The sequence below is a fragment of the Pseudomonas sp. GW821-FHT09A09 genome, assembly GCF_059418405.1.
The window spans coordinates 8,901-55,236 of the sequence record NZ_JBWKPU010000002.1 but is presented as its reverse complement, the minus strand read 5'-3'; the positions used below and the strand labels follow the sequence as shown (position 1 = coordinate 55,236).

The window sequence follows — 46,336 nt, the reverse complement described above, 5'->3', positions numbered from 1 at the left end:
CGATCCATCAGCCAGCAGAGTTGCAAGCTGACCCACCGCCATCGCTGGCAAGCCAGCTCCTACAGAGGGGGGCTATCAGATGCGGGCCAACGCCTGGGCCAGGTCTGCCCGCAGGTCTTCCACATCCTCAACCCCCACCGACAACCGCACCAACCCGTCACCAATGCCCAACTGCGCGCGCGTGGCGGCCGGGATGCTGGCGTGGGTCATGATGGCCGGGTGTTCGATCAGGCTTTCCACGCCGCCAAGGCTTTCGGCCAGCGCGAAGATCTTGACGTTTTCCAGGAAGCGCGTGGCGCCCGCCAGGTCGCTGTTGAGGTCCACCGAAATCATCCCACCGAACCCACGCATCTGCCGACGTGCCAGCTCATGCTGCGGGTGTGAGGCCAGGCCGGGATAGTAGACGCGCGACACTTGCGGCTGTTTCTCCAGCCAGGTCGCCAGATCGAGGGCGTTGCTGCAATGACGTTCCATACGCAGTGCCAGTGTCTTCACGCCGCGCAAGGTAAGAAACGCATCGAACGGCCCGGCGATGGCGCCCACCGAGTTCTGCAGGAAGCCCAGGCGTTCGGCCAGCTCCGGGTTGTGGCCAACGATTGCAATCCCACCGATGACGTCCGAGTGGCCATTCAGGTATTTGGTGGTGGAATGCACCACGATGTCGAAGCCCAGCTCCAGCGGGCGCTGGATCCAAGGGCTGGCGAAGGTATTGTCGGCCACACAGATAATGCCGCGCGCCTTGCAGATGCGTGCGATGGCGCTCAGGTCGCTGAGGCTCAGCAGCGGGTTGCTCGGGGTCTCGACCCAGACCATGCGCGTGTCGTCTTGCAAACTCGCTTCGAATGCCGACAGGTCGCTCAAGTCGACAAAGCTGAAGCGGTGCCCGGCACTGCGCTGGCGCACTTTGTCGAACAGGCGGAAGGTCCCGCCGTACAAGTCGTTGCCGGAGACGATATGCGCGCCGGCGTCCAACAGTTCCAGCACAGTGGAGATTGCCGCTAGCCCGGACGCAAAGGCAAACGCCTGGCTGCCGCCTTCCAGGTCGGCCACGCAGCGTTCCAGGGCAAAGCGCGTCGGGTTGTGGGAGCGGCCGTAGTCAAAGCCCTTGTGCACGCCGGGGCTGTCTTGCAGGTAGGTGGAGTTGGCGTAGATCGGCGGCATCAACGCGCCCGTGGTCGGGTCGGGGGATTGCCCGGCATGGATCACACGGGTGGCAAACGCGCTTTTATCGGACGGACTCATGCAAGGGATCTCCGTAGGTGGTTGAGCAGATCGACGCGGGTGATCAGGCCATGGAAGCCCGACGCGTCGGCAATGATGGCGACCAGGCCGCGGTCCAGTTCCGCCTGCAATTCAGCCAGGCTGGCGCTGGGGGTCAGGGTTTGCAAGGTGTCGGTCATGGCGCTGGCGACGATCATCGAAAAGTCCGCCGCGTCATGGTGCAGGCCTAGCAGGATGTCGGATTCGTCGATCACACCCACCAGCTCCTGGCCATTCACCAACACTGGCAATTGCGAAACGTCAGCCAGGCGCATGCGCTGGAAGGCGGTGAGCAGGGTGTCGTCGGGGCTCACGCTGATCACGCGGCCGTCTTCGAAACGGCGGGCGATCAGGTCGCGCAAATCGCCGTAATGCTTGTATTGCAGCAGGCCCGCGTCTTTCATCCATTGGTCGTTGTAGACCTTCGACAGGTAGCGCGTACCGGTGTCGCACACGAACGTAACCACGCGCTTGGGCTCGGTCTGCTCGCGGCAATAACGCAAGGCGGCGGCGAGCAGGGTGCCGGTAGACGAACCGCCGAGGATGCCTTCGGCACGCAGCAGTTGGCGGGCATGGTCGAAACTTTCTTCATCGCTGATGGAGTAGGCGTGGCGCACGCTGGAAAGGTCGGCGATTGACGGAATGAAGTCCTCGCCGATGCCTTCCACGGCCCAGGAGCCAGGAGTTTCCATTTTGCCGCTGCGGCTGTATTCGGCCATCACCGAGCCCACGGGGTCGGCCAGCACCATTTCCAGCTCAGGCTGCACACGCTTGAAAAAACGGGTCAGGCCGGTGAGGGTGCCGGCCGAGCCGACGCCCACCACAATGGCGTCCACGTCATGCTGGGTTTGTGCCCAGATCTCCGGGGCGGTGCTGGTTTCATGGGCCAGCGGGTTGGCGGGGTTGTTGAACTGGTCGGCGAAGAATGAACCCGGAATGTCCTTGGCCAGGCGGGCGGCCACGTCCTGGTAATACTCGGGATGGCCCTTGCCCACGTCGGAGCGGGTGATATGCACCTCAGCGCCCATGGCCTTGAGGTGCAGCACCTTTTCGGTGGACATCTTGTCGGGCACCACCAGCACCACCCGGTAGCCCTTGGCCCGCCCCACCAGTGCCAGGCCCAGGCCGGTGTTGCCAGCGGTGGCCTCGATGATGGTGCCTCCGGGGCGCAGGCGGCCATCGCGCTCGGCGGCGTCGATCATGGCCAGGCCGATGCGGTCCTTGATGGAGCCCCCGGGGTTCTGGGATTCGAGCTTGAGAAACAGCGTGCACGGGCCGGTATCGAAACGGCTGACCCGAACCAGCGGCGTGTTGCCGATCAGTTCGAGGACGGCGGGGCGGGAAAGCGTGGGCATGTCGTCACCTGGGTACGGGAAGGGCGTAGGGAGGGGGACAGCAAATTAAAACGCATGGCTTGGAACATAGGCCGCTATCGGTCGGGTCGCAACCGGGCGGTCCGATGAATGTCTTTTTTTGGCGCATGGGCGATGCAGCTGTGCGCCATCAGTGGGCAGGGGTTAACCAGCGTAGGACTGGCGAAGCCCCGTAAACAGTGGGTGTGGCTGTATGGCCCGGGCTTTGCTAAAGGAAATCCAAACTTGGATACAAGATGGAATTTCCTATGCACAACGTTTTTGGCTGGACCCTTGGCGAATGGCAGTCGGCTTACCGCAGTGGCGCAATCAAGCCAGAGATTTTGCTGGACCTGGTCGACGCCTACCCGGCCGAAGACAATGCCTGGATCGCCCGCGCCGGTTCATCGCAACTGCAGGCGCAATTGGACGAACTCGGCGAACGCTTGGCGGCAGCAGGCGGCGACATGGCCCAGCTGCCACTGTATGGCGTGCCGTTTGCCATCAAGGACAACATCGATGCGGCGGGATGGGATACCACGGCGGCCTGTCCTGAGTTTGCCTACGCACCTGGGTCAGACGCGTTTGTCGTCTCCAAGCTACGAGCGGCGGGCGCGATCCTGGTGGGCAAGACCAATCTCGACCAGTTCGCTACCGGCCTGGTGGGCACGCGTTCGCCTTATGGTGCGGTAGGCAACAGCTTCGATCCGGCTTACGTCAGCGGCGGTTCCAGCTCCGGCTCGGCCTCGGTGGTGTCCCGTGGGCTGGTGCCGTTCGCCTTGGGCACCGATACCGCAGGTTCGGGCCGTGTACCGGCGGGGTTCAACAATATTGTGGGTTTGAAGCCGACCAAGGGGCGGCTGTCCAACACCGGCCTGGTGCCCGCCTGCCGCACGGTGGATTGCATTTCGGTGTTCGCCTTGACCGTGGCCGATGCCGAGCGCGTGGCGCAGGTGGCCGCTGGCTACGACGCCAGCGACGCCTACTCGCGGGTCAACCCCAACACGGCGCCGGTGGCGGTGGGGGCGCAGATCAAGTTGGCGATCCCGGCTGAGCTGGAGTTCTTCGGCGATAGCCAGAATCAAGCGGTGTTTGAGCAGGCTGTCGAGCGATTCAAGGCGTTGGGTGCAGTGATTACCCCGGTGGACTTCACACCGTTCAAGGCCCTGGCCGATCAGCTGTATTACGGGCCGTGGGTGGCCGAACGCACGGTGGCGTTGGAAGGCATGCTTGAGCGTCAGCCCGAGGCGATCAACACCGTGGTGCGCGGTATCGTTGAAAACGGCCGTCAATACACGGCGTGTGATGCTTACAAAGCCGAATACCTGCGCGCCGAATTGAGCCGGCGTATCAACGACAGCCTGGCGGGTTTTGATGCCTTGCTGGTTCCCACGTCACCGACCCTTCGCACCCTGGCGGAAATGGCCGAGGAGCCGGTGTGCTACAACTCGCAATTTGGCTACTACACCAACTTCACCAACCTGGCAGACCTCTCGGCCCTCGCGCTTCCCGCCGGGTTGCGTGTCGATGGTTTGCCCGTTGGCATTACCCTATTGGCACCCGCCTGGCATGACACGGCTCTGGCTGATCTGGGCAAGCGTTGGCAGGCCAATCTCGACCTCAGCCTGGGCGCGACCGGGCGTTCTCTGCCCGCACCCGGCGTACCCGTGCAGGCGCCGGGGGCTGTGCGAGTGGCCGTGGTGGGCGCGCACCTGACGGGCATGCCGCTGAACTTCCAGCTGACCAAGCGCAATGCGGTGCTGGTGGAGCAAACCCACACGGCTGACAGCTATCGCCTGTATGCATTGCCGGGCACCGTGCCGCCCAAGCCGGGGTTGGCCAAGGCCGAGAGTGGGCGTTCGATCATCGTGGAACTGTGGGACATGCCTCTCGCACGCTTCGGTGAGTTCGTCGCAGAAATCCCCGCGCCCCTGGGGATCGGCAACGTGGTGCTGGCGGACGGGCGTAGCGTCAAAGGCTTTATCTGTGAACCCTGGGCGTTGGCCGAAGCGCTGGATATCACCGAGTTCGGCGGCTGGCGCACGTTTATTGCGAGCCGGGGGTGAACATGCCGCGTCCTGACAACCTCGCCGAGCAGGTGTACACGCAACTCAAGGCGGATATTTTCGACTTCCGCCTGCTGCCGGGGGATCGCTTCAGCGAAGGCGATCTGGCAGGTCGCATGGACGTCAGCCGAACGCCGGTGCGCCAGGCGCTGTATCGCCTGGAGAAGGAAGGCTATGTGGAGGTGTATTTCCGCAGCGGCTGGCAGGTCAAGCCGTTCGACTTTGCCTATTTTGAAGAGCTGTATGACGTGCGTATCGTGCTGGAACTGGCGGCTGTCAGCCGGTTATGCGGGATGGAGGCATCGCGCAATTCGGTGTTGCAGGCACTGAAGAGTATTTGGCTCGTGGCGGAGGACGAACGGTTGCAAGACCCTCAGGAAGTGTCTGCACTGGATGAGCGTTTTCATTGCGCACTCGTGGAGGCCACCGGCAACCGTGAAATGGCGCGCATGCACTACGCGATTACCGAGCAGATCCGCATCATTCGCCGGCTCGACTTTACCCAGGTCGAGCGCATTGCCGCGACCTACCAGGAGCATACACAGATCCTGGAGGCCATCTTGCAACGGCGCAGTGACGTGGCCCAGGCACTGCTCACGCGACATATCGAGTTGAGCAAACAGGCCGTGCGCGAGATCACGCTGCACCGATTGCAGATGGCACGGCAAGTGGGCCCCAGGCCCGTGTAGGAGCCGGCTTGCCGGCGATGCAGGCGCCTCGGTATTTCTTCAGGAACACCGCGTGGAGGCCATCGCCGGCAAGCCAGCTCCTACAGGTTATGTGTTTGGGTTGAGGACCGTGTGCAACCGGGCTTTCACGACATCGCTGGCGGGCTGCATCGGGGCGCGCAATTCGCTGCTGATCAACCCTTCCATGGCCAACGCGGCCTTGACCGGTGCGGGGTTGGGCTCCATGAACATTGTGTTGATCAACGGCAACAACTGAAAAAACGTCGCCCGGGCCTCGGCCAGTTGGTTGTCCCGTACCTGCTGCCACAGCGCCACAAACTGCTCGGTGTGCACATGGGCCGAGGCGGCAATCGCGCCGCTGGCGCCCAGGCACAGGGCGTTGAAGATCTGGATGTCCTCGCCGCACAACACATCCACTTCGCCACTGGCCAACAGCGCCAGGGTGTTGCCCAGGTTGCCGCCACAATCCTTGATCGCGACGATGCGTTCATGGGCGACGATGTTCAGCAGTGTCGCCTGCTCAAAGGTCGCGCCGGTGCGGTAGGGGATGTCATACAGGATGATCGGCACGCTGGACGCGTCGGCCACGCTGCGAAAGAACGCTTCCAGGCCCGCCTGGGACGGGCGGATGTAGCTGGGTGCTGGTACCAGCAAACCGGCCACCGGGCGTTTGAGGATCTGTGCCTGGAATTGCAGCAGCTCAATCTGGTTGTAGCCCGCCAGGCCCATGACCACGCGGTGTGCCGGCACCAATTGCAGCACGGCATCGAGCACGGCCAGTTGTTCCTGGCGGCTCAGCGCAGCTGCTTCGCCGGTGGTGGTGCAGACCATGATCCCGGCCACGTGTTTTTCCAGCAGGTGGCTGACCAGCCGGCGCAAGCCGACAAAGTCGATGGCACCGTCATGGAACGGCGTGACCACGGGAACCCAGATACCTTGAAACGCTGACATGCACTTTCTCCTGATGATTGACCGCTTGAGTCACCGTCAGAAGGGCAGAGGGAATTGTGCAAAGGGGGAGGGAGTCCGTCGCGCTCAATGTCCTGTCAGCTCATCTGACGGGACAGCGCGCCCCGGTCACATGAGCGACTGTTTCTTCGATTTGAGGGCGTGCGCTACGCAACCTTGCGCCTTGGCAATCAAGCCAATAGCGGAAAAGTTAACGAACGACGTAGCAGACATAAATTGTCACACCCTGGATAAGGCCCCCATCTTCAGGGGAGCCTGGCGACTGTGTCAAGCCCGCCGCAAGTGTTCTCGCACAAATTGCGCGACCTGCGCGGCCAGCTCCAAGTCCTCCGGCGCGCCCATGAAACCGCCATGGGGCATCGCTTCGAACACGTGCAATTGCGCAGGCACCTGGGCCTTGAGCAGGGCGCGGTGCATGCGCACGGTGTTGGACAGGAACAGGTCCCGCGTGCCGCTTTGCAGGAAGGTAGGCGGGAACCCTTTCGTAAAGTCACCAAACAACGGTGACAGGTACGGGTGGGTCAAATCCGCGCCATTGGCGTACAGCAGGTTGGCGCTCATCAATGGGTTGGGCAGCACCACATCGATCGTGCGGTTGACCTGGAAACTGTCACCCGACTCGGTGAGGTCCACTTCCGGCGACAACAGCACCAGCGCGGCCGGCAGTGGCAAGCCTTCGTCGCGAGCCCGCAGCACCATCGCCGCCGCGAGGTTGCCACCGGCAGAACGGCCGCCTATCACGATGTGCTTCGGCGCGTGCCGGGTGAGCACATGGCGATAGGTGGCCAGGCAATCATCCAGCGCAGCCGGGTAGGGATGATCCGGTGGCATGCGGTAGTCCACGCCGTAGCAGACCAGGTCGTGCAGGTCGGCCTGCCGGGCGGCGGCCAGGCGGCAGTTCTCACCGCCGCCGAACACCAGCGCGCCGCCATGCAGATCGATGTAGGCCAAGTCAGCCATGCCGGTGGCCGGCGTCGCCACGTGGACGGTGGCGCTGCCCACGGTGATCGTCGCCAGGCTGGCCCGCAGCGATGCTTCCTGGCCGGCGTTGGTGGTGGCGTAATGCTGGGCCACGGCACCTTGCAGGCGGCGCCAGCCGTCGTGGTCGTCGGATGAGGGCATGGCGTGCAGTGCATTCAGCGGCACACCGTCCTCACCCACCAGGCGCTTGAGCAGCGCCTGGGCCTCGGGGCTGATCGAGTGGGGGACGGGTAAGGTCCGTGGGTCGATCTTGACGCCGTCATTCATGGGGCTTACTCAAAGGTGTCGATGCGCGAGTCGGAATAGTAGAACGGGTTTTTATCGGTGCTCGACTCAAAGAAATAGGCGTAGTCGGTCAGGTAATACCGATGGCTGATCCGCTTGTATTCGTCGGCGTCGAAGGTGCATGACAAGGCTTTGGCCGTGCCCAGCAGTTTCGGGTTGAGTTCGCTGGCTTGCAGCTCGCGCTCTACCACGCAGCGGGTGAGGTTGGGTTTGCCGTAGCTGCCGACGATATTGTTGAGGGTGGCGCGAGTGAACTGGTAAGTCACGGTTTCGCCCACCGGCAGGGTTTTCCAGTTACCGGTGAAACTGAGTTGAGTCACCGTCGAGCTTTCAGCCATGCTGCCGCCGCCGTAGCTGGATTTGGACACCAGTTCAACCAGGTTGCGCCAGCTCACCGATTGCGACTCATAGCCCTTGCCGCGGTTGGCCACGCTCAGTTGGCCGCTGGCCCCGTCCTGGCTGATGAAGTATTGGCTCGACAACTCACTGGTGGTGCCTTTGTAGGTCGAGGTGCCGACCATGTGCACGTATTTGAAACTGCGGGTGGGCTTGTCCAGATTCAACTGGGTGATCGCAGCCAGCACTTGCGGTTGTACCGACGTGAGGGCGATGGTCACCGGGGCTTTCAGGCGCGGCTTGAAGGCCGGCAAGGCCGCGATTTTTTCCGGGTTGGTGCAGACGTTGTTGAACAGCAGTTCGTAGTCGGCGTTGCTGCCGGCGATCTTCTGGGGCGTCGGGAAACTGTCGACACGGCCATCGCTGACGCGGTTGTCGGCGTCCATGTCGTAGCCGGCCAGTTCCTTGTAGGTGCCGGCGGCGCACGACACGGCAAAGTGCTCGCGTTTTTGCGCATAAGGCGCGTTGTAGGGCAAGTCGTTCAGTACGGACGGGTTGTCGAAGGCGGCCCAGAAACGGGTTTCGCCATTGACGTTCTTGATGCTGTTGGCGTCGATCAGTACCCAATTCTCGCGTTCGTTGGTCTGCACCAGGCGCCAGTCGGGTTTCGGTGTGTCGGCACAGGCACGCACGAACGTCGGGTTGGTCGCCAGGGTGGCGCGCAGGTCGGCAGACAGCTTGCGTGCACCGCTGTAGCGGCCGGCGGCGGTCGGGTAGACGCGCTGGGCGCCATCGAGGTACAGCAAATACAACTGGGGTGAGGAACACGCGGCCTCGAACTGCATGGTGCGGCGCACACCGGCCGTAGACTGCGGCATGAGCAATTCGAAGCTGAGGTTGTCGCCTTCGCGCACGATGCTGTTTTCCACCAGCGGCTGGGTCAGCGTGCTGGCGAACATGCGGTCAACCGTGGATTTTTGGGTGGCACAACCGGCCAGTGTGGCGATGCCACCGAGCAACAACAGGGAAGAAATAACGCGCACAGAAGCCTCATTGAGTCCATTCAGGGATGTAAGGATGACGGCAGGCAGCCCGTAATCTTGAGGCGGCAAGCCTAACGGCCACGGGTTTATCTGTATAGGCGGTTCGAAGCCGCAGCCAGTTATGCCAGGGTCGAAGCCCTAATGGCCGGCCACCGCCGCTTCAATCGCGGCAATGTCGATCTTGGTCATGGTCATCATCGCGTCGAAGGCGCGCTTGGCAGTGGCCGGGTCGGGGTGGGTGACAGCGGCGGTCAACACCCGGGGGGTGATTTGCCACGACAGGCCCCATTTGTCCTTGCACCAGCCGCAGGCGCTCGCCTGGCCGCCGTTGTCGACGATGGCATTCCACAGGCGGTCGGTCTCAGCTTGATCATCGGTGGCTACCTGAAACGAAAACGCCTCCGTGTGAGAGAACGCTGGGCCGCCATTGAGGCCCAGGCAAGGCAGGCCCATCACGCTGAATTCGACGGTCAGCACGTCGCCCTGTTTGCCCGACGGAAAGTCACCGGGGGCATGGTGCACGGCGTGCACAGCGCTGTCCGGAAAGGTCTTGGCGTAGAAGGTGGCGGCTTCGAGGGCGGTGCCGTTGTACCAGAGGCACAGGGTGTTTTTGTGGTTCATGGTCTGTCTCCATGGGCGGATGGGTCCATGGAGTCTAGACAACGGCGGTGCCTGCGAGCGTTACATGATGGTGTAGTCCCTGACCACGCCATTGTTGAGGTGGATATTGAGGCGACGGTTCTGTTGTTCGGGGGCGATGTTGTCGATGGCGGTGCGCCGCGTGTCGATCGCATTGTCGTAGGTGTTGCCGGGGATATGGTTGGACACCAGCCCGAGCAAGTGCCGCATGGAAGCGTTGGCGGTGGTGGAAGGCGAGTAGTCCCAGGTTTCGGTGCCGTCGGATGCAATCGACTGGTTCTGCGGTTCGCCGTACATCGCCTTGAGCTGTTGGGCGGTGGTCTTGCCGGACACGATATGGGTCCGCACGTAGGTGGTGTCGAACAACGAAATGTCCGGCCCTGACTTGCCCTGGATACCGGGTATGGACAGGCCGTTGAGGCTGCTGAGGCCGTTGTTGCCGCCGGCACAGCCTGACAGCAAAACCGCGGCGACCAGTGGGGTGATGGCGTTACGAATGAGTGCACGACGGGCCATGATTTCCTCCGTTGATTCAGGGCTCTGAAACTGAGGCCAATCATAAAACGGCGAAAAAAACGCGGAAAAAATCTTGCTGTCCCAGCGTCTCAATTACTTGCCTGGTTGTCTCACGCGGGTGTCATCTGGCCCAGGATGGATCGCAGCGAAAAGCCATCATGTCGGCTCACCTGGCCCTGTTTGAGGTGCACGCCCGCCACGTCCCGGGCCTCTCGGGGGGAATAGCCGAAAGCCTGTTTGAACGCACGACTGAAGTGCGCATCGCTCTTGAACCCAAATTGGAACGCCAGGCCGGAGACCCGATGCCGCGCGCCGCTGTCGCTTTGGATCATCACCCGTGCCCGGTTCAACCGACGCTTCTGGATATACGCCGCCACACCGGCTTCCTGGCTGAACAAGCGGTACAGGTGCGCTCGCGAAATGCCCAACTGCTGGCACAGGAAGGCGGGTGACAACTCGGGGTTGCGCAGGTGCTGTTCAATCAGGCGGCGAGCACGGTTGAGCAGGGTGTGGTCGATCTCCTGCGCGGCCATGTGCAGGTTCGCCAGCGACGGTGCGATGGCAGCCGAGACCAAGCCCAGGGTGGCCTGTTGCGCGTGGGGGATTTCCCCTGGCACCAGGCGTGGCAGGCGATGTTGCAAGGCGCGCATGTGGTCGGCCAGCAGTTCGCTCAAGCCGCCTTGCAACACCTGCCCGTGCAGGTCTTTATGGCCCAGGCTCTGCGCCAGCAGGTCGCGGGGGATGGTAAGAATCACCGTGTCGCCGGCGGTGATCAGGCAGTCCAGTTCGCGGGCCAGGTCGAGGATGTAAATCTGCGAATTGCCGGCGGCCAGGGACGTGCGGCCCGCCGTGCCGTTGATCGAGTGAGACAAGCCCAGGCACAGGTAGTAATGGTCGAGATGGTCACGGCGGATCATCTGGGCCGAGCGCTTGACCCGGTAGGGCACCGGGGCGCCGGTGCCATCCCAGGCACCGCAGCCCATCAGCAATGCGCCCAGGTAGCCGGTGGCGAGGCGGTAATTGAAGGCCGTGGAGTCCGGCTCGCTGATGGTGATGTCGAAGATCGCGTTCACTTCCTCCCGCCACACCTCGAAGCGTTGGCGTGGCGGGTAGGGTTGGGTGGTAAAGGTGAACAGCGGGTTCTCCATGGCTGGCGCCTCCATCAAAGCTGTTGTGCTATCGCCGCCTTATCGATCACGGACCAGACGTGCGCGAATTTCCCATCGATGACTTCGTAGAATACGTTTTCATCGAAGGTCACTGTCTTGCCGTTGATCGGCAGGTCGAAAAATTCACCCCTGGGGCTGACCTTGAAATTCAACCGGCTGGCCACCGTGGGCGGGTCGGCCACCAGCAATTGAATGCGAAACACCAGGTCGGGGATCTCGCGAAAATCCCGTTCGAGCATGGCGCGGTAGCCGTCAAGGCCGACGGTGGTGCCGTTGTAGGTCACCTGCGAGTGCACGAAATCGCCCAGGTGCGCCCAGTCCTGGCGGTTGAGGCAATCGATGTAGCCTTGGTAAAGGGCGGCGAGTTGATCGCGGGTCATGGGGCGCTCCACTGAGGTTTAAAAGCGTTCGTCCAGGATGGTCGACTTTTCTTGTAGCATCCAACGTCGTTTTACATTCCTGGAGTGCACATGCGGATCTACATCACAGGCGCTTCCTGCTCGGGCGTGACGACGTTGGGGCGCACCCTCGCGACGTTGCTCAGCTTGCGACAAGTCGATGTCGATGACTTTTACTGGATGCCCACGGACCCGCCCTATACCACGAAACGTGCGCCTGAAGATCGCGTGAGCTTGATTCAACAATCACGCGGGGACGATGACTGGGTGCTGACGGGCTCGTGCAACCTGTGGGGCGACGCGTTGATCGCCGAGGCCGATCTGATCGTGTTTGTGGACACGCCAACCTCGGTGCGCCTCGAGCGGCTGGCTGCGCGTGAGCAGGCACGTTTTGGGGCGCGCATCGCACCCGGTGGCGACATGCACGGGATACACGTGGCGTTTCGGGAATGGGCTTCGCAGTATGACGATCCCCACTTTTCCGGACGCAACAGAGCGCGGCACGAAGCGTGGATTACAGAACAGACCGTGCCTGTCCTGCGAATTGACGGGGAGGGCACTGTTGAAGGGATGGCGGCGCAGGTGGTGCATGCTGTGGAGCGTCGGGTTCTGTAGTGAGCGAGCTTGCTCGCGCCGGGCGCGCCCCAATCCCAAACCTCGCAATCCTGACGCGAACAAGGTCAAGTTATGTGCGCAAGAACAACCCATACCTCACTTCCGCAAGGGTTACACCGCCCCTTATCAGGTTACGCTCGCTACCCGGTTCCTCAACGCATCCAACGCTGCGATAGAACCGAATTGCCCGTTCATTCAGCGCCAACACCCACAATGTCACTCGCGTAAAACCTTGCTGGAGTAAATGCTGCACGCCGATGTTCCATAGCGCCCGCCCGACACCCGTTTCCCAGTACCCGGCCAGGACATAGATGGCCATGACTTCACCCGTATTGACCTCGGCGTCGTCATCGCGACTGACTCCGACGGATACCCAGCCAACCACCTGCTGGTCCCGCTCCGCCACCCATACGCCGGATTCGTCCGATTCAATCGAGCGGGCCCAGAACGATTCACGCCGAGCCAGGGTGGTATCCAGCGCGCTCAGGTAGTCGGCCGGCATCAGGTCACGGTAGGCCTCTTGCCAACTGCGGATATGCACCTGGGCAATGGCGTTTGCATCAGAAGGTAGTGCCTTGCGAATCATTGAAATGCTCCTTGCCTGGCTGCGGTGAGTCCGTGCTGTTGCCCTTCAAGCATGGGCGCAAATCATGACAGTTGAAGGCTTGAGCGCAATCGTACACACCATGAGGAGCGCTAAAGATTCAGTGAAATCAATTCATTATCTATGGAGCAAGGGCTCGACCTAAAATAGCCTCAATGATTGAGACTATTAATATTGCTGAGCAACACCAGAAGCTATCAGTCGATACATTCAGGTGTTGCTTCGGGTGTATGGGTGTGAAATTAAAATGAGTACAGACTTTACATTTGCTATCAAGCGCATTCAGTTTGACGAGCATTATCACCCTTCCGAAAATACCCGCATTACCACCAACTTTGCCAATCTGGCGCGTGGGAAGAGTCGCCAGGAAAACCTGCGTAACACCTTGCGGATGATTGATAACCGCTTCAATGCCCTGGCGCATTGGGATAATCCAAAGGGTGATCGTTACGCGGTCGAACTTGAAATTATCTCCGTTGAAATGGACGTAAATGCCGGCAGCACCGGCAACGCCATTCCGCTGATTGAAATATTGAAAACCAATATTGTGGATCGCAAAACGGACGAGCGTATCGAAGGAATTGTAGGAAACAACTTCTCATCTTACGTACGCGATTACGACTTCAGCGTGCTGTTGCTGGGGCATAACAAGGATCGCGCGGGTTTTAGCACCCCCGATAATTTCGGCGACCTGCACGCCAAGCTGTTCAAGCACTTCGTGAACTCAAGCGCCTACAAGGCCAACTTTAACAAGCTGCCCGTCATTTGCCTGAGTGTTTCGAGCAGCAAGACCTACCTGCGCACGGAAAACCAGCACCCCGTGCTGGGTGTGGAATACCAGCAGGATGAGTATTCGTTGACAGACGCGTACTTCCAGAAAATGGGCTTGAAGGTTCGCTATTTCATGCCGCCCAACAGTGTTGCGCCGTTGGCGTTCTACTTCTCGGGTGACTTGCTGGGGGATTACACGAACCTCGAGCTGATCAGCACCATCAGCACTATGGACACCTTCCAGAAGATTTATCGCCCCGAGATTTACAACGCGAATTCGGCCGCCGGTAAATCCTATCAGCCAAGCTTGAGCCATCAGGATTACTCGCTGACACTGATTGTTTACGACCGAGAAGAACGCAGCCGCCTGGCGATTGAGCAGGGTAAGTTTGTTGAGGAAAACTTCATCAAACCCTACCAGGCTGTGCTTGAGCAGTGGTCCGCTAACTGCGCGCTTTGATTAATTAAACGTACAAGGTTGTTCATGATGAAAAAGTTGTTACCTACTTCAACCGCTGGCAGCTTGCCTAAACCGTCCTGGCTGGCAGAACCCGAGAAACTCTGGTCGCCCTGGAAGTTGCAAGATGATGAGTTGGTTGAAGGCAAACACGATGCCCTGCGTTTGGCGCTGCAAGAGCAACAGCAGGCGGGCATTGATATCGTCAGTGACGGTGAACAAACTCGCCAGCACTTTGTGACGACGTTTATTGAACACCTCAGTGGCGTGGATTTCGAGAAACGCGAGGTCGTCAGGATTCGTGATCGTTACGACGCCAGCGTTCCGACCGTGGTCGGCGCCGTTGCACGTCAAAAGCCGGTGTTTGTTGAAGATGCCAGGTTCTTGCGCCAGCAAACAGACCAGCCGATCAAATGGGCACTGCCTGGCCCGATGACCATGATCGACACGCTGTACGACAACCACTACAAGAGCCGTGAAAAACTGGCGTGGGAATTTGCCAAGATCCTCAACCAGGAAGCCCTGGAATTGGAAGCGGCCGGTGTCGACATCATCCAGTTTGATGAGCCCGCGTTTAACGTGTTCTTTGATGAGGTAAACGATTGGGGCGTTGCCACGTTGGAGCGTGCAATCGAAGGCCTCAAATGCGAAACCGCCGTGCATATCTGCTACGGCTACGGCATCAAGGCCAACACCGATTGGAAGAAAACGCTGGGGTCGGAATGGCGCCAATATGAAGAGGCGTTCCCCAAGCTGCAAAAATCCAGCATCGATATCATTTCGCTTGAATGCCACAACTCCCATGTACCCATGGAGTTGATCGAGCTGATTCGCGGCAAGAAAGTGATGGTCGGTGCCATTGATGTGGCCAACCATGCCATTGAAACACCTGAGGAAGTCGCCAATACCCTGCGCAAAGCGCTGCAGTTTGTGGACGCCGACAAGCTTTACCCGTGCACGAACTGCGGCATGGCCCCTCTGCCTCGTCATGTGGCAAGAGGCAAGCTGAATGCCCTGAGCGCCGGTGCAGAAATCGTTCGCAGAGAGCTGTTGAACCAAGGCTGAGCGAACGCCGGAGGAGGGCGGTGGAGTTAACCCTCACCCGCCTTCTTCCGGCCTCACTTTGCCCGTTCGACGCCACCGACTATTCAAGGCTTTCTATGTCACGTCTCCCTACGGCTATCGAGCCACTGCACTTTCGCGAAGCGCTTGGGCACTACGCCTCCGGTATCACGGTGATTACCTCCCACCTTGATGACGAACCGATTGGCTTTACCTGCCAGTCGTTCTACAGCGTGTCGATGAGCCCGCCGCTGGTGTCATTCAGTGTCATGTCCAGTTCGGCGAGCTACCCCAGGATTCGCGAGGCCGGTCGTTTCGCAGTCAACATCCTGTCGGGCGAGCAGGTGGGTATTTCCAATCAGTTCGCTCGGCGAGGCACGGGCAAATGGCACGACGTGGACTGGCACACGTCGCCGCTGGGCAATCCGATCATTGCCGGCAGCCTGCACTGGCTCGATTGTGAAATTCACGCTGAACACGCTGCAGGTGATCACCTGATTGTGATTGGTGAAGTTAAAGCGTTGAACCTGCAAGCGCCTGGGGCGCAGCCGTTGCTGTACTTCAAGGGGCAGTATCGGAATATCGCTGCCAATGTCGGTCATTGATCGTCATAAATCGGCAGCTCTATCGCGTCCGCTTTCGGCGAAAGGATTTTACCGAACAGGGTGCTTAACCCTGGCGCGGTAGCCATCCTCAACACCGCGTGGCCCAGTGCGATACCGGCGCGTGAGTGCGGCGATGCCAACCTGGGCGCCCATTTGGGCACGCTTTGCGCCTGGGCAACGTACGGGCGCATCAGGTTTTCATACGCCGCAAATGCTTGAGTGTGATCCGTGTGGCGCCCCAATTCCCCGGCCAGCACATAGGCCCCGCACAGCCCCAGGCTGGTGCCCATGCCACTGATGGGCGATGCGCAATACGCCGCGTCACCCACCAGCGCGATACGGCCTTTGGACCAACGCGCCATCTTCACTTGGCCCACTGCATCCAGATACAGGTCAGTCGCCCTCTCCAGGGCTGCGAGTACCCGTGGTGCCTCCCAGCCGGCGTCGGCAAACACATGCTTGAGCAGGGTGATCTGCTCGGCCCGGGGCAGTTTTTCGTAGCCGCTCGGTGCTTGTTGAAACGATAGAAACGCCCGCGTAGTACCCAGGTTGTCAGGGCGCAGGCAGATGGAACGCCCCCCGGGGAAGTTGCACCAGCGCATCACGTCACTGTCGCTCGGCTGTCGAGGCACGGTGAAGTAGGCCGTGTAGAGATCCAGCGGGCGCCGCTCGACTTCGCTGCCAAACACCTGACTGCGTGTGGTGGAGCCGATCCCCTCGGCCACGATCACCAAGTCGTAGACCTGCTCGCCACCCTGTTCGAAGCGCACGTGCACCCTGTCGCCATGGTCTTCGAGGGCTTCAATGCTGTCGCCGAAGCGGTAGGTCACGCGGTTTTGGCTGTGCCCGATCAACAGCTTGGCGAGTTCGCCCCTGAGGATTTCCAGCTCAGCGATGGGGCCGTCACCGTCGAAGGCATTGACGCCAATGAATGCTTTGGTCCGGTTGTGCACGTCGACGAAGGCGATCCCTTGCTCATGGGTGGTATTGGCCTGAATCAATCCCTCCAACCCCATGCGTTGCACCACCACACGGCCTGCACCGCGCACGTCGATAGTTTGTCCGCCGTCGCGAAAGGTGCGGGCGCGCTCCACCACGGTCACGTCCATGCCTTGTCGGGACAACCAATACGCCAGCGCCGGCCCGGCAATGCTCGCGCCCGTCACCAGGATTTTTTGTGCTTTCATCAGGCGTCCTGACCTTCGTGAGAGGAGGGCGCATTGCCCGGCAGTGTGGTGCGGTAGACCTCGATCACCTGCCCGAGAAAGGCCTCGATCACCCTGCGGTCGTCGCCCTCGAGTGCGCCGAGCACGCTGCTGAGCCCGTTGAGCATCGGCGCGATGTGCCGATACGCCTGGGCCACCGACTCAGGCACCGGGCGCACCAGCACCCGGCGCTTGTCATTGAGCTGGCGCTCGCGCACCACGTGCCCGGCGCGTTCCAGTCGGTCAATGACCTGAGTAATGCCTGCGGTGGTGACCGAGAGGCGCGTGGCAAGCTCGGTGGGGGGGAGCGGCCCGTCGGTGATCAGGTGTTCCAACACGGCCACGTCGGTCTGGTTGATACCCAGGGCGGTGCCCAGATGACTGGCGGACTTGCGCGTGAGGATGGCGATCTGTTGCAGCTGCTGGCCGACGGTATCGCTGGCGATTTGCAGGCGGCGTGGGTCTTCGGGGGTTTGGTTTTTGGGTGACTTCATGGGCAGAGGCAGTCCACGGTTCATGGGCGAGGCGTTGTGAGGAGGAAGAAACTAGCATATAGCTAACTTGCTTAGCTAGTTTTAAAAGCGGGCGGTGACGCTGCCACCTGATCGGGCATAATCGCGGTCTGCCTGCCCACCGGGAATCCTGCACCCCATGCAACCGCTCGAATTCACCGTTGCCTTCGAAAACTACACGCTGCACGCCGATACCCTGACAGGCGAACGCAACCCTCACCTGTTTTGCATCCACGGCGGCGGCGCGCGTTGCCGCTCGGTATTCGCCGAGGTGCGACACACGCTGCACGGGCAGGGCATTGGCTCTACGGCCCTGGACTGCATCGGCCATGGACAAACCGGTGGTGTGTTCGCCGACTCATCCCTTCACCGGCGTGACCAGCAGGCGCTGTCGGTGATTCGGCACCGCGGGGTGCAGCCCAGCGCCTTGATCGGCATCAGCATGGGCGCCTATAACGCGGTGCGGTTGAGCGAAACCCTGGGCGCCCAGACGTTGATTCTGGTGGTGCCGGGCATCTACACCCCCGAGGCTTACACGGTGCCGTTTGGCCCTTCGTTTTCGGCGATCATCCGCCAGCACCGCAGCTGGGCCGATAGCGATGCGTGGGACATTCTCAGCCGGTTCAAGGGCCGGCTGCTGGTGATCGCCGGGGAGCAGGATGACGTCATCCCGCTGGAAATCCCCGAGCGGCTGTTGGGGGCAGCGACCCACGCCCAGGACAAGGAGTTGCTGGTCATTCCCGACGCGGGCCATAACGGGCTGATGCCCCTCATTCAGCAGCAGCCGCAATGGCTCGCAGCAATCACCACGCGTGTGGCGTCAAGCGCCTGAGTGCCTGCGGGTTCAGGCCCTGCGCGCCATCAACAACACTGTCGCCGCCGCCGACAACAACCCCGCGCAGCAACGATTGAAAATCCGCTTGCCACGGGGCTCGGCAAACCAGCGACGCATGTGCAGGCCCATGTAGGCGTAGGCGCTGATGGCAATCCATTCCAGTGCCAGGAACATCGCACCCAACAGGGCGAATTGCGGGGTGATCGGCTGGCCCGGCACCACGAATTGCGGGAGAAATGCAGTGAAGATCAGGATGGCCTTGGGGTTGCCCGCTGCCACCAGAAACTCCTGACGCGCCAACGCCCACAATCCCACCTTGGCCGTAGCGGATTCCGCCTCTGCCTGGGGATTGGCGCGCCATAGCTGAAAGGCCAAATAAAACAGATACGCCGCCCCCAGAATCTTGATCCCGTAGAACAACAGCTCCGAGGTTTGCAGCACCACCGCCAAACCCGCAGAAGCCAGCGCGATCATGCCGGCGAAGGCCAGCAGACGGCCGATACCCGCCAGGCACGAAGTGCGGTAGCCGTAGCGAGTGGAGTTGCTCACGGACAGCAGGTTGTTCGGGCCGGGCGCCATGTTCAGGGCGAAGCAGGCGGGGAGGAAGAGGGAGAGGGTGGCGAGGTCCATGGCGGCTCCGTGTGCGCGGGGGACGGGGAGCGTTGAGGATAAGGGGGGTGGGGCGCTTGGACAATGGGGGCAGTGGAGCGCTTTTATTGCGGCTCCAGTTCTGACCATAAATCACTGCGCCCAATGCCGTTCATGAACGTTCCGTAGTCTTCAAATTGACCGACATTCACCTCCTCTTCACTAAACCACGTCGCTTCACATTCGTTGCATACCCACAACAAGATCTGTGCGGCGTGGACACGCATTGCCAGGACGCAACCTTGACTACATCTTTTGCACTCAATCTGCATGTCAGTCATTGCCAGTGGGCAGTGAAGAAGAGCAGCGTTTGAAGCGGCCGCTGTGCACCAGGTGCTCAGTCTTGCTTATACGCCTGGGTGTTGATCAGTTTGCCTGAGGTATCAAATAAAAATGCCACCGTGATAGTGCTTTGGACTTTATAAAGATAGACGTATCGACCATCCGGGTTTTTGTTCTCATGAAATGGCGAACCCAAGCAGCTTCGGATCTGCTGTGAAGTGGCTTCGCCTGCCTTGTAATCGCCGATTTTTTGAGGGCAATCTGCAGGCGGCGCAGAACTTTGCTGATTCATTTTCTTTATTTCAAAATCAGCGCTGCCCATGCCCTTTTCTTTGAAGGTTATCAAGAACGAAGAACGGGCACCTTGCGACTCGACAACCCACATTTCCCGCCAAGCTCTGGCGCCAGGGCTGCCAACAGGTTGCTGGATCACGAACTTCAGTATTTTTGTTTCTGCAGTAAACGCGGGTGCGCCGAGTATGTTCTGCAGGCCGGCGGTGGTGTCAGACGCCAACTTTTCATTGGTCAGTGTCCCTTCACTGGCAACGTTTGGCTTGATGCTGGAGACCGGCTGCAACTGGGAAGAGGTTTCGCAGCCGGATAACACGAAGGCAAAAACAATGGCGGCAAGTTTTAAACGCATCTAATCACTCCTTGATTGAGACCGGCTGACCATCTGGGCTCGTAGTCTCGCTGGTAATATCCATGTGCTATCACTGTATCCAACCCCGGCGTCTTGTCAAATACGGCCGGTCATTAATGTTCGGCCATAGCGCGAGAAGACGCTGAGGGGCTTCGCGGTAGACATGACCGCCTCAAATCGAACGCTGATTGACCCGCGCCATCAGTTGCTCCGCCGTCTCCTTTCGCTCCGAGTAACGATCCACCAAAAAATTCTGTTGGTCTCGCAGCAGCAAGGTGAACTTCACCAGTTCCTCCATCACGTCAACGACGCGGTCGTAGAACGGTGACGGTTTCATCCGTCCGGCCTCATCGAACTCCATGTAGGCCTTGGGCACCGAGGATTGGTTGGGGATGGTGAACATGCGCATCCAGCGCCCCAGCACGCGCAGTTGGTTGACCACGTTAAAGGACTGGGAGCCGCCACACACTTGCATCACCGCCAGGGTCTTGCCCTGGGTCGGGCGGACGGCGCCCAGCTCCAGGGGGATCCAGTCGATCTGCGCCTTGAACACGGCCGACATCGCGCCGTGGCGTTCCGGCGAGCACCAGACCTGGCCTTCGGACCACAGCACCAGCTCGCGCAACGCTTGCACCCTGGGGTGTTCCACCGGGGCATCGTCTGGCAGGGGCAGGCCACTGGGGTTGAAAATACGCACCTCGGCGCCAAAGTGCTCCAGCAGGCGCGCGGCTTCTTCAACCAGCAGGCGACTGAAGGAACGCTCGCGAGTCGATCCGTATAACAACAGGATGCGTGGTTTGTGGCCTGATGCTGGCAAATCTGGGAACAGGCTAGGGTCGAGGTTAGGTGGGTGTTCTGACATGAATCCTCCTGAGATTAGAGCGTGCCGATGCGATCGAGCTCAGACTTGAGCTGGTCGCGGTTGAGCTGGGCAAAAGGCAGTTCGAGGAAGGCTTTGCAGCGTTGTTCGATGGTCGCCAGTGTCGCGTGGAACGCGGCCTCGATTTGCGCTTCGTCGCCGCGCACGTCGGACGGGTCTTCCAGCCCCCAATGGGATTTCAACGCTGGGCCGAAGTACACCGGGCAAGCTTCGCCCGCTGCCTTGTCGCAGACTGTAACGACGATGTCTGGCGGGTTATCTTCAAAGGCGTCATTGCCTTTGCTGTGCAAGCCGTCGATGGAGATGCCGGCCTGCTGTAAGGTCGTCAGGCTGCGGGGCAACACCTGACCCTTGGGGAAACTGCCGGCGCTCACCGCTTCAAAGCCAGCGGGGGCCAGGTGGTTGAACACAGCTTCGGACAGGATGCTGCGGCAGCTGTTGGCCGTGCACATGAACAGGACTCGCATGGGGTGCTCCTTTCGCTTGGGGCGGTTGTCAAAGGCTCAGGCGCAGGGCCAGGGCCGAGAGGGTGATCAACAGAACCGGAAGGGTCAGCAGCGCGCCAACCTTGAAGTAATAACCCCAGGTGATGCGCATGCCTTTGCGCGCCAGCACGTGCAGCCAGAGCAGCGTGGCCAGGCTGCCGATGGGGGTGATTTTCGGGCCGAGGTCGCAGCCGATGATGTTGGCGTAGATCATCGCCTCGCGAACAACGCCCTCCGCGTTGCTGGCCTGAATCGACAGCGCGCCGATCAACACGCTTGGCATGTTGTTCATCACCGACGACAGCAACGCCGACAGCAGGCCGGTGCCAAGGGTAGCGGCCCACAGGCCTTGTCCGGCCAGGTGGTCGAGGACCCGGGCGAGCCAATCGGTCAGGCCGGCATTCTTCAGGCCATACACCACCAGGTACATACCCAGCGAGAACACCACGATCTGCCACGGGGCTTCGCGCAGCACCCGTCGCGTCGAGATTCGGTGGCCCTTGGCGGCGACCGCGAACAGCAAGGCCGCGCAGGCAGCCGCGACGGCGCTGACGGGAATGCCCAGTGGTTCGAGTGCGAACAGGCCGACCAACAGCATCAACAACGTCCAGCCACCGACGATGAAGGTGGCGCGGTCACGAATGGCCGCTTTGGGTTCTTGCAACGCATCCAGCGCATAACGAGGGGGCACGTCGCGACGGAAATACACAAACAGCACCAGCAGGGTGGCAGCGACGCTGACCAGGCTCACCGGCACCATCACCGAGGCGTACTCGGTGAAACCCAGCCCGAAGTAGTCGGCGGAGACGATGTTCACCAGGTTGGACACCACCAGCGGCAGGCTGGCGGTGTCGGCAATGAACCCGGCGGCCATGACAAACGCCAGGGTCGCGGCGGGGGAAAAGCGCAACGCCAGCAGCATCGACATCACGATGGGCGTGAGGATCAGCGCCGCGCCATCATTGGCAAACACGGCGGACACGGCAGCGCCCAACAGGACACAGAAGGCGAACAACCGATAGCCGCTGCCTTTCGCCCAACGCGCCACATGCAGCGCGGCCCATTCGAAGAAACCGGCTTCATCCAGCAACAGGCTGATGATGATCACCGCGATAAAGGTGGCGGTCGCATTCCAGACGATGGCCCATACCGTCGGGATGTCCTGCAGCGACACCGCGCCCACTGCCAGCGCGATCAGCGCACCGACCGTGGCGCTCCAGCCAACGCCGAGGCCCTTGGGTTGCCAGATGACGAGCACGAGGGTGAATACAAAAACAGCCACGGCGACAAACATTGAACACTCACTCGATCAGGGGTCAGCAGCAGGCCGCTTCGCGCACGGGCCGGCCATCCATGTTTTGCAGGCGTGAAGCGTTGCCCTTGAGCCAGCCCGCGTTGGCCTTGGACGTCACATGCAGAACCTCGTGAACCCAAGCGGGCAGGTCCGGATTGAGGCGGTAATAGACCCACTGGCCCTGGCGGCGATCCAGCAACAACCCGCTGCTGCGCAGCTGGGCGAGGTGGCGGCTGATTTTCGGTTGGCTGTCGTCGAGCGCACACATCAGCTCGCAAACGCACAGCTCACCTTGATCGGCAATCAGCAGGGTGGCCCGCACGCGGGTCTCGTCAGACAGGCTCTTGAAGACTTCGGGGGGTGTGATCATGGGAGGCTCGGTAAATATGGATAACCGAATATACGGATATCCATATATTTAAATCAAGCACGAATTTCGCCGAGCGCCTGCGCTTTGATCGGTGAGGGGCTTGAGCAAAAAACTCAGGGCCTTGAATCCCGTGCGTCAATCGAGAAAACTCCACCGCACAATGTGAGGAGCCCGCAATGCAAGGAACAGCGTTTCAGGTCGTGCGAATCGACCAGATCCACGAAATAGTTTCGCCTACCGTAGACGCACTTCTGCTGCCATCGGGTTTTGAAGTACAAGGCCCATTGTCCTGGGTGCGCAGTGCTGATGCCCCCATCCGGCAGATCTTTCGCCTGGCGCAGTGGAAGGGCGGTGCGCTCGCGCCTTCATGGGGGTTGTCCCTGGATTTTGTCCCGCACCTGTCCGGCAATGACTTCAAGTGGCACAGAACTGTGAAGTCGGCGCGACCTGACCTGACGTTTGATGTGCGTGATCGGGCGCTTGATATTTCCTATAGCTACGGGCCCGAAACCATTGCGAAGTGCGCACCCGATATCCTCAGGGCAGTTATTCCAACCGCAGAATCCTTCTGGAACTCGGCGCGTTCGATAGCCGACCTGCCCAATGCTTTTGAGCGGGTCAGGCAGCATCTGTCGACAGGGGGATTGGGTTTCTACAACTACACGCAACACCCGCTTGCCTACGCTTTTGTGCTGGCCAGGAACGGCAAGCCCGATGCTGCTGAACAAGAGTTTCAGCGCTACTCACCGCGTCTTTCAGCGGCGGCGCAAAAGAAGCTTCGCACGTTGTTCGTTGATGCAGGGGGTTACCCAGGGGCGAGTGATTAACCGAATGAATCACCCACGTTGAAGCGTCTTTTGAATGGCCTTCAGTACCGCAGCGATGTGCCAGGTTTCAGGTCCGATGGCCGTGGCGCCTTTCGGTTCTGAAACCAATTCAATGTCCGTTGGTATCCCTTCCTCAGCCAGCAAGCACTTGGCCTCTTCCAGGTGTCTGTGTATGCCCGTCAACCACTGGCGACCCGTAACCGAAAGGAGAGCGAAGCTCTCGGTGTAAGAGCACGACAGCGTTTGCCGCAACTTGATCACCAAAGCTTTGTCCACACGAGAGAACGTCGGGCACAGCACATAGCTATTGCCGGCGGCAGCCTGCAGATATCGCTTGTCATACAGGTATTGGTCCACCGTAAAGCAACTGGCTACCGTCTCCAGCGCCCCGGTGTGTACGTCCACTAGGTGCGCGTTGACGCCGACGTAGCAGTATTCGGTTTTGCCGTGCAGCACGCATTCTTCGGTATTGCAGCGCACCACCCAGTAGTCGCGGTTGGCAGAGAGTTCGCAGAACGAAATGGCAAATCGCTCCGGGCGACCCTCTCTGAAGGAGCCTTCATGAAGGTCAAGGACGATAGCGCTGGCTTGTTGTGCGGATAGCATCTGGGTACTCAGGTGATCATTTTGAAGGTTAAGGTCACGGAAAACTTACTTCAATTTTTCCACCACCACGTTCGTGGCTTCAATTTCGATATCGCCGAAATCACCTTCCAGGATCAGTACGTTGTCTGCAAGGCTGATGCCCTCTAACTCTCCAAGGCCAGCGCGGGCGTGCAAGTTCAATGCGCCAAGCCGGATAGCCAGTTTAAGTCCATCGTCGTTCCAGGCCCTCAACTTGCAATAAGCACCGTCCTGCAAGCTGACGGTCATTTCAAAGAAACGATGGGCTTGGTCAATCGAGATCGACAGGATGTTGCTTTCTTCCAGGGCTTGAATGTTCATCGGCAGGTCTCTTTCGTTTGACGGCATTCTGCTGGAAACCCAAGGGTCAGTGCTGAGAAACCGCCAACTCACCGCTATCTTCCTTGGCCCGCGTCGCCCGAACCGCCATCACCAGCGCCAACATCGGTGCCAGGGTAAATACGGCGAACAACCAGCGCGCCGCATTGGCGACACCCGCATCGCCGGCTGCGTCGTTGATGCCCGCCATATTGGATATCACACCCGCAAGTGCCGCACCCAGCGCCATGGCAAACAGTTGCAGCGTGGTAATCGACGATGCAGCGGTGTCCTGATCCTGGGTCGAGGCCACTTGCAGGATGCGTGTCAGCAGGTGCGGCCAGCCCAGGCCGATACCGAATCCCACCAAAAACAACCCCAGGCAGATAGGCGCCAGGAGCGCCCAATCACCTCCACTTGCCGTGGGTGTGGTGATCGCCAATATCACCAACCCGGCGACGATCAGCAGCGGCCCTGCAAGGATGGCGCGATGGGCGCCGCGCCCGGTCCAGCCGGAGCTGAGGATCTCCGATACCGTCCAGCCTGCCGCCATCAACGCCGCCATGTAGCCGGCCACCAACGGTGATTGGCCGTGCAGGTGCTGCAGGAAATATGGCATGAAAATCTCGCTGCTCATGCCGATCACCAGCAGGCAGGTGGTGGCGTAGAGCGCGCAGAGTGGGGTGCTGAATTTCAGCGCGTCTCGTGGCAGCAATCGCACAGCGGCGCGGGATTCCTGGCGGATCAACAGCAGCACCAGCACGGCACAGGTTGCGATGCCCAGCAGGTTCCAGCTCGGCAGCGGCGAAACGCTGCCCGCACACACCGCCAACACCGCCGCAGCCAGCAGCACAAGTTGAGCCACCGGCAGGCGTGTGGCGGTGGTCGCCGCGTTATCTCGAGGTGGCAGCGCCCGGCTGGTGAGCACGATGTAGGCCAGGCTCACCGGTACCATCGCGCCAAAGGCGTAGCGCCAGGCGTCCATTTCGGCAAACACGCCGCCCACGGCCGGGCCCACCAGTGTCGCCACGCCCCACATGCCCGACACCAACGCCATCGCGCGCGGCCACAGGCGTTCCTCAAACACCAGTTGAATTATTGAGTAGCACAGGGCAAGCAATACACCACCGCCCAGGCCTTGGATCGACCGCCCGACCAGCATCACCGGCATGCTGGGTGCCAAGGCGCAGATCATCACACCCGCCATGAACACCAGGGTCGCAACCGCATAGGCCAGGCGCGGCCCGCTGCGTAGCAGCAGCTTGGAGGTGAGGGCCGAGCCCAGGATCGAGGCCACCACATACAGCGTGGTGCTCCAGGCATACAGCTCCAGCCCGCCGATTTCGGCCACCACCGACGGCAAAATGGTGGTGGCGATATAGGTGTTGGTAGCGTACAGCGCAATGCCCCCCGAGAGGGCAAGGGAGCGGGCGGCGTTCCTGCCACGGAGCAATTCGCCCCAACTGCTGTTCTGGGTGTCCATCCACAATTCCTTGTCATACGGGCGCCGGTAGGCCCCGATGGTTTGCATGAGCGTCAGGCTTGGGTTAATTTGCCAAGCAATTGCTTTGAATATTGCGGTGGGGCTAAATATTTTGTCAAGAAATGACTTGGAAAACTCTTCGGCGTCTCCGGCTGATCGCATCTTGCACCTGCTCAAGACCCGTGGCCCGCAGCTGGCCGCCGATGCGGGCGTATTCCTCGGCACCAGCGGTGAGGCTGCGCGCCAGCAACTGGTGAAACTGGCGGCCAGCGGCCTGGTACAGGCCACTTCTGAGGTGCGCGGGGTAGGGCGCCCGACGCAGGTGTGGCAACTCACGGCCCAGGGGCATGCACGCTTTCCGGACACCCACTCGGACCTGACCCTGCAACTGCTGCAGACCGTGCGCGAAACCTTCGGCGAGGCCGCCATCGATCGCCTGATCGACGTGCGCGAGCGCCAGACTCAAGCCTTGTATGAGCAAGAAATGGAAGGGTTGGCGGACCTGAAGGCACGGGTCGAACGGCTGGCCACGCTGCGAACCCGTGAAGGCTATATGGCCGAATGGAGCGAACAACCCGACGGCGCCTTGATCCTGGTGGAAAACCACTGCCCGATCTGTGCCGCCGCCACGGCATGCCAGGGCTTTTGCCGGGCGGAGTTGCAGGTATTTGAACAGGTGCTGCAGGCGAAGGTAGAGCGCGTGGAACATATCCAGTTAGGGGCAAGACGATGTGCCTACCGAGTAGGGCCGGCCTGAGCCTATTTATGTGTTTCTGATATCAGTCCTATACGATTCACCCCGTTTATCGATCAATGCCTGAACGGGTAGTTTCCTCCCCACGCCATCATTCATTGATCAGTCGGGAGGATTCACCGCATGCGCACCCCACTCAAAGCCACGTTCATGGCGGCCATGATCGGTATGTCAGGCGCCGAGCTTCAGGCGGCGGACTACAAGCAAAACCCCTTCACCCTGGCCTACGACGGCGCGTTGAAGACGAACGAACCGGGCAGGGTCAACATCCACCCGGTCCACTACACGCTCAATGGCCTGACCATCGCCGCCAACGTCTACACCCCGGCTGGCTACGACGCGAGCAAGCGGTACCCGGTGATTGTGGTCGCTCACCCCAACGGCGGCGTGAAGGAGCAGGTTGCTGGCCTGTATGCCCAGCGCATGGCCGCCCAGGGCTACATCACCATCACGGCGGATGCGGCGTATCAAGGCGCCAGCGGCGGCGAGCCGCGTAACGTCGACAAGCCGGCGTATCGCATCGAAGACATTCACGGCATGGCGGATTACATCGCCAACTATCCCGGCGCCGATGTCGCGCGTCTTGGCCTGCTGGGTATTTGCGGAGGCGGTGGTTACTCCCTGGCGGCGGCGCGCACCGATAAACGCTTCGCTTCAATCGCCACCGTGAGCCTGTTCAACTCGGGGCGGGTGCGCCGCAATGGCTACCAGGACTCACAGGTCGCCACGATCCAGCAGCGTTTGCAGCAGGCGTCCGCCGCACGCGCCCAAGAGGCGGCCGGTGGCGAGGTGGTGTACACCGGCGACGTGAAGCTGACCGATGAACAAGTTGCCAAGCTGCCATTCGACCTCTACCGCCAGGGGTTCGAGTATTACGGCAAGACCCACGCGCACCCCAACTCCACCTTCAAATACACCCTGAGCAGCCTGCTGGACCTGATGAGTTTTGACGCGACCGACCAGCTCGAATTGATCGACAAGCCACTGCTGATGATCGCGGGCAGCAAGGCCGACAGCCTCTACATGAGCGAGCAGGCATTCGCCAAGGCGACGGGTACCCAGGACAAACACCTGTTCAAGATTGAGGGCGCAACGCACATCGAGACCTATTGGGTGCCCGCCTATGTGGATATCGCCATCGACCAGTTGACCGCGTTCTACGCCAGAACCCTTTGATTCGGAGAGCCAGCCTCATGAGCAAAACCCTTCTTGGTATTGCGATGTGCGCAGCCACGCCTTTTGCCGCAGGCGCGGAGAGCGTCGCTGAAACCCAGCAGATCCGCCGTGCAAACACCCAGGCAACGGTCGCCGGCCCTGAGGACTATTTCTCTGGGCGGGTGCGTGTCGATCCCTTGTTCCCCGCCACCGATGAACTCAACGCCTCCGGGGCCTATGTGAGTTTTGAAGCGGGCGCGCGTTCGGCCTGGCACACCCACCCGGCGGGCCAGCGCCTGGTGGTGATGTCCGGTGTCGGGCTGACCCAGGAGTGGGGCAAGCCGGTGCAGCAGATCCTGCCGGGCGACGTTATTGTGTGCCCGCCAGGCATCAAGCACTGGCACGGCGCTGCGCCCAACAGCGCCATGACCCACCTGGCAGTAACAGGCACGGTGGACGGCAAAAACGTCGATTGGATGGAGAAGGTCACGGATGCTGAATACGCCGCGTCGACAAGCCAAGCAGCGAGCCGTGAAACGGCGTTGTCGGCCAGGCAACAGTCCATTCCCCTGATTGCGGCCTCGATGGCCACCAGCAATTTGCCCGCGCTCAACTCAGCGTTGAATCGTGGCCTGGACGCTGGATTAGCCATCAACGAAGCCAAGGAAATCCTCGTGCAGCTCTACGCCTACACCGGCTTCCCCCGCAGCCTGAATGCATTGGGTGAGTTGATGCGGGTGGTGGAGGCGCGCAAGCAGCAGGGCATCAAGGATGACCTGGGGCGTGAGCCCATGGCGGTCATTCCGGTTGGCGAACAGTTGCTGGTACTCGGCAAGGCCAACCAGACCAAAATCGCCGGTGCTCCGGTGCAAGGGCCGTTGTTCGAGTTCGTGCCGGTGATCAATCGCTACCTGCAAGCGCATTTGTTCGGCGACATCTTTGCACGCGATAACCTCGACTGGCAGAGCCGCGAGCTGGCGACGGTTGCAGCCTTGGCTGCCACGTCGGGCGTGGAGTCGCAGTTGCGCTCCCATGTGGCCGCCAGCCTGCGGGTGGGGGTGACGGTTGAACAGTTACGCCATCTCGCTCAGCTACTGGCGGAGCAGGGCGATGCAGCGGCGGCCAGGCGTGCCGACGATGCCCTGGATTATCATTTGGCCGACAAGCCTGCTTAACCAGGATAGCGCAGGGTTTCGCGCAACAAGGTGAACGCGGGCGAGCTTTGGCGTCGGCAGGGGTAGTAGAGGTGATAGCCCGAAAACGGCTCGCACCAGTCTTCCAGCACACGCACCAAGCGGCCCTGCGCCACATGTTCCAGCACCAGGTCTTCGGGCATGAACGCCAGCCCCAAGCCTTGGAGTGCCGCGTCCAGGCGCATGGCGATGGTGTTGAACACCAGTTGCCCTTCGACGCGCACGTTCAAGGCTTGCCCATTCTTCTCGAACTCCCACGCATACAGTCCCCCATGGGTGGGCATGCGCAGGGTGATGCAATTGTGGGCCATCAGCTCATTCGGAATCGTGGGGACGGGGTAACGTGCAAAGTACGCTGGCGAGCCCACCACCGCCATGCGCATGTCCGGACCGATGCGCAGGGCAATCATGTCTTTGGCCACTTGCTCGCCCAGGCGCACGCCGGCATCGAAGCCTTGGGCGACGATGTCGGTGAAACCATAATCGACGATGACCTCGATACTGAGGTCAGGATTGCCCGGCAGCAGCTTGGCCAACATCGGCTGCAGCACGCTGACTGCACAATGTTCACCCGCCGTGATGCGCAACTTGCCGATGGGCTTGTCACGGTACTCACTGAGCAAAGCCAGCTCGCTATCAATCTCTTCAAAACGGGGCGCGATCACCCGCAGTAAATGCTCACCGGCCTCGGTCGCCGAGACGCTGCGGGTGGTGCGGGCCAACAAACGTACGCCAAGGCGATCTTCCAACTGGCGCATGGCGCGGCTCAAAGCCGGTTGCGACATCCCTAGCCGGGCAGCCGCACGCGTGAAGCTACGCTCCTGGGCCACGATGGCGAAGATGGCCAGTTGGTCGTAGCGTTCGGTGGTCATTGATGCGAGCCTGGTATGAGTAGGAAGCCGATTATGCCGCTTTCTGTAGGAGCCGGCTTGCCGGCGATGGCGTCGACGGGTTGCGACTGATGCACTGCGTTGTTTGCATCGCCGGCAAGCCGGCTCCTACAGGGGAGCGCGCTTATTGATGAAACCGCCGGCCCAACGCGTCCAGCCGCACCGCAATCACCGGCAACTGCTCACTGCTCCTGGCCAGCAACTCCACGTCGTCCGCCGTGCTCTGGGCAATGCCTTGCACCGCCTGCAACCGCCCCACAATCTCCAGGTTCGCTGAAGTCTGCTCGCGCGTCGTACTCACGATCCGCCCATTCAGCTCATCGATATGCGCAATGTCATTGCCCACGGCTTGCAGCATATCCACCGCGACTTGGCTGTCTTCCACGCACCGCTCTACGCCCTGGCGGCTGTCGTGCATGGCTTCCACGGCTTGGCGGCTGCCGTGTTGCAAGCCTTCGATGATGGTCTTGATTTCCTGGGTGGAAACGGCGGTGCGTTGGGCCAGGCTGCGCACTTCGTCGGCGACCACGGCGAAGCCGCGGCCTTGTTCGCCGGCGCGGGCGGCTTCGATGGCGGCGTTGAGGGCGAGGAGGTTGGTCTGGTTGGCGATGCTGTTGATCACTTCGAGCACGGTGCCGATCTGTTCGGCCTGTACCGCCAGGCCTTCCACGGTTTGGTGGGTGCCGTTGAGGCGGGAGGCCAATTGAGTGATTTCGTGTTGCGCACGGCCAACACTTTGCTGGCCGCGCACGATTTGCTGGCTGGCCTTGCCCGCGTGCTCGACGGCTTGTTCGACGTGCACGGCGATGTGGCCCATGGCGTCTTCCATGCGCTGCATCGAGCCGGTCATCTGAGTGATTTCTGCCAGCTGGTGCCTCGCACCTTTTTCCAGGGTGCCGCTGGCACTGGCCAGTTCCTGGCCCAGCTGGCCGAGGCCGTGGGAGTCGCGGGTGACGCCATCGATCAGGTGGGTGATCTGCTGCAGGAAGTGATCAAAGCGCTTGGCCAGGGACACATGCACCTTGCCTTCGCCCTGGCTGGTCTGGGAGGTGAATTGCGAGGTGACCGCCAGCATTTTTTCGAGCATTTCCTGGCTCTCGACCGCTTCGGCCTGGCTGTGCACGGCGAGGTAGAGCAGGGCGACGGTTTCCATCACCACGTAGAACGCGTGCACGAACACCATGCCCCAGCCGCCGTGATGGTCCATCACAAACACCGGGAAGCCCTGATGCTGCAAGGCATGGAACACCACGTGGTGCACGGCGATGGTGAGGGCGGCCACCAGGATCGGCAGCCAGTCGCGGTAAAACGTGAGCACCGCCAGCAAGGCGAAGATGCCGAAGTGGGATTCGATCACGCCCTGGGCCTGGTTGATGTGCAGGGCGGCCATGACCATCAGGCCTGCGCCGAGTGCGCAGCGCATCACGCGGGTGCCTGAAAGGGCACGGTAAAGCGCGGTCAGCACGACAGCGGTGCCGCCGCCGATGATCACCGCTTGCAGCAAGGTGTCGTGCCAGAACGCCAGGCCAATGGAGAACAAAAACATCAGCCAGATCAACGCCAGCATGATGCGGTCGGCTTTGCGGTAATGCTCGAGAAAACGCGTACGGACAGGCATGCAGGCTTACTCCATGTAATCGTAAGAGGATCTGGCGTGCGCGGAGCGAGTGTTCGGATTCAATACTGCAAGTCAGTTATCGGCCTGGTCGGGTAGGACTTTAAACGGGCCAGGCGCTGTTCGAAGCCTTAGCGCCCCGCAATCGCCACCCGACTCGTCGCCTTCACTTCCTTCAACGCCAGGCTCGACTGGATCGACGCAATCCCCAGCTGCCGGCGCAGCACGTTCTCGACAAATTCGCTGTAGCTGTCGAGGTCCTCGGCGAGCACCTGCAGCAGGTAATCCGCATCGCCAGTGATCTTGTGGCACGCCAGCACCTGGGGCAGTTCGCGCATCACCGCCTCGAACGCGTCCGGCGCCTGGTCGGCGTGGATGGCGAAGCGCACGTGCACGAACGCCAGGATGTTCAGCCCGAGCAGCTTGCGATCGAGGTTGGCCTGGTAGTCCTTGATCACGCCTTCTTCTTCCAGGCGCTTGCGGCGACGCCAGCATGGCGTGAGGCTCAGTGACAGGCGTTCGCTGAGTTGGGCATTGGAAATACTGGCGTCTTCCTGCAGCAGGGCGAGGATGGCGAGATCGGTGTCGTCAAGAGCGACCTGTTTGGTTTTATTTTTCATTTATCAGCGCCGCGAGGGTAAGAAGTTCCGAATAAGCTAACAATGGTGGAAGTAAAAGCAAAGAAAGCCCGGCGCCGCCAGAACAAAATAGACCCTGTCTTTTACTGGCGGAACCTCAGCAATGTTGACTGTTTTTAGTGATGACCACCGTTTGCACCATGGCACCGAATTGAAAGATGGCGTGCTCAAACCCTCGTTCGAACAACCCAGCCGCGCGGACACGGTGCGTGACCGGGTACAACGGGTGGGACTGGGCGAGATCATCGTGCCGCGCACCTTCGACCGCGCCTGCTACGTCAATGCCCACAGCGAACGCTATGTGACCTTCCTCGAAACCGCCTGGGCCGAATGGACCGCCATTGGCCGCAGCCATGACGCACTGCCGCTGGTGTGGCCGGTGCGCGACCTGGCCAACCAGCAGGTGCCGGAGTTCATCGATGGCAAGCTGGGCTTCTTCGCCATGGACGCCGGCTCGCCGATCACCCGCACCACCTGGAACGCGGTGAAAACCAGCGCGGATATCGCACTGACTGGCCTGGCGCTGATCGATGAAGGCCAGCACAGCGCCTTCGCCCTGTGCCGTCCACCTGGGCACCATGCGGCACGCGAATACATGGGCGGTTATTGCTACCTCAACAACGCCGCAATTGCCGCGCAACAGGCCATCACCCAGGGCGCCAAGCGCGTGGCGGTGCTGGACGTGGACTTCCACCATGGCAACGGCACGCAGAACATTTTCTATGATCGCCCCGACGTGATGTTCATCTCGTTGCACGGCGAGCCGAGCGTGTCCTATCCGTACTTTTCCGGCCATGCCCACGAGCGCGGTGCCGGGGCGGGAGAGGGCTTCAACCTCAATTACCCGTTGCCGAAAAACACCGATTGGGCCAGTTACCAAGTCGCCTTGCTTGACGCCTGTCGGCAATTGAAACACTTCGCCCCCGAAGTGCTGGTGATTTCCCTGGGCGTCGACACCTTCAAGGACGACCCCATCAGCCACTTCTTGCTCGACAGCCCGGACTTCATCGCCATGGGTGAACTCATCGCCGGTGTCGGCGTGCCAACGCTGTTCGTGATGGAGGGCGGCTACATGGTCGATGAGATCGGCATCAATGCCGTCAACGTGCTGCATGGCTTCGAAAACAAGAGCGCCTGAGCGCCACCGTTCAATCCTTTTTTCTGCCAAAACTCAAAAACATAACAAGAGGTTTTGTGATGAAAACAACCACGCCCGGGCTTGCCGAAAAGCCTGCGTTGCAACGCACCCTGAGTAACCGCCACATCCAGCTGATGGCCATGGGCGGTGCGATCGGCACGGGCCTGTTCATGGGTTCGGGCAAGATCATCGCGTTGTCCGGCACCTCGATCCTGCTGATCTACATGATCATCGGGTTGTTCGTGTACTTCGTGATGCGCGCCATGGGCGAGTTGCTGCTCTCCAACCTCAACTTCAAGAGTTTTGCCGACTTTGCCGGTGCGTACCTGGGGCCGCGCGCGGCGTTTTTCCTGGGCTGGTCGTACTGGTTGAGCTGGAGCGTGGCGGTGGTGGGGGATGCGGTGGTGGTCGGCGGGTTCTTCCAGTACTGGTTCCCGCACGTGCCAGCGTGGATGCCGGCCGTGGGCATGTTGCTGACGCTGTTTGCGCTGAACGTGCTCACGGTCAAGCTGTTTGGCGAAGTAGAGTTCTGGTTCGCGATTATCAAGATCATCGCCGTGGTCACTTTGATAAGTGTGAGTGCGGTGCTGATTGCCAGCTCCTTTGTGTCGCCCACCGGTGTGACTGCCTCGCTGGGGCATTTGCTCGATCAACAGGCGGCGTTCCCCAATGGGTTGTTCGGCTTCTTTGCCGGGTTCCAGATGGCGATCTTTTCTTTCGCTGGCACCGAATTGATCGGCACGGCAGCGGCCGAAACCCGCGCACCGGAGAAGACCTTGCCCAAGGCGATCAACTCGATTCCGCTGCGCATCATCCTGTTCTATGTGCTGGCCCTGGCGTGCATCATTGCGGTCACCTCGTGGCAGCAGGTGTCGCCAAGCAAGAGCCCATTCGTGGAATTGTTTTTGGTGGCGGGGTTTCCGGCGGCGGCGGGTATCGTCAACTTCGTGGTACTGACCTCGGCGGCGTCGTCGGCCAACAGTGGCGTGTTTTCCGCCAGCCGCATGCTGTTCGGCCTGGCGGACCTTGGGGATGCGCCGGGGATCTTCCGACGCCTGTCCACCCGCAGCGTGCCGTTTATCAGCCTGGCGTTTACCACGCTGTTGATGTTGCTGGGGCTGGTGTTGCTGTTCGTGGTGCCGGAGGTGATGACCGCGTTTACGATCGTGTCGACGGTCTCTGCGATCCTGGTGATTTTTACCTGGTCGACTATTCTCGCCTCCTACATTGCCTACCGTAAAAAACGCCCGGACCTGCACGCCAAATCCCTCTACAAAATGCCCGGTGGTGTGCCGATGGCGTGGTTCTCCCTGGGGTTCCTGGCGTTCGTGCTGTGCCTGCTGGCGTTACGCCCGGACACTCGATTGGCACTGTGCGTGATGCCCGCGTGGTTTATCTGGCTGGGGATCGCCTACCAACTGTCGCACTTTCGCCAGCGTTTTAACCGGCGAGTGGCAGAGAGCAGGGCGCTATAGTTGTTTTTACACAGCGCTACGTTTAATCATGCGCGGCATTTCCTAACCTATAAGTCAAGAAAAGGACGCTCCCCATGAAAGTCAGTGCACGCAACGTATTCAAAGGCCAGGTCAGCCAGGTTCAGGACGGTGCGGTCAACGCCGAAGTTGTCCTGACCCTGCCCGGTGGTGAGCAACTGGTGGCAGTCGTAACCATGGAAAGCGTGCGCAACCTGGGCATCGCCGTCGGCAAAGAAGCCGTGGCGCTGATCAAGGCGCCGTGGGTGATGCTGATGACCGAGTCCAGCGACATTCGGCTGTCGGCACGTAATTGCCTGGAAGGCAAAGTGTTGAGCGTCAACGATGGCGCGGTCAACGCTGAAGTGGTGATCGAGCTGGCCGGTGGATCCAAGGTGTATTCCATCGTCACCCGCGATGCGGTGGCCGAGCTGGGCTTGGCACCGGGCGTGAGTGCCACGGCCGTGATCAAGGCCTCGCACATCATCCTGGGCGTGCCGGCCTGACGAGAAACGCAGAGGTCCGGTGACACCCGGACCTCCGCGCTCAAGGCGCCAGTTTGGTGAACACGTAGTCCCGATCTTTCACCAAGGCCTGGTGGCAGGCAAAGCACGTCTCGTGCTGGGCCTGGTCCACCGGCTTGCCATTGATGAACCGCCCGAAGCCCCAGCCGCCGGTGGCGGCGTACTTCTTCGAATCCTTGACCATGAACTGCACCGTGGTGGCCGCGCCGGGAATGGAGGCTGTCTTGAAGTCCGGTGACTGTTCGTGTTTCCACGCCAACTTGGCCAGTACCGTGCCATCGGGGAAAGGCAACTTGCCTTCCCGGTAGGCCTTGAGCGCAGCACTGTTGCCCAGCACCACGCGCAGCTCGTTCAACGGGTCGGCTTCCTGGGCGGGCGCCACCAGTTCCCATTGGCGGTAGCCGTCGGGAATGGTCACGCCGTAGATCGGCGAGGCGTTGTCGTCGGCGAACACCCACGGGCTGGCCGAGCCGACCAGCGCAATGACGGCCATGCACAGGCGCTTCATCACAGGTGGTCCGCGTCGATCACCGCCTTGGCAAACGCCTCGGGCGCCTCCTGCGGCAGGTTATGACCGATGCCACCGTTGATCAGGCGGAACTGATATTTGCCGGTGAAACGCTTGGCGTAGTCCTCTGGTGCCGGATGGGGCGCGCCGTTGGCATCGCCTTCCAACGTGATGGTGGGTACACCAATGGACGGCGACTGCGCGAGTTTCTGCTCCAGCGCCTCGTATTGGCTTTCGCCCTGGACCAGGCCCAGGCGCCAGCGGTAGTTGAAGACGGTGATGGCCACGTGATCCGGATTTTGCAGGCCTTTGGCGCTGCGGTCGAAAGTGGCGTCGTCGAATTTCCACTGGGGCGAGGCGGTCTGCCAGATCAGCTTGGCGAAGTCATGGGTGTTTTTCTGGTAGCCCGCTGCGCCGCGCTCGGTGGCGAAGTAGAACTGGTACCACCATTGCAATTCGGCTTTTGGCGGCAAGGGGTTCTTGCCGGCGGCCTGGTTGCCGATCAGGTAGCCGCTGACCGATACCAGTGCTTTGACCCGCTCCGGCCACAGTGCCGAAACGATATCCGCCGAGCGCGCGCCCCAGTCATAACCGCCCAGCACGGCTTGCTTGATCTTCAACGCATCCATGAAATCAATCACGTCCTGCGCCAGCGCGGCGGGCTCGCCATTGCGCAGGGTTTTATCAGACAGGAAGCGCGTGTCGCCATAGCCCCGGGCATACGGCACTAGTACGCGGTAACCCTTGGCGGCCAGCAGCGGAGCCACGTTGGCGTAGCTGTCGATGTCGTAGGGCCAGCCGTGCAGCAGGATGACCACCGGGCCTGTGGCCGGGCCGACTTCGGCATAGGCCACATCCAACTGGCCGGCCTTGACGTGTTTAAGCGTGCTGAAGGCCGATTGGCTGACGGGCGCCGGAATGTTGATTTCGGGCATCTCGGCATGGGCTACGCCCAGGGCCCCGAACTGCAACAGCGCAAAGGCCAGAAAGAGTGGGCGTTTGGAGCGAGGGGTCAACTGAGTGTGCATGGCGAGCCTCCTGCGGCTTGATGTGTGCCTGGTGCTCAGTTGAACGCTGCGCTGTATCTGGCCTGTTTCAGAAAAGCCGCTGAATTAAAGGCGGTGTATCACAGCGGGCTCTGTACACACTGCGATACAAACCTAGAACGCCATTCTCAGTCCCACGGTACCTTCGCGCCCGTTGAGGGCGTTGCTGTCCAGGTTGCGGTTGTAGCCAACTTCACCATAGAGGCTGACGCCTTCGGCCACGTTCAGGGTGGCGCCGAGCTTGAGGTCCAGGGTGGTGGACTGCTGTTCGGTGTCGATGTCGGTGACGTCGTTGAACCGCACCGTATGGGTCCCGGCGCTGGCGTGCCAGACATTGACACGTGCGTAGGGCTGCACAGGCAAGCCGCTGACTTGGTAGTTGCCTCGCAGCCTGGCGCCCAAGCGGGTGACCAGGTTTGTGTCCGAGTGGAAGGTGACCTCGGAGAAACCGTCGTTCTGGTTATCCAGGCGCGTACGGTCAACGATGACTTGGGCCTGGGGCTCCAGCTCCCAGTGGCTGCTGACCGGGAATGGCCATCCCGCTTCGGCTGAAGCCAACAGGTTGCTCCCCCCGGTTTTCATCTTCACGCCCCGGTCGGACGTGTTGTTACCGTTGAAGCGGGTGCCCATCAACACCAGGTCCAAATAGGCGCGGTTGGCGCCGACCAACGTCCAGTACGCCCCCAGACTGTCGCCGCGCAAGGTGGCGTTGCCCGCGTCCTTATCCTGAAAGCCTCCGTTGAATCCTTTAACGTCGCCACTCAGGCGGCTGTGCCCGATAAACACACCCGCACGTTGGGTTTGGCCGGTGCTGGAGGTGGCGACGTACAGGTCACTGCCCACTTGGAAGCCGGTGATCGAACTGTCCAGCGTCGGGCTGACTGTGCCGGTAAAGCTCTGGCGAGTGCTGCGACCGTACATCCGGCCCCAGCTCGCCGGGGAAGCATCAGTGTGTTGTTGCTGGCTCTGTTCACCCATGCGCTCGTGATAAGTACCGAGCATGCCCTGCACGATTTGCTGGGTAGCAGGAAATAACGCCGCGTAGACGGAAACCTCGGGACGGTAGAGTGGGATAGGGGTTATGCCCGGGTTGGTCGGCAGGAGCGGAGTGCCCGGCGCGGGTAACGGCACGACAATCACGGGGTCGGCTGGTGTGACGGGGATGGTCGAGCGCAGGTAGTAGTTTTCTGCCGTGCCGGGCGTAACCCCGCCCTTGAACAGGTAATAGTCAAACGCGCCGGCCGACACCGTCGCGGCGAGTGAGAACGCCCCGGCGCTGCCCGTGGCGCCATTGATGGCCTGCACGACCTGGATGCCATCCTGCAAGGTCGTCGCACCCGTACCGCCCAAATTGGTGATGCGGATGCCGGTGTTGCCCTGGATCGTGCCCAGGCCGATCACCAGTTTGTCGCTGGCTGAGCCGTCGGTGCCCAACACGGTTTGCAGCGCAAGCGTGCCGCCCGTGCCGTTGTAGTTGCCATTGACGGTCAGCGTGTCGCCAGCCGTTGAGCTGCCAGTGATCATGTCGATCATGCCCCCATTGTTCAACTGCGCCAGTTTCCCGCTGGTAAATGCGCTGATTGCACCGGTATCGACGAGCAGTTTGCTGCTGCCATTGAGGGTCATGGTGCCGGTTCCGGTATCGACATCGCCGAGAACAAATGCGCCGCCAAGTTTGAAGGTGGCGTTGTTGTCCAGCGTGACAAGTTCCCAATTGGTATAGCGCCCGGGCGTGTCAGCCTGGGTGTTGTCAAACGTCAGGGTATCGACGCCTGTGCCGCCGTCGATCAGGGGCGTGGAAGACAACATGGATTGGTTGAGGTTTTGCAGCAGGGCGGTGTCGTTGTCCGGGCCCATCAGAATGAACCCATTGACGCTGCCGCCGCCGATCCAACTGAAGTGGTCGGTACCCGTGCTGGCGAGTATTTGCCCGTTGATCGTGCCGCCCGTGAGGGTGATCAAGTCTGTACCGCCGCTGGTGCTGACGTTGCCACCGATGTAGCTGGTGCCCGAAATCAGAATCGTGTCGTTGCCAAAGCCGGTTACCAGGTTGCCGATGATGGTCCCGCCACTCATGTCGAACAGGTTGTTATCCAGTTTCATGTCCACCCGGCCGATGCTGCCGCCGGTCATCTTTGCGTCATCACCGTCCTCGAACGCCCCGGTAATGGTGCCGCCGCTCATGAAAAACTTGTCGTGCCCATCGCCCTGGGCCACCGATGCAACAGTGCCCCCGCTGATGGAGAAACTGTCGACGCCATCCCCTTGAATGATCGCACCAGCTTGGCCTCCACTGATCTGCGCCACGTCAGCGCCTGCACCCTGCGTCACCGTGCCCGTCACGGTACCCAGGTTCAACCGGAAAATATTGGCGCCATCGCCCATGCCCACCGAGCCATTGATCGTGGCCCCGGCTGCATCCAACTGGAACAGGTCGTTACCCGCGCCCAGCGTCACATTGCCATTGATTTCCGCATTACCACTGGGGAACAGCACTTCATTGTCACCGGTAGGCGCGTTGATGCCAGGGTCGGTGCCGCTGGTACAAGTGAACACTTGGCCGGAGGGGCCCGGGGTGACGACGCAGGCGGCTTGGGAAAACACGGGGAATATGGCCAAAATTGTCAAAACGACCGGGATCAGGTCCTGTCTGGAGTGTGAGCTCATGATCGTGTCCTCATGGCGCAGGGTGGTTCCAGCAACCGCGTCAGCAGGTGCTGGCCAGACCATGACAACAAAAACGCGCGATACAGATCAGGGAGTGCGGGTTACCTGTTCGAAAACACCGGCCAATGCAAAGGGTTGGCATGGCTTTCTCGACTGCACCTCAAGAGGTGCAGCGGTTTTTTGGACGCTAGCTGCACTTTGCTTGCGGCGCTACTGTGAAAAGTAACAGGTATAGACGAGCATGCGCCTAGCCGAACACGATCTCATAAGGCTCGCGCATGCGCTCCAGCAGCACCTGCGCCAGCATCGGCGGCAGGCCGATTTGCGGGTCGCCCGCCAACTGGCTGGCATAGGCATGGGCCGCGTGCAGCTTGCGTGCGACGCTCCAGGTATCGAGTCGCACCTTGCGCGCGCGTTGCCAGGGAATCACCGAGCCTTCCCGTGCGGGCCAGTGCCAGGCCCAGATCGGCAGTTCATACAGGCGGGCGCCCATCAGGCTGCAGGCTTTGGCGCTCGCACGACCGACGGCATCATGGTCGTCGTTGCCATCGTTGCGCCAGGTGCTGAACACCACGTCACCCGGCTGCAGGTAGCGCGCAATGAATTGGCTCATCGGTTGCTCGCGGGCCGCCAGGGCGTCGTCGCGGAATCCACCGCGTATCCACTTCAGGCTGTGCAGTGGCATGCCCAGGCGGCGCAATGCCTCGACACTTTCCTGGGGACGGACCACGCTCAGGCGACTGGCGGGCCATATCTGGGAACCCGGGTGGCTGGCGCTGCCGTCAGTGATGGAGATTAATAGCAGTGGGTGTTCAAGCGTGCTGAGCAATTGCAACAGCCCTCCACACGCCAGCACTTCGTCGCCCGGATGGGGCGCGATGACCACCACCCGTGCACCCGGGGGCACCAGCGAGGAGGGAGAAATGGCTGGGATTTGCGCCAGCTGCGGGGCGCTGTTCCAGACTTGCGCGGCGCCGCGACGGCCCTCGCTTGAGGAGGCAGGCTTCATCGGTGTTACATCCTTGTCGATTGATGCTGGGTCGTGCCCCGTTGACGGGACGACTCTCTTTATTCACCGCAGACTCCGCTGCAATGATCGCTTGGCATTCCAACCCTGGAGTGCCAGCAAGGCGGTTTGAGCATAGACAAGGATCGGGCGCTTTTACATCTGGAAACTTGGATTTTTTACGTAGCCTGCATCAGGCTGACCAAGTAGTCGCCAAACCCGCCCCTGGCGCGGCAATCCAGGCGCGCACTGGTGATCACCTGCGGCATGTGGCTCCAGGCGATTGATGCACCGCTGCGTTCCAGGTCGCGCACCAGTTGTACATCCTCATGACACGCCAAGGGTTCGAACCCTCCCGCTTGTACATAGGCGCCGGCGCTCACACCCAGGTTGGCGCCGTGAATATGCCGGTGACCGTCACTCGCGGTGTAGGCCTGCTGATAACGGATCTGCGCGGCCTCGTCGAACCCTTCGCTCCACGCATCCACGGTCACAGTCCCGCACACTGCGTCGGTACCGAGCGCCAGCTGCGCCACCAGCCAATCGGGGGCCACGCGACTGTCGGCATCCGTGCAGGAGATCCAGCGTGCGCCCAGGTTCAACAAATGCCGTGCACCCACACCGCGTACATGTCCCACGTTGCGCGCCTGCACTTCGAGGCGACCCACCTGGAAGTCCAGGGCAATGGCCGCGCTGGCATCGCTGCAACTGTCGAGCACCACCAAAATCTCCACGGGCTCACCCAGCAACTCGGGATGGCTCGCGGCAACCCGCGCAGCCTTCAAACATTCGGCCAACAGCGCCTCTTCGTTATGCACGGGAATCAGAATGCCGATCATCGCAGGCCCTCGTGGCGCGCGACCGAGGTGCCATCACGGCTCCACAGGTCAAGCAAAAAGTCAGGTTCGTGATGCTGTACGACACGGTGCATACCGAGTCGTTGCTGGAGCAGGGCATGCACCTGTTCGGCGGTTTGTGGGCAACCCTCGATCACCGGGCGCCAATGACAGGCGAGCAGTTGCCCGTCGTCGGTCAAGGAGGCGAGGGCCTGATCGATCAGGCGATTCAAGTCTTCGACGTCCAAGTAATAACCCAGCTCGCTCAACACGATCAGGTCGAACGGGCCAGTCGGCCATTGTTCGGGTAGCCGGCTTTGCTGCACATGGGCGTGGGGAAAGCCCAGCAAACGGGTCTTGGCCAGGGCGACGGCGGCGCTGGCGGTATCGCAGCACAACAGGCGATCGCAACGGGTGGCCAGTTCGGCACTCAACTCGCCGTTGGCGCAGCCGGGCTCGAACACCGAGGCGTAACGCGGACGCGTCAGCACAGCCAGGGTCAGGGCGCGCTTGCGTCGTTCGTACCAACGCTGGCGAAACGCCCAGGGATCATCGTTGCCGGCGAACAGTTGATCGAAATAGGGCGTTGCCACACTCATACAAACACCACTTCAAAAGGTTGCAACAAGCGCTCCACCACATAGGGCGCAAGTACCGGTGCCAGGCCAATCTGCGGGTCGCCCTCGAGTTGGCTGGCGAAGGCGTGAATTGCATGGCGCTTGCGCGCAACGGCTTCGCAGGTCAGCGGGATTTTGCGCGCACGGTGCCAGGGCACTTGGCTGTCTTCAGGGGTAGCCCAATGCCAGGTCCAGACGGGCAACTCGTACAAGGTCGCACCGACCGCCGACGTGGCTTTGGCACTGGCCCGGCCGACCGCTTCATGGTCGCTGTGTCCGTCCTCGCGCCAAGTGCTGAACACCACGTCGCCGGGCTTGAGGTAGCGCTGGATAAACGCGGCCAGCTCTTCCTCGCGCACGGCGACCTTGCTGTCGGTAAAGCCCGCGCGCAGCCATTTCAAGCTGTGCGGCGGCAAGCCCAGGCGGTGCAGGGCCTGAGCGGACTCCTGCGGGCGCACCACGCTCAACCGCTCCACCGGCCACCGTGTGGAGCCGGGGTGGCTGGCGCTGCCATCCGTCACGGAAATCAGTTGGATGGGCCGACCCAGTGCGGCCAGCCCCTGTAACAATCCACCGCAGCCGAGCACTTCATCGTCCGGGTGCGGGGCGATGATCACCGCGCGTCGGCCCTCGGGCACCAACTGCGCGACGCTGACCAGCGGCAGTTCGGCCAACTGGGTCGAGGCCTGCCAGTGATGCAACGGCGTGCCTTGCCCCACGATCGGATTGGGTTTCACAGTTGCCACCTCCCTGTGGAATCACCGGCGACCAGTTCGCCAAGGGCGGCGAGGTCGCGTTCGGCATGACTTTGGCGTACATATACCGGCAGGTCCGCCATCAACTGGGCGAAGTGCGGGTCCTTGCAATAAGGGCCAGCACCCACCGCACGCCCGACGTGGTGTATCACTTGTTCCACCGTGTCCTCGATGCACGCACGGGTTTGTTGCGCCAGTTGCCGCGCGTCGGCCTTGGGCTCGCGGTCAACCTGTTCGGCGCTGGCACGCAGCACGCACGCAGCACCGTTCAACGCGCTGTCGACGGCGCCCAGGTGGGCGAGGGCGTGGGGTTCGGGACGTTTGCTGCACTGCATGCGCAAGGCTTCGCCCAGGCGTTGGGCCGCGCCGTACCAGCACGCGGCGATACCGATGCCACCCTGCCAGAACCCCGGACGTGCCAGGTAATCGCCCGGGCCGCCGATGGCAATGCCTCGGGCGCCAGCAAAGAGGATTTCGACACTGCCGGTGGCTGCCATGCCCACGGCGTCCCAGCCCTCGTCGGTAACGGTAATGCCGGGCTGGCGCATTTCCACCGCGACCAACTGCTGGCGGTCCTCGTCGTCCCAGGCGGTCAACAGCCCATGGCTGACCACCGCCGCGCCGGAACACCAGGCTTTGCGCCCGTCGACGATCAAACGATGCCCATCCTGCCGCACGCGCACCTTGGCCGTCGGTGGCTCGGCGGCCCACATGCCCCAGAGGCTGCCTTCGGGGGGCAGCGAGCCATGTAATTCGGCAATGATCGCCAAGGCGTCGGTGTGCCCTTCGAACAACTTGCACAGACGTAGGTCGTGCCCGGCCACCTGGGCCAGGCGGCTGAACCGTTCCAATGTCTGGCCACTGCCGGGTAGCGGCAGTTGGTCCAGGCCTTCTTCCTGAAGCGCCCTCAGGGTGTTGCCCAAGGCTTGCGTGTCCGCATAGCCCCGGTAGCCCTGAAGGAATCCATGCAGTGCCATGTCACACCTCATCCTCGTATTGCAGCTCAAACAGTAGCAATGAACGGCCGGTGACGGCGTACTCGTGGTCAAACTCGAAACGTTCCTGGCCACGCACCGACGTCTGGTTGGTATCGACCATGCACGTCCAGAACCCACCTTCGGGCACCGGTGGCAGGCGGAAATTGACCATGTCGTGGTGTGCGTTCACCACCAGCAGCAACGTGGCATCGGCGCCCGGACGGCGGATCCCGGTTTCCTGGGCGCGGCCATCCATCAACATGCCCAGGCAGCGGCCGTGGCTGTCCTGCCATTGCTCAGTGGTCATTTCATCGCCGCTGGGCGCCAGCCAGGTTACGTCCTTGACGCCGATGTCCTCGTTGTAGTCGCCCACCAGGAAGCGCCCACGGCGCAGGATCGGGTAGGCCAGGCGCAACTTGATCAGGCGCTTGACGAACTTGAGCAGGGCCTTGCCGTCGTCGTCCAGGTCCCAGTTGACCCAACCGATTTCGCTGTCCTGGCAATAGGCGTTGTTGTTGCCGTGCTGAGTGCGCGCGAACTCATCCCCGGCCACAATCATCGGCGTGCCCTGGGCCAGCAGCAACGTGGCGAAGAAGTTGCGCATCTGGCGCAGGCGCAGCGCGTTGATCTCGGGGTCGTCGGTCGGGCCTTCGACGCCGTGGTTCCAGGACAGGTTGTTATTGCTGCCGTCCTGGTTGTTCTCGTCGTTGGCTTCGTTGTGCTTGTCGTTGTACGACACCAGGTCGTGCAAGGTAAAACCATCGTGGGCGGTGATGAAATTCACCGAGCTGTAAGGCCTGCGCCCCCGGTGGTTGAACATCTCGCCGGAGGCGGTCATACGCCCGGCAAAATCAGCCAGCTGGCCGTCGTCACCCTTCCAGAAGGCGCGCACGGTGTCGCGGAAGCGGTCGTTCCATTCCACCCAGCCCGGCGGAAAGTTGCCCACCTGGTAGCCACCGGGGCCGCAGTCCCAGGGTTCGGCAATGAGCTTGAGCTGGCGCAACACCGGGTCCTGACGGCAGGCGACCAGGAAGCTGTGGCGCTCATCAAAGCCGTCGCGGTAGCGCCCAAGGATGGTGGCCAGGTCAAAGCGGAAACCGTCGACGTGCATCTCGTTGGCCCAGTAGCGCAGCGAGTCGGTGACCATCTGCAGCACGCACGGGTGGCTCAAGTCCAGGGTGTTGCCGGTGCCGGAATCGTTGATATAGAAGCGCTTGTCGTCAGGCATCAGCCGGTAGTACGAGGCGTTGTCGATGCCGCGCATGGATAGGGTAGGGCCGCGCTCGTTGCCCTCGGCGGTGTGGTTGTAGACCACGTCGAGAATCACCTCCAGCTTCTGCTCATGCAGGTGCGCGACCATTTCCTTGAACTCGGCGATCTTGCCGCTGGCCAGGTAACGCGGGTCGGGGGCAAAGAAGGCGATGCTGTTGTAACCCCAGTAGTTGGTCATGCCTTTTTGCAGCAGGTGCTGGTCGTTGACGAACGCATGCACCGGCAGCAATTCAACGGATGACACACCCAGCTGGCGGATGTGCTTGAGCACGTCGTCTTCCATCAAGCCGGCGCAAGTGCCCCGCACCGATTCGCCCACCGAAGGGTGGCGCATGCTGATGCCGCGCAAATGGGTTTCGTAGATGATCGTACGGTCCCACGGCACGCGCACCGGCTGGTCGTTGCCCCAGGTGTGCGCGGGGTCGATGACCTTGCACTTGGGCACGAAGGGCGCGCTGTCGCGTTCGTCAAAACTCAGGTCGTCGTCCGGATGGCCGATGGTGTAGCCAAACAGGGCTTCGGACCACTTGAGCGCGCCCACCAATTGCTTGGCATAGGGGTCGATCAGCAATTTATGGTGGTTGAAACGATGACCGTTGGCCGGGTCATAGGGGCCGTACACGCGGTAGCCGTAAATCAGCCCGGGGTGGGCGTCGGGCAGGTAGCCGTGGAAGGTCTCGTCGGTGTATTCGGGCAGTTCGATGCGCTCCAGTTCGACTTCGCCGGAATCATCGAACAGGCACAGCTCGACCTTGGTGGCATTGGCCGAGAACAGGGCGAAGTTGACGCCCAGGCCGTCCCAGGTGGCGCCGAGGGGGAAGGGCAAACCTTCACGAATCCGCGACGGCTCGTGGTCCGGCGTCGGTTGGCTGTTATCGGGTTTGCTCATGGTTGAATTGCTCCTGCAAGGTGTGTTTTTTCAGGCCGAACGCTGCCGTGACGACCGTGCGCCAGGCAACCCTGTTCAATACGATGAGGTCCTGTAGGGGGAGGGGGGGGGGGGGGGGGGGGGGGGGGGGGGGGGGGGGGGGGGGGGGGGGGGGGGGGCGT

The 46,336-nt window shown here is 61.3% G+C and carries 47 protein-coding genes; 14 read left to right on the top strand and 33 right to left on the bottom strand.

What is annotated here, in order from left to right; genetic code table 11:
* Positions 1-75: 75 nt before the first annotated feature.
* Positions 76-1,242, bottom strand: coding sequence for a cystathionine gamma-synthase (locus AC07OV_RS01730; RefSeq protein WP_495091352.1), 1,167 nt, complete (start codon positions 1,240-1,242; stop codon positions 76-78).
* Positions 1,239-2,615, bottom strand: coding sequence for a pyridoxal-phosphate dependent enzyme (locus AC07OV_RS01725; RefSeq protein ID WP_495091351.1), 1,377 nt, complete (start codon positions 2,613-2,615; stop codon positions 1,239-1,241). Before AC07OV_RS01725 ends, AC07OV_RS01730 begins: the two co-directional genes overlap by 4 nt.
* Positions 2,616-2,881: 266 nt before the next feature.
* Between AC07OV_RS01725 and atzF the strand changes: the two genes are divergently transcribed.
* Together atzF and AC07OV_RS01715 are read left to right on the top strand one after the other, a co-directional pair.
* The gene (atzF, locus tag AC07OV_RS01720; RefSeq protein ID WP_495091350.1) at positions 2,882-4,678 is read left to right on the top strand and encodes an allophanate hydrolase; all 1,797 of its coding nucleotides are present in this window, start codon (positions 2,882-2,884) and stop codon (positions 4,676-4,678) included.
* Between the two features lie 2 nt (positions 4,679-4,680).
* Positions 4,681-5,367 carry a GntR family transcriptional regulator gene (locus AC07OV_RS01715; protein ID WP_495091349.1) on the top strand — a complete coding sequence of 229 codons (687 nt, stop codon included), beginning with the start codon at positions 4,681-4,683 and terminating at the stop codon, positions 5,365-5,367.
* An 87-nt stretch (positions 5,368-5,454) separates the two neighbouring features.
* On the opposite strand, the gene dapA is transcribed toward AC07OV_RS01715, so the two are convergent.
* The 7 genes from dapA to AC07OV_RS01680 form a co-directional block, all read right to left on the bottom strand.
* Positions 5,455-6,318, bottom strand: a complete 864-nt coding sequence (dapA, locus tag AC07OV_RS01710) for a 4-hydroxy-tetrahydrodipicolinate synthase (RefSeq protein WP_495091348.1) — start codon at positions 6,316-6,318, stop codon at positions 5,455-5,457.
* Between the two features lie 285 nt (positions 6,319-6,603).
* A complete protein-coding gene (locus tag AC07OV_RS01705) occupies positions 6,604-7,584 on the bottom strand; it encodes an alpha/beta hydrolase (protein WP_495091347.1) in 981 nt (326 codons plus the stop codon).
* Between the two features lie 5 nt (positions 7,585-7,589).
* Complete coding sequence (locus tag AC07OV_RS01700) at positions 7,590-8,981, bottom strand: hypothetical protein (RefSeq protein WP_495091346.1); 1,392 nt, start codon at positions 8,979-8,981, stop codon at positions 7,590-7,592.
* 138 nt (positions 8,982-9,119) lie between these two features.
* Complete coding sequence (locus AC07OV_RS01695) at positions 9,120-9,602, bottom strand: VOC family protein (RefSeq protein WP_495091345.1); 483 nt, start codon at positions 9,600-9,602, stop codon at positions 9,120-9,122.
* Positions 9,603-9,662: 60 nt separating this feature from the next.
* Complete coding sequence (locus tag AC07OV_RS01690) at positions 9,663-10,136, bottom strand: hypothetical protein (RefSeq protein WP_176995906.1); 474 nt, start codon at positions 10,134-10,136, stop codon at positions 9,663-9,665.
* Positions 10,137-10,246: 110 nt separating this feature from the next.
* Entirely contained in the window at positions 10,247-11,284 is a 1,038-nt protein-coding gene (locus tag AC07OV_RS01685; RefSeq protein ID WP_495091344.1) for a helix-turn-helix domain-containing protein, read from the bottom strand.
* Between the two features lie 14 nt (positions 11,285-11,298).
* Entirely contained in the window at positions 11,299-11,685 is a 387-nt protein-coding gene (locus AC07OV_RS01680; RefSeq protein ID WP_495091343.1) for an ester cyclase, read from the bottom strand.
* A gap of 90 nt (positions 11,686-11,775) precedes the next feature.
* Here AC07OV_RS01680 and AC07OV_RS01675 point away from each other — a divergent pair, with 90 nt between their 5' ends.
* Positions 11,776-12,318: an AAA family ATPase gene (locus AC07OV_RS01675; protein ID WP_495091342.1), complete on the top strand. Its 543-nt coding sequence runs from the start codon at positions 11,776-11,778 to the stop codon at positions 12,316-12,318.
* 70 nt (positions 12,319-12,388) lie between these two features.
* Here the strand turns inward: AC07OV_RS01675 and AC07OV_RS01670 are convergent, their stop codons facing one another.
* The gene (locus tag AC07OV_RS01670) at positions 12,389-12,904 is read right to left on the bottom strand and encodes a GNAT family N-acetyltransferase (RefSeq protein WP_495091341.1); all 516 of its coding nucleotides are present in this window, start codon (positions 12,902-12,904) and stop codon (positions 12,389-12,391) included.
* A gap of 265 nt (positions 12,905-13,169) precedes the next feature.
* Here AC07OV_RS01670 and AC07OV_RS01665 point away from each other — a divergent pair, with 265 nt between their 5' ends.
* The 3 genes from AC07OV_RS01665 to AC07OV_RS01655 all read left to right on the top strand — a co-directional run bounded on the left by AC07OV_RS01665 (position 13,170) and on the right by AC07OV_RS01655 (position 15,817).
* Positions 13,170-14,153 (top strand): DUF1852 domain-containing protein, encoded by a 984-nt coding sequence (locus AC07OV_RS01665; protein ID WP_495091340.1) that lies wholly within the window; start codon positions 13,170-13,172, stop codon positions 14,151-14,153.
* A 27-nt stretch (positions 14,154-14,180) separates the two neighbouring features.
* Complete coding sequence (locus AC07OV_RS01660; protein ID WP_494995938.1) at positions 14,181-15,215, top strand: methionine synthase; 1,035 nt, start codon at positions 14,181-14,183, stop codon at positions 15,213-15,215.
* A gap of 95 nt (positions 15,216-15,310) precedes the next feature.
* Positions 15,311-15,817 (top strand): flavin reductase family protein, encoded by a 507-nt coding sequence (locus tag AC07OV_RS01655; protein ID WP_495091339.1) that lies wholly within the window; start codon positions 15,311-15,313, stop codon positions 15,815-15,817.
* On the opposite strand, the gene AC07OV_RS01650 is transcribed toward AC07OV_RS01655, so the two are convergent.
* Positions 15,811-17,004 carry an FAD-dependent monooxygenase gene (locus AC07OV_RS01650; protein ID WP_495091338.1) on the bottom strand — a complete coding sequence of 398 codons (1,194 nt, stop codon included), beginning with the start codon at positions 17,002-17,004 and terminating at the stop codon, positions 15,811-15,813. The genes AC07OV_RS01655 and AC07OV_RS01650 overlap by 7 nt on opposite strands.
* Positions 17,004-17,516 carry a MarR family winged helix-turn-helix transcriptional regulator gene (locus AC07OV_RS01645; RefSeq protein ID WP_495091337.1) on the bottom strand — a complete coding sequence of 171 codons (513 nt, stop codon included), beginning with the start codon at positions 17,514-17,516 and terminating at the stop codon, positions 17,004-17,006. Before AC07OV_RS01645 ends, AC07OV_RS01650 begins: the two co-directional genes overlap by 1 nt.
* 157 nt (positions 17,517-17,673) lie before the next feature.
* Here AC07OV_RS01645 and AC07OV_RS01640 point away from each other — a divergent pair, with 157 nt between their 5' ends.
* Positions 17,674-18,366, top strand: coding sequence for an alpha/beta fold hydrolase (locus tag AC07OV_RS01640; RefSeq protein WP_495091336.1), 693 nt, complete (start codon positions 17,674-17,676; stop codon positions 18,364-18,366).
* A 12-nt stretch (positions 18,367-18,378) separates the two neighbouring features.
* Here AC07OV_RS01640 and AC07OV_RS01635 read toward each other — a convergent pair whose 3' ends face one another.
* The 6 genes from AC07OV_RS01635 to AC07OV_RS01610 form a co-directional block, all read right to left on the bottom strand.
* Positions 18,379-18,999: a LysE family translocator gene (locus AC07OV_RS01635; protein ID WP_178920529.1), complete on the bottom strand. Its 621-nt coding sequence runs from the start codon at positions 18,997-18,999 to the stop codon at positions 18,379-18,381.
* Between the two features lie 355 nt (positions 19,000-19,354).
* Entirely contained in the window at positions 19,355-19,942 is a 588-nt protein-coding gene (locus AC07OV_RS01630) for a hypothetical protein (RefSeq protein WP_494995933.1), read from the bottom strand.
* 172 nt (positions 19,943-20,114) lie between these two features.
* Positions 20,115-20,804 carry an arsenical resistance protein ArsH gene (arsH, locus tag AC07OV_RS01625; protein ID WP_495091335.1) on the bottom strand — a complete coding sequence of 230 codons (690 nt, stop codon included), beginning with the start codon at positions 20,802-20,804 and terminating at the stop codon, positions 20,115-20,117.
* 14 nt (positions 20,805-20,818) lie between these two features.
* Entirely contained in the window at positions 20,819-21,289 is a 471-nt protein-coding gene (locus tag AC07OV_RS01620; protein ID WP_495091334.1) for an arsenate reductase ArsC, read from the bottom strand.
* A 28-nt stretch (positions 21,290-21,317) separates the two neighbouring features.
* Positions 21,318-22,601: an arsenic transporter gene (locus tag AC07OV_RS01615; protein WP_495091333.1), complete on the bottom strand. Its 1,284-nt coding sequence runs from the start codon at positions 22,599-22,601 to the stop codon at positions 21,318-21,320.
* Positions 22,602-22,623: 22 nt separating this feature from the next.
* Positions 22,624-22,971, bottom strand: coding sequence for a metalloregulator ArsR/SmtB family transcription factor (locus tag AC07OV_RS01610; RefSeq protein WP_494995929.1), 348 nt, complete (start codon positions 22,969-22,971; stop codon positions 22,624-22,626).
* Positions 22,972-23,147: 176 nt separating this feature from the next.
* Here AC07OV_RS01610 and AC07OV_RS01605 point away from each other — a divergent pair, with 176 nt between their 5' ends.
* Positions 23,148-23,798: a hypothetical protein gene (locus tag AC07OV_RS01605; RefSeq protein WP_495091332.1), complete on the top strand. Its 651-nt coding sequence runs from the start codon at positions 23,148-23,150 to the stop codon at positions 23,796-23,798.
* Between the two features lie 9 nt (positions 23,799-23,807).
* Here the strand turns inward: AC07OV_RS01605 and AC07OV_RS01600 are convergent, their stop codons facing one another.
* From AC07OV_RS01600 to AC07OV_RS01590, 3 genes are read right to left on the bottom strand one after another with little or no spacing between them, the layout of a single operon-like run.
* Positions 23,808-24,404, bottom strand: coding sequence for a hypothetical protein (locus AC07OV_RS01600; protein ID WP_494995927.1), 597 nt, complete (start codon positions 24,402-24,404; stop codon positions 23,808-23,810).
* Between the two features lie 45 nt (positions 24,405-24,449).
* On the bottom strand, positions 24,450-24,743 hold the full coding sequence (locus AC07OV_RS01595) for a hypothetical protein (RefSeq protein WP_494995926.1): 294 nt from the start codon (positions 24,741-24,743) through the stop codon (positions 24,450-24,452).
* Positions 24,744-24,789: 46 nt separating this feature from the next.
* Positions 24,790-26,223 carry an MFS transporter gene (locus AC07OV_RS01590; protein WP_495091331.1) on the bottom strand — a complete coding sequence of 478 codons (1,434 nt, stop codon included), beginning with the start codon at positions 26,221-26,223 and terminating at the stop codon, positions 24,790-24,792.
* 127 nt (positions 26,224-26,350) lie between these two features.
* On the opposite strand from AC07OV_RS01590, the gene AC07OV_RS01585 reads away from it, so the two are divergent.
* The 3 genes from AC07OV_RS01585 (at position 26,351) to AC07OV_RS01575 (ending at position 29,307) form a co-directional block, all read left to right on the top strand.
* Complete coding sequence (locus tag AC07OV_RS01585; protein WP_495091330.1) at positions 26,351-26,980, top strand: helix-turn-helix transcriptional regulator; 630 nt, start codon at positions 26,351-26,353, stop codon at positions 26,978-26,980.
* A gap of 120 nt (positions 26,981-27,100) precedes the next feature.
* Positions 27,101-28,153: an alpha/beta hydrolase gene (locus AC07OV_RS01580; RefSeq protein WP_495091329.1), complete on the top strand. Its 1,053-nt coding sequence runs from the start codon at positions 27,101-27,103 to the stop codon at positions 28,151-28,153.
* Positions 28,154-28,170: 17 nt separating this feature from the next.
* Positions 28,171-29,307: a (R)-mandelonitrile lyase gene (locus AC07OV_RS01575; protein ID WP_495091328.1), complete on the top strand. Its 1,137-nt coding sequence runs from the start codon at positions 28,171-28,173 to the stop codon at positions 29,305-29,307.
* On the opposite strand, the gene AC07OV_RS01570 is transcribed toward AC07OV_RS01575, so the two are convergent.
* The 3 genes from AC07OV_RS01570 to AC07OV_RS01560 form a co-directional block, all read right to left on the bottom strand.
* Positions 29,304-30,197, bottom strand: a complete 894-nt coding sequence (locus tag AC07OV_RS01570; protein ID WP_495091327.1) for a LysR family transcriptional regulator — start codon at positions 30,195-30,197, stop codon at positions 29,304-29,306. The two genes, AC07OV_RS01575 and AC07OV_RS01570, sit on opposite strands and share 4 nt — an antisense overlap.
* A gap of 142 nt (positions 30,198-30,339) precedes the next feature.
* Positions 30,340-31,833 (bottom strand): methyl-accepting chemotaxis protein, encoded by a 1,494-nt coding sequence (locus AC07OV_RS01565; RefSeq protein WP_495091326.1) that lies wholly within the window; start codon positions 31,831-31,833, stop codon positions 30,340-30,342.
* A 128-nt stretch (positions 31,834-31,961) separates the two neighbouring features.
* On the bottom strand, positions 31,962-32,450 hold the full coding sequence (locus tag AC07OV_RS01560; protein ID WP_494995923.1) for an Lrp/AsnC family transcriptional regulator: 489 nt from the start codon (positions 32,448-32,450) through the stop codon (positions 31,962-31,964).
* A gap of 121 nt (positions 32,451-32,571) precedes the next feature.
* Here AC07OV_RS01560 and AC07OV_RS01555 point away from each other — a divergent pair, with 121 nt between their 5' ends.
* The 3 genes from AC07OV_RS01555 to AC07OV_RS01545 all read left to right on the top strand — a co-directional run bounded on the left by AC07OV_RS01555 (position 32,572) and on the right by AC07OV_RS01545 (position 35,584).
* Complete coding sequence (locus tag AC07OV_RS01555) at positions 32,572-33,606, top strand: histone deacetylase family protein (protein ID WP_494995922.1); 1,035 nt, start codon at positions 32,572-32,574, stop codon at positions 33,604-33,606.
* A 59-nt stretch (positions 33,607-33,665) separates the two neighbouring features.
* Positions 33,666-35,081: an amino acid permease gene (locus AC07OV_RS01550; RefSeq protein WP_494995921.1), complete on the top strand. Its 1,416-nt coding sequence runs from the start codon at positions 33,666-33,668 to the stop codon at positions 35,079-35,081.
* Between the two features lie 74 nt (positions 35,082-35,155).
* Positions 35,156-35,584 (top strand): TOBE domain-containing protein, encoded by a 429-nt coding sequence (locus AC07OV_RS01545; RefSeq protein WP_155585186.1) that lies wholly within the window; start codon positions 35,156-35,158, stop codon positions 35,582-35,584.
* Between the two features lie 40 nt (positions 35,585-35,624).
* Here AC07OV_RS01545 and AC07OV_RS01540 read toward each other — a convergent pair whose 3' ends face one another.
* From AC07OV_RS01540 to glgX, 9 genes are all read right to left on the bottom strand, one after another.
* Entirely contained in the window at positions 35,625-36,095 is a 471-nt protein-coding gene (locus AC07OV_RS01540) for a cytochrome P460 family protein (protein WP_494996018.1), read from the bottom strand.
* Between the two features lie 14 nt (positions 36,096-36,109).
* Positions 36,110-37,138, bottom strand: coding sequence for an alpha/beta fold hydrolase (locus tag AC07OV_RS01535; protein ID WP_494995920.1), 1,029 nt, complete (start codon positions 37,136-37,138; stop codon positions 36,110-36,112).
* Between the two features lie 132 nt (positions 37,139-37,270).
* Positions 37,271-39,823 carry an autotransporter family protein gene (locus AC07OV_RS01530; RefSeq protein WP_495091325.1) on the bottom strand — a complete coding sequence of 851 codons (2,553 nt, stop codon included), beginning with the start codon at positions 39,821-39,823 and terminating at the stop codon, positions 37,271-37,273.
* A gap of 247 nt (positions 39,824-40,070) precedes the next feature.
* Positions 40,071-40,832 carry a PIG-L deacetylase family protein gene (locus AC07OV_RS01525; protein ID WP_176995932.1) on the bottom strand — a complete coding sequence of 254 codons (762 nt, stop codon included), beginning with the start codon at positions 40,830-40,832 and terminating at the stop codon, positions 40,071-40,073.
* Positions 40,833-41,008: 176 nt separating this feature from the next.
* Positions 41,009-41,668 carry a glycosyltransferase family 2 protein gene (locus AC07OV_RS01520; RefSeq protein ID WP_495091324.1) on the bottom strand — a complete coding sequence of 220 codons (660 nt, stop codon included), beginning with the start codon at positions 41,666-41,668 and terminating at the stop codon, positions 41,009-41,011.
* Positions 41,665-42,264: an SAM-dependent methyltransferase gene (locus tag AC07OV_RS01515; RefSeq protein ID WP_494995917.1), complete on the bottom strand. Its 600-nt coding sequence runs from the start codon at positions 42,262-42,264 to the stop codon at positions 41,665-41,667. Before AC07OV_RS01515 ends, AC07OV_RS01520 begins: the two co-directional genes overlap by 4 nt.
* The gene (locus tag AC07OV_RS01510; RefSeq protein ID WP_494995916.1) at positions 42,261-43,019 is read right to left on the bottom strand and encodes a PIG-L deacetylase family protein; all 759 of its coding nucleotides are present in this window, start codon (positions 43,017-43,019) and stop codon (positions 42,261-42,263) included. The genes AC07OV_RS01515 and AC07OV_RS01510 overlap by 4 nt, the downstream gene beginning before the upstream one ends.
* Positions 43,016-44,014: an acyl-CoA dehydrogenase family protein gene (locus AC07OV_RS01505; protein ID WP_176995936.1), complete on the bottom strand. Its 999-nt coding sequence runs from the start codon at positions 44,012-44,014 to the stop codon at positions 43,016-43,018. Before AC07OV_RS01505 ends, AC07OV_RS01510 begins: the two co-directional genes overlap by 4 nt.
* A 1-nt stretch (position 44,015) precedes the next feature.
* A complete protein-coding gene (gene glgX / locus AC07OV_RS01500) occupies positions 44,016-46,175 on the bottom strand; it encodes a glycogen debranching protein GlgX (protein WP_494995915.1) in 2,160 nt (719 codons plus the stop codon).
* Positions 46,176-46,336 lie beyond the last annotated feature (161 nt).

Bases quoted from the DNA above. Each gene is read 5' to 3' on its own strand.
- AC07OV_RS01550 (WP_494995921.1), top strand. From the start codon at position 33,666: ATGAAAACAACCACGCCCGGGCTTGCCGAAAAGCCTGCGTTGCAACGC.
- AC07OV_RS01600 (WP_494995927.1), bottom strand. From the start codon at position 24,404: ATGCTATCCGCACAACAAGCCAGCGCTATCGTCCTTGACCTTCATGAA.
- AC07OV_RS01620 (WP_495091334.1), bottom strand. From the start codon at position 21,289: ATGCGAGTCCTGTTCATGTGCACGGCCAACAGCTGCCGCAGCATCCTG.
- AC07OV_RS01535 (WP_494995920.1), bottom strand. From the start codon at position 37,138: ATGCACACTCAGTTGACCCCTCGCTCCAAACGCCCACTCTTTCTGGCC.
- AC07OV_RS01530 (WP_495091325.1), bottom strand. From the start codon at position 39,823: ATGAGCTCACACTCCAGACAGGACCTGATCCCGGTCGTTTTGACAATT.
- AC07OV_RS01570 (WP_495091327.1), bottom strand. From the start codon at position 30,197: ATGACCACCGAACGCTACGACCAACTGGCCATCTTCGCCATCGTGGCC.
- AC07OV_RS01660 (WP_494995938.1), top strand. From the start codon at position 14,181: ATGAAAAAGTTGTTACCTACTTCAACCGCTGGCAGCTTGCCTAAACCG.
- glgX (WP_494995915.1), bottom strand. From the start codon at position 46,175: ATGAGCAAACCCGATAACAGCCAACCGACGCCGGACCACGAGCCGTCG.
- AC07OV_RS01635 (WP_178920529.1), bottom strand. From the start codon at position 18,999: ATGGACCTCGCCACCCTCTCCCTCTTCCTCCCCGCCTGCTTCGCCCTG.
- atzF (WP_495091350.1), top strand. From the start codon at position 2,882: ATGCACAACGTTTTTGGCTGGACCCTTGGCGAATGGCAGTCGGCTTAC.
- AC07OV_RS01555 (WP_494995922.1), top strand. From the start codon at position 32,572: ATGTTGACTGTTTTTAGTGATGACCACCGTTTGCACCATGGCACCGAA.
- AC07OV_RS01580 (WP_495091329.1), top strand. From the start codon at position 27,101: ATGCGCACCCCACTCAAAGCCACGTTCATGGCGGCCATGATCGGTATG.
- AC07OV_RS01575 (WP_495091328.1), top strand. From the start codon at position 28,171: ATGAGCAAAACCCTTCTTGGTATTGCGATGTGCGCAGCCACGCCTTTT.
- AC07OV_RS01705 (WP_495091347.1), bottom strand. From the start codon at position 7,584: ATGAATGACGGCGTCAAGATCGACCCACGGACCTTACCCGTCCCCCAC.
- AC07OV_RS01675 (WP_495091342.1), top strand. From the start codon at position 11,776: ATGCGGATCTACATCACAGGCGCTTCCTGCTCGGGCGTGACGACGTTG.
- AC07OV_RS01545 (WP_155585186.1), top strand. From the start codon at position 35,156: ATGAAAGTCAGTGCACGCAACGTATTCAAAGGCCAGGTCAGCCAGGTT.
- AC07OV_RS01560 (WP_494995923.1), bottom strand. From the start codon at position 32,450: ATGAAAAATAAAACCAAACAGGTCGCTCTTGACGACACCGATCTCGCC.
- AC07OV_RS01525 (WP_176995932.1), bottom strand. From the start codon at position 40,832: ATGAAGCCTGCCTCCTCAAGCGAGGGCCGTCGCGGCGCCGCGCAAGTC.
- AC07OV_RS01680 (WP_495091343.1), bottom strand. From the start codon at position 11,685: ATGACCCGCGATCAACTCGCCGCCCTTTACCAAGGCTACATCGATTGC.
- AC07OV_RS01610 (WP_494995929.1), bottom strand. From the start codon at position 22,971: ATGATCACACCCCCCGAAGTCTTCAAGAGCCTGTCTGACGAGACCCGC.
- AC07OV_RS01695 (WP_495091345.1), bottom strand. From the start codon at position 9,602: ATGAACCACAAAAACACCCTGTGCCTCTGGTACAACGGCACCGCCCTC.
- AC07OV_RS01725 (WP_495091351.1), bottom strand. From the start codon at position 2,615: ATGCCCACGCTTTCCCGCCCCGCCGTCCTCGAACTGATCGGCAACACG.
- AC07OV_RS01605 (WP_495091332.1), top strand. From the start codon at position 23,148: ATGCAAGGAACAGCGTTTCAGGTCGTGCGAATCGACCAGATCCACGAA.
- AC07OV_RS01715 (WP_495091349.1), top strand. From the start codon at position 4,681: ATGCCGCGTCCTGACAACCTCGCCGAGCAGGTGTACACGCAACTCAAG.
- AC07OV_RS01540 (WP_494996018.1), bottom strand. From the start codon at position 36,095: ATGGCCGTCATTGCGCTGGTCGGCTCGGCCAGCCCGTGGGTGTTCGCC.
- AC07OV_RS01515 (WP_494995917.1), bottom strand. From the start codon at position 42,264: ATGAGTGTGGCAACGCCCTATTTCGATCAACTGTTCGCCGGCAACGAT.
- AC07OV_RS01640 (WP_495091336.1), top strand. From the start codon at position 17,674: ATGCAACCGCTCGAATTCACCGTTGCCTTCGAAAACTACACGCTGCAC.
- AC07OV_RS01590 (WP_495091331.1), bottom strand. From the start codon at position 26,223: ATGGACACCCAGAACAGCAGTTGGGGCGAATTGCTCCGTGGCAGGAAC.
- AC07OV_RS01670 (WP_495091341.1), bottom strand. From the start codon at position 12,904: ATGATTCGCAAGGCACTACCTTCTGATGCAAACGCCATTGCCCAGGTG.
- arsH (WP_495091335.1), bottom strand. From the start codon at position 20,804: ATGTCAGAACACCCACCTAACCTCGACCCTAGCCTGTTCCCAGATTTG.
- AC07OV_RS01665 (WP_495091340.1), top strand. From the start codon at position 13,170: ATGAGTACAGACTTTACATTTGCTATCAAGCGCATTCAGTTTGACGAG.
- AC07OV_RS01595 (WP_494995926.1), bottom strand. From the start codon at position 24,743: ATGAACATTCAAGCCCTGGAAGAAAGCAACATCCTGTCGATCTCGATT.
- AC07OV_RS01615 (WP_495091333.1), bottom strand. From the start codon at position 22,601: ATGTTTGTCGCCGTGGCTGTTTTTGTATTCACCCTCGTGCTCGTCATC.
- AC07OV_RS01690 (WP_176995906.1), bottom strand. From the start codon at position 10,136: ATGGCCCGTCGTGCACTCATTCGTAACGCCATCACCCCACTGGTCGCC.
- AC07OV_RS01655 (WP_495091339.1), top strand. From the start codon at position 15,311: ATGTCACGTCTCCCTACGGCTATCGAGCCACTGCACTTTCGCGAAGCG.
- AC07OV_RS01565 (WP_495091326.1), bottom strand. From the start codon at position 31,833: ATGCCTGTCCGTACGCGTTTTCTCGAGCATTACCGCAAAGCCGACCGC.
- AC07OV_RS01645 (WP_495091337.1), bottom strand. From the start codon at position 17,516: ATGAAGTCACCCAAAAACCAAACCCCCGAAGACCCACGCCGCCTGCAA.
- dapA (WP_495091348.1), bottom strand. From the start codon at position 6,318: ATGTCAGCGTTTCAAGGTATCTGGGTTCCCGTGGTCACGCCGTTCCAT.
- AC07OV_RS01520 (WP_495091324.1), bottom strand. From the start codon at position 41,668: ATGATCGGCATTCTGATTCCCGTGCATAACGAAGAGGCGCTGTTGGCC.
- AC07OV_RS01630 (WP_494995933.1), bottom strand. From the start codon at position 19,942: ATGCGTTTAAAACTTGCCGCCATTGTTTTTGCCTTCGTGTTATCCGGC.
- AC07OV_RS01505 (WP_176995936.1), bottom strand. From the start codon at position 44,014: ATGGCACTGCATGGATTCCTTCAGGGCTACCGGGGCTATGCGGACACG.
- AC07OV_RS01685 (WP_495091344.1), bottom strand. From the start codon at position 11,284: ATGGAGAACCCGCTGTTCACCTTTACCACCCAACCCTACCCGCCACGC.
- AC07OV_RS01730 (WP_495091352.1), bottom strand. From the start codon at position 1,242: ATGAGTCCGTCCGATAAAAGCGCGTTTGCCACCCGTGTGATCCATGCC.
- AC07OV_RS01650 (WP_495091338.1), bottom strand. From the start codon at position 17,004: ATGAAAGCACAAAAAATCCTGGTGACGGGCGCGAGCATTGCCGGGCCG.